General features: G+C 44.8%; 51 protein-coding genes and 1 pseudogene (1 of these 52 running past the window's edge). 22 read left to right on the forward strand and 30 right to left on the reverse strand.

Annotated features, from left to right (window positions below):
• Positions 1 to 135 precede the first annotated feature (135 nt).
• The 7 genes and pseudogenes from R7Z41_RS16430 to R7Z41_RS16460 all read right to left on the reverse strand — a co-directional run.
• Positions 136 to 858 (reverse strand): annotated as a pseudogene (locus R7Z41_RS16430) (diguanylate cyclase); the annotation flags it as partial.
• A 282-nt stretch (positions 859 to 1140) separates the two neighbouring features.
• Positions 1141 to 1992 carry a carbenicillin-hydrolyzing class A beta-lactamase CARB-42 gene (locus R7Z41_RS16435; protein WP_005375420.1) on the reverse strand — a complete coding sequence of 284 codons (852 nt, stop codon included), beginning with the start codon at positions 1990 to 1992 and terminating at the stop codon, positions 1141 to 1143.
• 325 nt (positions 1993 to 2317) lie between these two features.
• The gene (gene copI, locus R7Z41_RS16440) at positions 2318 to 2884 is read right to left on the reverse strand and encodes a copper-resistant cuproprotein CopI (protein ID WP_206970788.1); all 567 of its coding nucleotides are present in this window, start codon (positions 2882 to 2884) and stop codon (positions 2318 to 2320) included.
• 76 nt (positions 2885 to 2960) lie between these two features.
• On the reverse strand, positions 2961 to 6140 hold the full coding sequence (locus R7Z41_RS16445; protein WP_213896838.1) for an efflux RND transporter permease subunit: 3180 nt from the start codon (positions 6138 to 6140) through the stop codon (positions 2961 to 2963).
• Between the two features lie 2 nt (positions 6141 to 6142).
• The gene (locus R7Z41_RS16450; protein ID WP_206970790.1) at positions 6143 to 7861 is read right to left on the reverse strand and encodes an efflux RND transporter periplasmic adaptor subunit; all 1719 of its coding nucleotides are present in this window, start codon (positions 7859 to 7861) and stop codon (positions 6143 to 6145) included.
• Positions 7862 to 8025: 164 nt separating this feature from the next.
• Positions 8026 to 9417, reverse strand: a complete 1392-nt coding sequence (locus R7Z41_RS16455; protein WP_206970791.1) for a TolC family protein — start codon at positions 9415 to 9417, stop codon at positions 8026 to 8028.
• A gap of 135 nt (positions 9418 to 9552) precedes the next feature.
• Positions 9553 to 9975, reverse strand: coding sequence for a hypothetical protein (locus R7Z41_RS16460; protein WP_225477770.1), 423 nt, complete (start codon positions 9973 to 9975; stop codon positions 9553 to 9555).
• Positions 9976 to 10290: 315 nt separating this feature from the next.
• Here R7Z41_RS16460 and fdhF point away from each other — a divergent pair, with 315 nt between their 5' ends.
• Together fdhF and R7Z41_RS16470 are read left to right on the forward strand one after the other, a co-directional pair.
• Positions 10291 to 14529 carry a formate dehydrogenase subunit alpha gene (gene fdhF / locus R7Z41_RS16465; protein WP_017821515.1) on the forward strand — a complete coding sequence of 1413 codons (4239 nt, stop codon included), beginning with the start codon at positions 10291 to 10293 and terminating at the stop codon, positions 14527 to 14529.
• Between the two features lie 377 nt (positions 14530 to 14906).
• Positions 14907 to 15278 (forward strand): hypothetical protein, encoded by a 372-nt coding sequence (locus tag R7Z41_RS16470; RefSeq protein ID WP_318136383.1) that lies wholly within the window; start codon positions 14907 to 14909, stop codon positions 15276 to 15278.
• Between the two features lie 109 nt (positions 15279 to 15387).
• On the opposite strand, the gene R7Z41_RS16475 is transcribed toward R7Z41_RS16470, so the two are convergent.
• From R7Z41_RS16475 to R7Z41_RS16490, 4 genes are all read right to left on the reverse strand, one after another.
• Positions 15388 to 16485 (reverse strand): ABC transporter permease, encoded by a 1098-nt coding sequence (locus tag R7Z41_RS16475; protein WP_017635233.1) that lies wholly within the window; start codon positions 16483 to 16485, stop codon positions 15388 to 15390.
• Complete coding sequence (locus tag R7Z41_RS16480; RefSeq protein WP_017635232.1) at positions 16485 to 17411, reverse strand: ABC transporter ATP-binding protein; 927 nt, start codon at positions 17409 to 17411, stop codon at positions 16485 to 16487. Before R7Z41_RS16480 ends, R7Z41_RS16475 begins: the two co-directional genes overlap by 1 nt.
• Before the next feature lie 4 nt (positions 17412 to 17415).
• Positions 17416 to 18366 carry an HlyD family secretion protein gene (locus R7Z41_RS16485; protein WP_017821513.1) on the reverse strand — a complete coding sequence of 317 codons (951 nt, stop codon included), beginning with the start codon at positions 18364 to 18366 and terminating at the stop codon, positions 17416 to 17418.
• A gap of 207 nt (positions 18367 to 18573) precedes the next feature.
• Entirely contained in the window at positions 18574 to 19365 is a 792-nt protein-coding gene (locus R7Z41_RS16490; RefSeq protein ID WP_017821512.1) for a PhzF family phenazine biosynthesis protein, read from the reverse strand.
• A 187-nt stretch (positions 19366 to 19552) separates the two neighbouring features.
• On the opposite strand from R7Z41_RS16490, the gene R7Z41_RS16495 reads away from it, so the two are divergent.
• Together R7Z41_RS16495 and R7Z41_RS16500 are read left to right on the forward strand one after the other, a co-directional pair.
• A complete protein-coding gene (locus R7Z41_RS16495; protein WP_005375444.1) occupies positions 19553 to 20086 on the forward strand; it encodes a YbhB/YbcL family Raf kinase inhibitor-like protein in 534 nt (177 codons plus the stop codon).
• 19 nt (positions 20087 to 20105) lie between these two features.
• Positions 20106 to 20885, forward strand: coding sequence for an AraC family transcriptional regulator (locus R7Z41_RS16500; protein WP_005385142.1), 780 nt, complete (start codon positions 20106 to 20108; stop codon positions 20883 to 20885).
• 36 nt (positions 20886 to 20921) lie between these two features.
• On the opposite strand, the gene arsB is transcribed toward R7Z41_RS16500, so the two are convergent.
• Together arsB and R7Z41_RS16510 are read right to left on the reverse strand one after the other, a co-directional pair.
• Positions 20922 to 21977, reverse strand: a complete 1056-nt coding sequence (gene arsB / locus R7Z41_RS16505; protein WP_042521522.1) for an ACR3 family arsenite efflux transporter — start codon at positions 21975 to 21977, stop codon at positions 20922 to 20924.
• An 85-nt stretch (positions 21978 to 22062) separates the two neighbouring features.
• A complete protein-coding gene (locus R7Z41_RS16510) occupies positions 22063 to 22404 on the reverse strand; it encodes an ArsR/SmtB family transcription factor (RefSeq protein ID WP_005375451.1) in 342 nt (113 codons plus the stop codon).
• Between the two features lie 270 nt (positions 22405 to 22674).
• On the opposite strand from R7Z41_RS16510, the gene R7Z41_RS16515 reads away from it, so the two are divergent.
• Both R7Z41_RS16515 and R7Z41_RS16520 read left to right on the forward strand, forming a co-directional pair.
• On the forward strand, positions 22675 to 23259 hold the full coding sequence (locus R7Z41_RS16515; RefSeq protein WP_017635228.1) for an NAD(P)H-dependent oxidoreductase: 585 nt from the start codon (positions 22675 to 22677) through the stop codon (positions 23257 to 23259).
• A gap of 167 nt (positions 23260 to 23426) precedes the next feature.
• A complete protein-coding gene (locus R7Z41_RS16520; RefSeq protein ID WP_005375456.1) occupies positions 23427 to 23792 on the forward strand; it encodes a winged helix-turn-helix transcriptional regulator in 366 nt (121 codons plus the stop codon).
• Between the two features lie 195 nt (positions 23793 to 23987).
• On the opposite strand, the gene R7Z41_RS16525 is transcribed toward R7Z41_RS16520, so the two are convergent.
• Positions 23988 to 24671 (reverse strand): hypothetical protein, encoded by a 684-nt coding sequence (locus R7Z41_RS16525; protein ID WP_170897035.1) that lies wholly within the window; start codon positions 24669 to 24671, stop codon positions 23988 to 23990.
• Positions 24672 to 25182: 511 nt separating this feature from the next.
• Complete coding sequence (locus R7Z41_RS16530; protein ID WP_005385152.1) at positions 25183 to 25722, reverse strand: redoxin domain-containing protein; 540 nt, start codon at positions 25720 to 25722, stop codon at positions 25183 to 25185.
• Positions 25723 to 26287: 565 nt separating this feature from the next.
• Here R7Z41_RS16530 and R7Z41_RS16535 point away from each other — a divergent pair.
• The gene (locus R7Z41_RS16535) at positions 26288 to 28045 is read left to right on the forward strand and encodes an SgrR family transcriptional regulator (protein WP_213885175.1); all 1758 of its coding nucleotides are present in this window, start codon (positions 26288 to 26290) and stop codon (positions 28043 to 28045) included.
• Between the two features lie 9 nt (positions 28046 to 28054).
• On the opposite strand, the gene R7Z41_RS16540 is transcribed toward R7Z41_RS16535, so the two are convergent.
• A complete protein-coding gene (locus R7Z41_RS16540; protein ID WP_225477768.1) occupies positions 28055 to 28930 on the reverse strand; it encodes a LysR family transcriptional regulator in 876 nt (291 codons plus the stop codon).
• Between the two features lie 141 nt (positions 28931 to 29071).
• Here R7Z41_RS16540 and R7Z41_RS16545 point away from each other — a divergent pair, with 141 nt between their 5' ends.
• The 3 genes from R7Z41_RS16545 (at position 29072) to R7Z41_RS16555 (ending at position 30852) form a co-directional block, all read left to right on the forward strand.
• Complete coding sequence (locus R7Z41_RS16545) at positions 29072 to 30040, forward strand: aldo/keto reductase family oxidoreductase (protein ID WP_225477766.1); 969 nt, start codon at positions 29072 to 29074, stop codon at positions 30038 to 30040.
• Positions 30041 to 30049: 9 nt separating this feature from the next.
• Positions 30050 to 30436, forward strand: a complete 387-nt coding sequence (locus tag R7Z41_RS16550; protein WP_042521512.1) for a GlcG/HbpS family heme-binding protein — start codon at positions 30050 to 30052, stop codon at positions 30434 to 30436.
• A 167-nt stretch (positions 30437 to 30603) separates the two neighbouring features.
• Positions 30604 to 30852: a hypothetical protein gene (locus tag R7Z41_RS16555; protein ID WP_318136382.1), complete on the forward strand. Its 249-nt coding sequence runs from the start codon at positions 30604 to 30606 to the stop codon at positions 30850 to 30852.
• 260 nt (positions 30853 to 31112) lie between these two features.
• On the opposite strand, the gene R7Z41_RS16560 is transcribed toward R7Z41_RS16555, so the two are convergent.
• Positions 31113 to 31445, reverse strand: coding sequence for a helix-turn-helix transcriptional regulator (locus tag R7Z41_RS16560; protein WP_225477763.1), 333 nt, complete (start codon positions 31443 to 31445; stop codon positions 31113 to 31115).
• 141 nt (positions 31446 to 31586) lie between these two features.
• On the opposite strand from R7Z41_RS16560, the gene R7Z41_RS16565 reads away from it, so the two are divergent.
• The 3 genes from R7Z41_RS16565 (at position 31587) to R7Z41_RS16575 (ending at position 34341) form a co-directional block, all read left to right on the forward strand.
• On the forward strand, positions 31587 to 31898 hold the full coding sequence (locus R7Z41_RS16565; RefSeq protein ID WP_005375472.1) for a hypothetical protein: 312 nt from the start codon (positions 31587 to 31589) through the stop codon (positions 31896 to 31898).
• Between the two features lie 723 nt (positions 31899 to 32621).
• Entirely contained in the window at positions 32622 to 33779 is a 1158-nt protein-coding gene (locus R7Z41_RS16570) for an amino acid permease (RefSeq protein ID WP_005375474.1), read from the forward strand.
• A 232-nt stretch (positions 33780 to 34011) separates the two neighbouring features.
• Positions 34012 to 34341, forward strand: coding sequence for a hypothetical protein (locus R7Z41_RS16575; protein ID WP_206958952.1), 330 nt, complete (start codon positions 34012 to 34014; stop codon positions 34339 to 34341).
• A gap of 144 nt (positions 34342 to 34485) precedes the next feature.
• Here the strand turns inward: R7Z41_RS16575 and R7Z41_RS16580 are convergent, their stop codons facing one another.
• The 4 genes from R7Z41_RS16580 to R7Z41_RS16595 form a co-directional block, all read right to left on the reverse strand.
• Positions 34486 to 36357 (reverse strand): methyl-accepting chemotaxis protein, encoded by a 1872-nt coding sequence (locus R7Z41_RS16580; protein WP_225477762.1) that lies wholly within the window; start codon positions 36355 to 36357, stop codon positions 34486 to 34488.
• Between the two features lie 436 nt (positions 36358 to 36793).
• A complete protein-coding gene (locus tag R7Z41_RS16585) occupies positions 36794 to 38158 on the reverse strand; it encodes a YjiH family protein (RefSeq protein WP_017635848.1) in 1365 nt (454 codons plus the stop codon).
• A 455-nt stretch (positions 38159 to 38613) separates the two neighbouring features.
• Complete coding sequence (locus R7Z41_RS16590) at positions 38614 to 39285, reverse strand: YoaK family protein (RefSeq protein ID WP_005375484.1); 672 nt, start codon at positions 39283 to 39285, stop codon at positions 38614 to 38616.
• 153 nt (positions 39286 to 39438) lie between these two features.
• The gene (locus R7Z41_RS16595) at positions 39439 to 39840 is read right to left on the reverse strand and encodes a GFA family protein (RefSeq protein WP_225477760.1); all 402 of its coding nucleotides are present in this window, start codon (positions 39838 to 39840) and stop codon (positions 39439 to 39441) included.
• 200 nt (positions 39841 to 40040) lie between these two features.
• On the opposite strand from R7Z41_RS16595, the gene R7Z41_RS16600 reads away from it, so the two are divergent.
• Both R7Z41_RS16600 and R7Z41_RS16605 read left to right on the forward strand, forming a co-directional pair.
• Positions 40041 to 40670, forward strand: a complete 630-nt coding sequence (locus R7Z41_RS16600; protein WP_213885952.1) for a hypothetical protein — start codon at positions 40041 to 40043, stop codon at positions 40668 to 40670.
• A 123-nt stretch (positions 40671 to 40793) separates the two neighbouring features.
• A complete protein-coding gene (locus R7Z41_RS16605; protein ID WP_064369150.1) occupies positions 40794 to 42077 on the forward strand; it encodes a peptidoglycan DD-metalloendopeptidase family protein in 1284 nt (427 codons plus the stop codon).
• 106 nt (positions 42078 to 42183) lie between these two features.
• Here R7Z41_RS16605 and R7Z41_RS16610 read toward each other — a convergent pair whose 3' ends face one another.
• Both R7Z41_RS16610 and R7Z41_RS16615 read right to left on the reverse strand, forming a co-directional pair.
• The gene (locus tag R7Z41_RS16610) at positions 42184 to 43998 is read right to left on the reverse strand and encodes a putative bifunctional diguanylate cyclase/phosphodiesterase (protein WP_318136381.1); all 1815 of its coding nucleotides are present in this window, start codon (positions 43996 to 43998) and stop codon (positions 42184 to 42186) included.
• A gap of 183 nt (positions 43999 to 44181) precedes the next feature.
• On the reverse strand, positions 44182 to 45069 hold the full coding sequence (locus R7Z41_RS16615; protein ID WP_170890030.1) for a LysR family transcriptional regulator: 888 nt from the start codon (positions 45067 to 45069) through the stop codon (positions 44182 to 44184).
• A 105-nt stretch (positions 45070 to 45174) separates the two neighbouring features.
• On the opposite strand from R7Z41_RS16615, the gene R7Z41_RS16620 reads away from it, so the two are divergent.
• The 3 genes from R7Z41_RS16620 (at position 45175) to R7Z41_RS16630 (ending at position 47160) form a co-directional block, all read left to right on the forward strand.
• Positions 45175 to 46368 (forward strand): multidrug effflux MFS transporter, encoded by a 1194-nt coding sequence (locus R7Z41_RS16620; protein ID WP_206970803.1) that lies wholly within the window; start codon positions 45175 to 45177, stop codon positions 46366 to 46368.
• Between the two features lie 176 nt (positions 46369 to 46544).
• The gene (locus R7Z41_RS16625) at positions 46545 to 46892 is read left to right on the forward strand and encodes a hypothetical protein (RefSeq protein WP_005375501.1); all 348 of its coding nucleotides are present in this window, start codon (positions 46545 to 46547) and stop codon (positions 46890 to 46892) included.
• Between the two features lie 133 nt (positions 46893 to 47025).
• Entirely contained in the window at positions 47026 to 47160 is a 135-nt protein-coding gene (locus R7Z41_RS16630) for a hypothetical protein (RefSeq protein ID WP_017635854.1), read from the forward strand.
• 127 nt (positions 47161 to 47287) lie between these two features.
• On the opposite strand, the gene R7Z41_RS16635 is transcribed toward R7Z41_RS16630, so the two are convergent.
• The 3 genes from R7Z41_RS16635 to R7Z41_RS16645 all read right to left on the reverse strand — a co-directional run bounded on the left by R7Z41_RS16635 (position 47288) and on the right by R7Z41_RS16645 (position 50239).
• Entirely contained in the window at positions 47288 to 47902 is a 615-nt protein-coding gene (locus tag R7Z41_RS16635) for a glutaredoxin domain-containing protein (RefSeq protein ID WP_025768469.1), read from the reverse strand.
• Between the two features lie 43 nt (positions 47903 to 47945).
• Positions 47946 to 48803: a DMT family transporter gene (locus R7Z41_RS16640; RefSeq protein WP_213896794.1), complete on the reverse strand. Its 858-nt coding sequence runs from the start codon at positions 48801 to 48803 to the stop codon at positions 47946 to 47948.
• Between the two features lie 464 nt (positions 48804 to 49267).
• Positions 49268 to 50239, reverse strand: a complete 972-nt coding sequence (locus R7Z41_RS16645; RefSeq protein WP_206970804.1) for a porin — start codon at positions 50237 to 50239, stop codon at positions 49268 to 49270.
• Between the two features lie 609 nt (positions 50240 to 50848).
• On the opposite strand from R7Z41_RS16645, the gene R7Z41_RS16650 reads away from it, so the two are divergent.
• Complete coding sequence (locus R7Z41_RS16650) at positions 50849 to 51907, forward strand: porin (RefSeq protein WP_206970805.1); 1059 nt, start codon at positions 50849 to 50851, stop codon at positions 51905 to 51907.
• Between the two features lie 220 nt (positions 51908 to 52127).
• Positions 52128 to 52742, forward strand: coding sequence for a fumarylacetoacetate hydrolase family protein (locus R7Z41_RS16655; RefSeq protein WP_206970806.1), 615 nt, complete (start codon positions 52128 to 52130; stop codon positions 52740 to 52742).
• Here the strand turns inward: R7Z41_RS16655 and R7Z41_RS16660 are convergent.
• The 3 genes from R7Z41_RS16660 to R7Z41_RS16670 form a co-directional block, all read right to left on the reverse strand.
• On the reverse strand, positions 52739 to 53050 hold the full coding sequence (locus R7Z41_RS16660; RefSeq protein WP_005385193.1) for an AzlD domain-containing protein: 312 nt from the start codon (positions 53048 to 53050) through the stop codon (positions 52739 to 52741). The genes R7Z41_RS16655 and R7Z41_RS16660 overlap by 4 nt on opposite strands.
• A complete protein-coding gene (locus tag R7Z41_RS16665) occupies positions 53050 to 53760 on the reverse strand; it encodes an AzlC family ABC transporter permease (protein WP_054578691.1) in 711 nt (236 codons plus the stop codon). Before R7Z41_RS16665 ends, R7Z41_RS16660 begins: the two co-directional genes overlap by 1 nt.
• A 79-nt stretch (positions 53761 to 53839) precedes the next feature.
• Complete coding sequence (locus R7Z41_RS16670) at positions 53840 to 54667, reverse strand: AraC family transcriptional regulator (RefSeq protein ID WP_206970807.1); 828 nt, start codon at positions 54665 to 54667, stop codon at positions 53840 to 53842.
• A 229-nt stretch (positions 54668 to 54896) separates the two neighbouring features.
• Between R7Z41_RS16670 and R7Z41_RS16675 the strand changes: the two genes are divergently transcribed.
• A complete protein-coding gene (locus R7Z41_RS16675) occupies positions 54897 to 55529 on the forward strand; it encodes a LysE family translocator (RefSeq protein WP_017635859.1) in 633 nt (210 codons plus the stop codon).
• A 79-nt stretch (positions 55530 to 55608) separates the two neighbouring features.
• Positions 55609 to 56031 carry a GNAT family N-acetyltransferase gene (locus R7Z41_RS16680; protein ID WP_206970808.1) on the forward strand — a complete coding sequence of 141 codons (423 nt, stop codon included), beginning with the start codon at positions 55609 to 55611 and terminating at the stop codon, positions 56029 to 56031.
• A 98-nt stretch (positions 56032 to 56129) separates the two neighbouring features.
• Here the strand turns inward: R7Z41_RS16680 and R7Z41_RS16685 are convergent, their stop codons facing one another.
• Positions 56130 to 57671, reverse strand: the 3' portion of a protein-coding gene (locus R7Z41_RS16685; RefSeq protein ID WP_025768465.1) for a phospho-sugar mutase. The gene runs 153 nt beyond the window's last position; the window shows 1542 of its 1695 coding nt (coding positions 154-1695); the start codon falls outside the window, past its right edge — the gene reads right to left on this strand; the stop codon is at positions 56130 to 56132.

Genomic DNA, 57671 nt, shown 5'->3' on the forward strand with positions numbered 1-57671 from the left:
CTCAAGTTGGTGAGACTTACGCTATGATCAAAGCGCTGAACAAGCTTACAGGGCTAGGTATGCCTGAAACTCAGTATATTGTTTAAGAACTGAACAACATGGGGCTACCATGTCTTCTCATCGAATTAAGCAACAAAGCCATTTATCGCCTGCGTCATGACCAAATCGGTCATTGAGGCTTTTAAAATTGTCGAGATCTAAAATAGCAACATGGAAGTCAATGCCCTGGGTTCGGTATTCATTTAGGCGGCTTTCGATTTGTCGCATGAACTCTCTGCGGTTTGGAATACCTGTTAGATCATCCGTCGTGGCGAGGTGCTCCATTTTCATGATCTGTATATGAAGGGCAATGTTTAAAGCAATCCAATTAGCGATGCACTGAAGCTGTGCCGCTTGTTCGTTTGTGTAAATGTGCGTTTGATGATGCGCAACATTAAGCGTTCCTAGGCAGACTTTACCGTGCATTAAAGGCGCGTCCATACACGTACCCATACCATTGGATGCGAGCATCACACAATCGATCTCATCAGATTGAGTAACATCGTCGCAGATCATCAGTTGTTGCTTTTTGAACACTCGGCCAACAAACGCTTGATGAATGGGCACTAAAAATTCAGCGGGAATCGCTTTACTACCAGAGAAAGAGTAGACCTTTAAATGATCATTGTTTTCATAAAGTGTGATACTCGCACGGTCAGAATTAAATATGCGATTTATCCATTCTGCCACCGTATCAAGTACTTGCTGTAGTGTTTCCGATTGAGCTAAAAAGTGAACAAACCCTATCGGCATACATATCGGACTTTCCATGTTTTGCATCGATAAGTCATCAGGGTTAAAAGTTCTTTCAAGTCTCAATAGACATCTCCTTGGCAATGTTGCAAATACCAACAATAAATTACGTGAAGCTATTTTGTAGAAAATGTGCTTCTTGGTAAGAGTATGGTTTAATTATCGCCGTTTGTGTGCATTTGGTTGCTTAATGTGGGCGTTAACTCACCCTAAATAAGTAAATCTTATACCTATTTATAAGTAAGTCATTACTCAATAAGTGGTGTTTTTAAGATGGAAGTACAGAATGAGCCCTTCTGGAAGAGAAGGGCTAGAAAAGGATACAAATAGGGTCAGGTGAGTGGTGACTTAATTGTCTTTGTACTTTTGTAAAATCAACTGACTTATCTGCGCAACGAGTTGGTCCCTAGCTTGAAGTGAGAGCTCGGTTTCTGTGACATAAATACTAATGTAAACAGGTCGATGATTTTCCTTCCATATAATCGCGTTAATGCCACGCGAACCATGACCTCCCGCACCAGAACGGTCTGCAATAGACCAACCTGTTGGTAATACAGAACGCATTAACGAGTCTGAAACTTTGTTGTCCTGCATCCAGATTTTTAATTGTACACGAGACTCATAAGACAACGTTTCGCCTTCGACCAAAGTTCGAAGAGTGTTTAGTATGGCGTTAGGTGTGGTTGTGTCGCGGCTGTCGCCTGGTGTGGCTTCGTTCAAGCGAGGTTCTATTCTGTCTAGGCGCGTTGCTTTATCTCCAATTGTTCGCAGAAACATTGTTACGGCCTTAGGGCCGCCAATTTCATTTAATACTAAGTTGGCTGCGGTATTATCACTCATTAACATAGCGGCTTCACACGCGTGCTCTATGCGTGTGTTTTGGCCTGCGAGCTTATCCATCACTGGAGACCATACAACGATACTGCGCTCATCGACTTTTGCGGTCGCATTTTTACTTAGCTTACCGCTGTCCATATCACTTAGCATTTTGGCACAAGCTAGGGTTTTGAATGTGCTCATGAGTGGGAAGCGTTCATCGCCACGGTAATCCCAACGCTCGTCTGCTTGGGTATCCCAAACTGACACCCCAATTCTGCTTGAGGTTTGTTGCTCGAGGAGAGAAATGTCCTCATTCAGTTGGGACGCGTAACTTAGGGTTGAGCAAACCATTAGCCCAGCCAACAAAAATAACTTTTTCATGGATCGTGTTCTTCAATTTTAGTTTTAGTTCGCACGGTAGCGATGTCACGTAAACTATAACGAGCCAATACTCTAAACACTGTTAAATCTATGTCTATTTTATGTAGGATTCTTTGCAATACGCTTAAACGGTCTCAATATGGGGAGAAGAGTGTTGCTATCAAGGCCTGTAGTTTGGCTTATATATTACGTCGGTGATTCGGTCACAAAAATATCTTAGCGAGAGACACTGGCTCAGAATTTCTTATCATGAGCTAACGAATAGTTTGATCCAGAAATACAAGGAGCTGAATCATCAGCTCCTTTTGTCTCTTTGGGTAATTACTTACAGTTCAATCTTTTTAACCATGCCTGCTTCTGCATGGCCTGGAATGTTGCACGCGAACTCAACGTTGTTGTCACCGTGGAAATGCCACAACAACTGCTTCGCTTTACCTGGTTTTACCGTAACTGCGTTGCCTGAGTCATGCATGTGATCGCCGCTCATTGTCTTCATCATTTCGCGATGTTCTAGCTGCTCTTTAGCCGAACCAATCGTAAACTCGTGGTTGATCTTACCGGTGTTCATGACCACAAATTGCACCACATCGTTTGGCTCAATTTTAACGTCTTTTTTGAACTTGATGGTCATGTCATCACCCAAGATAACGTGTACCACCTTGTCTGGCTTTGCCCCTTTTGCTGGCATACCAACTGCCGACATGCCCGGCATATCCATCATGTTTGAATGGTCCATTTTACTGTGGTCCATCTTCATGCTGCCGTGGTCCATATTTTCATGCTTCATGTTGCTATGATCCATGTTCGCGTGGTCCATGTTTGAATGATCCACTTGGGCAAACGCAGTCGTTGTTGTTAGGGCTAGAGCAAGAGTGATTAGTGTCTTTTTCATTTTTATATCCTTGTTTTAATTCATTATTAACTTGGTTGCTTCCCCTCAAACGGCATGTTTGAGAGGAAGGTAGGGGTTAAGCCTTGTTGTTTACATCACTAGCTTGAGTGCTAGCTTGGTGATTAGTCGTATTGCTATGACGCAACTCACGTTGTTTCCACAGCTTGAAGATGGCAGGAAGCACCAACAGCGTCAGTAGCAGTGCTGATGCCATACCACCAATCATTGGCGCGGCGATACGTTGCATTACTTCTGATCCTGTACCTTCGCCGTACATGATCGGAATCAGACCAATAATTACTGTCAGTACCGTCATCATTACTGGGCGAACACGCAGGCCTGCGCCTTCACGAATGGCATCGGTTAGGTCTTTCGCCTCAAGCTTCTGTTGGTTCTCTTCCGCATCGAGTTTTTTGTAGTGCCACGCTTGGTTGAGGTAGACGAGCATGATGACCCCAATCTCAACTGCGACACCTGCTAGGGCAATAAAGCCGACCCCGACGGCAATCGAGAAGTTGTAGTTGAGGATATGCATGAGCCACAAACCACCGACCATAGCGAGCGGTAGGGTAAGCATGATGATCATCACTTCACCGACACGACGGAAACTGAAGTAAAGCAGCAGCATAATGATGGCGATGGTGATTGGTACCACGACACTCAAGCGATCTTTCGCACGTTCCATGTATTCGTATTGACCAGACCAAGCCAGCGAGTAACCCGCAGGAAGCTCCAATTGATCAGCCACGACTTGCTGTGCTTCCACGACGTAAGAGCCAAGGTCACGACCATCGATATCGACAAACACCCAGCCGTTTGGACGCGCGTTTTCCGTCTTGATCATCGGAGGGCCGTCTTCGTAACGAATGTCCGCTACATCAGCCAGCGCAATACGAGCGCCATTTGGTGTCACCAATGGTAGGTTTTGCAGTTTAACCACTGAGTCGCGGTAGTCTTGTGGGTAACGAACGTTGATTGGGTAACGCTCCAAGCCTTCAATGGTTTCACCCACATTCATGCCACCCACCGCAGTGGAGATCACTTGTTGAACGTCTTTGATGCTTAAGCCATAACGCGCTGCGGCACGACGTTTAATGTCGATCGTGACATAACGACCACCTGCGACACGTTCTGCGTAAACCGATGCTGTACCTTGTACGCCATTAAGAATTGGCTCCAGCTGGGAACCGATCTTCTCAATCACTTTCAGGTCGGGACCCGCGATTTTAATGCCGATAGGGGTTTTGATGCCCGTTGCCAGCATGTCGATACGCGTTTTGATCGGCATTACCCAAGCATTAGTAAGACCAGGGAACTGAACCAGTTTGTCGAACTCTTTGCGCAGTGACTCGGTTGTTACCCCTTCACGCCATTGGTCGCGTGGCTTCAACTGAATCACGGTTTCAATCATGGTGAGTGGCGCTGGATCGGTTGCGGTCTCAGCTCGGCCAATTTTGCCCCATACGGTTTTCACTTCTGGAACGGTTTTGATCAGCTTGTTGGTTTGTTGTAGAAGCTCGCGCGCTTTACCAATTGAGATACCCGGATAGGTCGTTGGCATGTACATTAAGTCGCCTTCATCCAGCGGCGGGATGAATTCGCTACCCAGTTTACTGGTTGGGTAGTAAGCCGATGCCGTCAGACCTAATGCGATAACAATCATGGTCTTAGGGTATTTTAAGCTGGTGTTCAACAACGGGCGGTACAACGCGACCAAGCCACGGTTAACTGGGTTTTTGTGTTCCGGTAATACCTTACCGCGAATGAAGTAGCCGATAAGAACAGGGACGAGTGTGATTGCCAAACCTGCTGCCGCTGCCATGGCGTAAGTCTTAGTGAACGCAAGCGGCGAGAACATCTTGCCTTCTTGGCCTTCTAAGGCGAACACCGGTACGAAGCTAAGAGTAATGATCAGCAACGAGAAGAACAGCGGTGCGCCAACTTCTTCTGCGGCTTTACCTATTACTTGCCAGCGGTTTTTGTCGGTCAGTGGCGTTCGTTCAATGTGCTTGTGAACGTTTTCAATCATCACGATTGCACCATCCACCATGGCACCGATGGCAATCGCGATACCACCAAGGGACATGATGTTGGCGTTGATGCCTTGCCAGTGCATTACGATAAACGCAGTGAGAATACCGACCGGTAGGCTCAGAGCGATAACCAATGAAGAACGAATGTGGAACAGGAACAACGCACACACAATCGCAACGACGATGAACTCCTCTGCAAGCTTTTTCCATAGGTTTTCTACCGCTGAATCGATAAGGGTAGAGCGGTCGTAGGTTGCAACAATTTCCACGCCTTCTGGCAGGCTGCGTTGTAGGTCTGCGAGTTTGTCTTTGACTTTCGCAATCACTTCACTGGCGTTTTCACCAAAGCGCATCACGATAACGCCACCGACCGCTTCACCTTCGCCATTCAGCTCTGAGATACCACGGCGCATTTGTGGACCAAGGTTAATGTCTGCGATGTCTCCTAATAGCAACGGCGTGCCTTTCTCAGTGACTTTGAGAGGCAGTGATTTGATGTCTTCAATGCTGGTTAGGTAACCCGTGGTACGAACCATGTGCTCGGCTTCGGCCACTTCGATAACGGACGCGCCGGTTTCTTGGTTACCGTTTTGGATTGCCATGTTCACTTGTTGCAAAGTGAGGTTGTAAGCACGCAGTTTGGCAGGATCAATCTGCACTTGATACTGCTTCACCATACCGCCCACGGTTGCGACTTCAGAAACGCCATCAACGGTTTGCAATTCGTACTTCAAGAACCAGTCTTGCAGGCTGCGAAGATCCGCTAAATCATGCTTGCCGGTTTTGTCTTGTAATACGTAGCTGTAAACCCAGCCCACGCCCGTTGCATCAGGACCTAGGGTTGGTTTTGCGTTCGGTGGCAGCTTAGGTGCCACTTGGCTTAAGTACTCCAACACGCGTGAACGTGCCCAGTACATGTCGGTATCATCGTTGAAAATGATATAAACGTAAGAGTCACCAAAGAATGAGTAGCCACGAACTGTCTCAGCACCCGGCACGGCAAGCATGGCGGTGGTGAGTGGGTAAGTGACTTGATCCTCGACGACTTGAGGAGCTTGCCCCGGATAGCTTGTCTTGATGATCACTTGCACATCAGAAAGATCCGGAATCGCATCAACAGGCGTATTCTTTACACTGTAAAGTCCGCCTAATATAAGGGCTAAGGTCGCGACCAACACTAGGAATCGGTTGCTCAGTGACCAACGAATAATAGCATTGATCATAATTAACCCTCGACGGCTGTTGTTGCAGGAACTAGCTGTCTAAGAACGTAGTCAGATCCTTGTTTTTCAACTAGAAACCGAACTTTCTGTCCTTCTTCAAAACCCGTTAGATCAACCTCTTCACCCACAGAGAAGTTCATCTCGCCTGCATCCCAGTTCCATTCTGCAACCGGTAGGTGGTTTAAGGTGATCATGCCAAAATCAGCCATCAGCATGGTGATGTCACCAGTTAGCCAAACTTCTGCGGCAATGACGCTGTTGTCTGCCTTATAGTCGATGATTTGGTACTGACCGGACTCCGTCTTTTGCATTTCAAATTCGATAGCCTGACCTTTTTTCAAGTCACCCATCTCAACGCCATCTGCGAAAGTGAAGTTCATTACCATGCCCGGCCAATCCCATTCTGGTACAGGCTGGTGGTTGATGGTCAGCATACGGTGATCTTTCATCACATCCGTGATCTCACCTTTAGCCCATGCCGTTTCTACTGCCGCTTCTACACCATTGATGCGAGACAGATCCGCCGACTGGCTTGATTCAGAATCGAGCATGAAGTGAGATGAAGTAACGATCTTGTCGCCTTGCTTAAGCCCTTGTAATACTTCGATTTGTTCTCCAGCTTCGCGGCCAACTTCAATTCGAGCAGAACGGTATTTGCCATCACCTTCCGCCAGAACAACGCGAGTCATACCGCCAGAGCGAATAACAGATGATTTAGGAATCGTTAATACTGCGTCGTCAGTAACAGGCTGCAAGGCAATATTGGCGAACATGTTTGGCTTCAATGCGCCATCTGGGTTAGGGAATTTAAGGCGCACACGCAACGTACGTGTTTTCGGATCAAGGATTGGGTACACGTAATCGACAACACCTTGCCATTCATTGCCCGGAATCGCGTCAAGGGTCATCGTGGCTTGAGAACCCGCTTTCATCCAGTGCGCTTGACGCTCAAAGACTTCTGCATCAACCCAAACATTGTCCAAAGGACCTGCACTGATCACCGCTTGAGCAGGGGATAAATAGCCACCTTCACGCACGTTTAAGCTCGCGATAACGCCATCAGCAGGCGCTTTGATTTCAATGGTTTGCGATGCTTTACCGCTACGAGTAATGGATTTGATTTGAGCGCGGTCAACCCCAAGCGTTACCAAGCGTTCGGTCGCGCCTTTTACAAGACCTTTGCGGCCAGTGCGGTACGCATTTAGCAATTCTTCTTGTGCTTTAACCAGTTCAGGAGAGTAGAGCGTGAAAAGCACATCGCCTTTCTTCACTTTCTCACCGACGGCATTGATGTAGAGTTTTTCTACCCAACCCGCCACACGAACGTTGGTTTGCCATAACAGACTTTCATCAAAGGCAATATAGCCAACCGTTTCGATGCGTGGTGATAGCTGTTGTAGTGTCGCGTTTGCGGTTTTAACCCCGAGGTTGTTCTCTACTGAAGGGTCAATAGTCACTGTACCCGGTGCGTCTTGTTCACCGGATAGGTCTTCTGCGTAAACAGGAATCAAATCCATGCCCATTGGGGACTTACCCGGCTTGTCGCGTTTGTAATTCGGATCCATTGGGGCAACCCAGTAAAGCGGATCATTAGAGCTTGCAGCAGATTCGCCACCCATCGCACTCATGTCGTGAGCCGAGCCCGTAAGAAAATGATTAGCACCAAACCCTAAAGCACCACCAACAATCAGCGCGATGGTTGCAATCTTAAATGTTTTCATTGTTTTACCTTATTTTCCCCTTCACATTTGACGCTACAGCATTGTTGCCTGCTCTCGTTCACCCAAATCACATAGCAGATCCCTTAGTTTGTTAGGGAAAGTGCTCATGGGATTCTCTCGTTTGCCGCCTAGCTGTAGCCCCAACTGTCTTGGGGAATCACAAATTAATATGTCGAAATAGAGCGAGCTTCCGGTGAAGCCACTTGGTAGTCGAAACCACCGAGTAGGGTGGCTAAATTGCTGTTTGCGATGTTGAGATCGGTCAGCAGACGTTGTTGCTCTAATTGCAGAGCCAACTCGTCAGTCGTGGCAGAAATCACATCGTTAAACTGCGCTGTGTTGTTTTGATAACCCCGCTCAACGGCTTGAATGCGCGCTTTCGCTTGAGGCAATAAGGTGGATTGATAACGTTCTAAACGCTGGGTTAAGTTGCCGCGATCAACCAGCAAAGTGTTCACCTTGGCATTCATCTGCGTTAGTAAGGTGTCTTTTTGTGATTGTGCCGCGCCAACTTGGTATTGAGCGGCAGCAAGATTGCGATCTTGGCGGTCACTCGTAAACAACGGAATGTCCATGGTTAGGTAAGCGCTGACCAAGTCTGATGCTGGCTCACCCATCATGTTGTCGGCTTGGCGGTAGGCGTACATTACTTCGACGCCAAATTGTGGGTTGTAGGCTTGCTCAGCAATTTCCACCTGAGTTTTATTGGCAGAGATGCTGACGTCGGCCATCTTAACCATCGGGTGTTGGCTGAGTTGTTGATAATGCTTGGTGGAACCCTGACTAGCAGCAAGTTTGCCGTTCAGTGTGTCCCAATTAAGTTGGTTGCTCGCGTGCAGAGCCTGTTCATTCGCCAACCAATCTGAACCCAACCATTCGGAGAGTTGAGAGATAAGACGACGTTGCATTTGTGCATTGGCTTGCAGTTTCTCATCCAACTTGCTGACTTGTAATTGAGCGTTGAGTAGGTCTTGCGCTTCACTCTTACCAATCGAATAGTTGGTTTGAATAAAGCTTTCCATCTCCTTCATCAACTTGCGGTTCTCAAGCATGATTTGCTCCGCGCGTTGCTGGTAACCAAGCTCTAACCAAAGTTGAGTCATGCTGTTGGCTACCTCAAGCTCACGAGCATGGACTTGAAGCCCAAGGCCGTCAGCTTGTTGATTGGCTTTCTTCTGCTGTAAATCAAGCGTCGACCCACGCTCAAATTGTTGCATTAAACCAACGGAGATATTGGTCATTGGGTCTTCATCGAATTTGAAGCTGTCGACAGGCAAGCCACCAAAACCCACTTTCAGTTTTGGGTCCATCAAGGTCGCGCTCGCGACGCCCGTTTCACGCATGGCAGCAGATTGCGCAGAGTATTGCTTACGATTGCCATCGTTACTCAAAGCGACGTTGATCAGTTGGGCAAGCTTGGTCGTTGAAGCTCGCTCACTTGATGCGGAATTTTGCGCTGCGTGCGTCTCTTTACCAGCGGCGTTAACCAAGGTTGGCGCAGCGACCAGAGCCACCATAAAAATAGGTGCAGCTAAGCGGTATGGTTTGATATCCATAATCTAAATCCAGTGTTCGCCGGATCGATGGAGGTGCGGATTTTATTGCGGGAACAGTAAAGCCTTGTTACCTCATCGCTCAGGCGCATTAAAACAACCTGCGATACACGCGCAGGGTCGAATGCTAGGACGGATTTAGGCTATAGGAGGTCGGTATAGGTCGCGGCTGACGTGTACGACTGGGGAAGCAACTTCAGGAGTAATAGTTGCGCGATAGACGACGGGCATTGGGCTATTGATAGGATTCGGTAGGGGGACGAAAACTATCGTACACGCGGCAGTACAGCAGGTATGAACCATGCCGGAGCCTCCACCACAGTTCATGCTGGTTTTTCTTGCATCGCCATCTTCGGACATAGAAGCGTCTGTCATGGAGACGTCCATCATGCCAGGCATACCGCAGTGTTCGCTGTCACTCATCATAGAAGGATGGTGAGCCATGCCAGTAGACATCATTTGAATATTCATCAACGGCTCACTGTTCGCCACACTAGATACCAATAGTACTAGCGTCGTGAAGAGAGTTAACCAGATTGTATGCAGCGATTTTAAGTGCATACCTTTTCCCATGTGTTTGATGAAAATGATGAAAACCCTTCGATTCTAAAGGTTAACCTAAGGGTAAGGTCAATCATTTATTACTCTTATTATCAAAATAGTCCACCCCTACAGTTTTCGCACTTTCGAGGGAGTAAAACGTTTGTTAAACACCGAGTGTTGAAAGTTAGCGAAAGAAGCCCTCGCTTTTTATGACACGTGAAAAATGTGGTTTATAAGTTTTACATCACACTAACTTGTCTTACAAATGATTATCCTTATAGAATGCATGGTTTTACTTGTGCAGATTTGGATTTGCTTTGCTGCGGGGGTTGCATGATAGAAATTGTCATCGATGGAAAATATAGAATTGTAGAAGAGGGTCTAACCCTTTTAGAAGCAGCAAAAGTGTGTGGGGTCGAGATCCCATCGCTGTGCGGAATGAACAAAAGTAATGAAAAAGTACCGTGTGACTTGTGTGTGGTTGAAGTCGAAAGCGGCGGTACTAAGCGTGCGTGTGAACTCGAAGTTTACCGCGGCCTTAATGTGGTCACGCAATCAGAACAACTAAGCGAGCACCGCAGAAAAGCACTTAACCGCATCATGACGGACCATTACGCCGATTGTGAAGCGCCATGTAAAACCGCGTGTCCTGCGGGCGTGGATATCCAGTCGTACCTTTATCACATTGCACAGAACGATCATCAAAAAGCGATTGAAGTGATTAAGCGTACGCTTCCTATGCCACTATCGATTGGCCGTGTATGCCCAGCATTTTGTGAGAGCGAATGTCGCCGCTCGTTAGTCGATGAACCAATCGCAATTCGTCAGCTAAAACGTCACGCCGCGGATGCGGATTTGTCTGCGCATGAAGCCTACGTACCGGAAAAGAAACCAAGTAAAGGTTTGAACATTGCCGTCGTGGGCAGTGGTCCTGGTGGTCTAACAGCTGGCTACTACTTATCGAATGAAGGCTACGACGTTACGGTCTTTGAATCCATGCCAAAAGCGGGCGGTTGGTTGCGTTACGGTATTCCTGAATACCGTTTACCAAAAGACATTCTCGATAAAGAAATCGAATTGATGTGCCGCAACGGTATGCAAGTTCACACCAATCAAAAGCTAGGTGTGGATTTCACGCTTTCTCAATTGAGCGAAGAATACGACGCGGTGTGTTTGGCGGTCGGCGCGTCTCAAGCGGTCGAAATGCATTACACAGGCAGTGACCTTGAAGGTTGCTACTTAGGTGTTGATTACCTCAAAGATTACGTGACTGAGCAAAACTATGTAACGGGTCAGAAAGTCGCGGTGATCGGCGGTGGTAACACGGCAATTGACTGTGCTCGTACTGCGCGTCGTGCTGGTGCAGACACCACGTTGATTTACCGTCGTACCCGTGACGAAATGCCGGCAGAAGACTACGAGATTGTTGAAGCGGAACACGAAGGGGTGAAATTCCACTTCTTGACCAATCCTGCAGAAAACCTTGCCGATGAAACCGGACGCGTGAATGCGATTCGTCTAGAGCGCATGGCGTTGGGTGAGCCGGATGCATCTGGTCGTCGCAGCCCTAAACCAACTGGCGAGTTCTTTACCGAAGAGTTCGACACCGTGATTGCAGCAGTATCGCAAAAGCCAGATCTGAGCTTCCTCGAAGGCGAAGATTTGTCGATTCCACTTACGCGCTGGAATACTTCTGATGCCGATGAAAAGACCATGCACACCGGCACGGGTAACATCTTCAGTATTGGTGATTTCCGCCGTGGTCCAGCAACGGCAGTTGAAGCGGTGGGTGATGGTCGTGTTGCGGCAAAAGCAATAGACCTATTTTTGAATGGTGATATGGCGGATATGCCAAAGGCGGCGTTCAACTCACGAAAAGAGAAGAAGCTCTCTCAAGTCGATCCGCTTCACTTCGAGAACATCCAGAAAGTTGCTCGATCTATCATGCCTGAGCTGACTCCAGTACAACGCGAGCAAAGCTTCGCTGAAGTGGAGTTGGGCTTTGATAACGAAGAAGCAATGAAGGAAGCGGCGCGCTGTCTAGAATGTGGCTGTCAGGCAAATACTGATTGTGCGCTGCGTGATTACTCCACCGAATATGAAGCTGAGCAAAGCTTTGACTTCTCCTTGCAGATTAAATCACACCAAGATTGGCTAGATCTTCGTGCGAAAGACTTGCGTCATAAGTACGAAGTTGACCGCAGTTCTGAGTTTATTGAGTTTGATGCTAACCGCTGTATTAGCTGTGGTCAGTGCATCCAAGCGTGCCGCGACAAAGCCGTACACGGTGTACTGAACTTCGTGTGCGATAAACAAGGTCGTCCTGCATTACGTCCTGACGATCGTCCACACTTTGGAAGTAACAAGAATGGCTTAACCCTAATGGGTGATTCGAACTGCGTGCAATGTGGCGCGTGCGTTCAAGTGTGTCCAACGGGCGCAATGGTCGATAGTCGTGACCGTTCACAAGGTCGTACCGAAGATCTGAAAGCGGTCGACACCATTTGTACATACTGTGGTGTGGGCTGTAAGTTGACTATGTTCGTGGATGAAGCAACCAATACGATTCGTTACGTGAAGGGCGGTGACTCGCCAGTGAACCAAGGCATGCTGTGTGTGAAAGGGCGCTTTGGTTTTGATTTCATTGGCAGTGAAGAGCGTCTTACCACGCCATTGATTCGTAAAGACGGTTGGTTGCAGCCTGCAAGTTGGGAAGAGGCGATTCAACTGATTGCGAGCAAGTTCTCTGGCATCAAGCAAGATTTTGGCAGCAACGCATTGGCGGGTTTCTCTTCAGCGAAAACCACCAACGAAGACAACTACGCGTTCCAAAAATTTGTCCGTCGTGAACTGGGCACCAATAACGTCGACCACTGTGCGCGTTTGTGCCACGCATCGAGTGTAACCGGTCTTGAAGCGTCACTGGGTAGTGGTGCAATGACCAACGACATTCCAAGCATTAAGCACTCGGATGTGATCTTTATTATTGGTTCGGATACCACATCGGCGCACCCGATTATTGCTTCACATATCAAACAAGCAATTCGTCACCACGGCGCTCGTTTGATTGTGGCTGACCCGAAACGTGTCGATATGGCAGAGCATGCTGAGCTGTATATGGCGCACCGTCCGGGTACGGATGTGATGCTCCTAAACGGTGTCATGCAGCAGATCATCAAGAACGGTTGGTACGATCAAGAGTACATCGAAGAACGTGTCGACGGCTTTGATACCTTACTGCAAGAAGTGATGTCGCCAGCCTATAACCTCGATAAAGTGGAGTTGGTTACGGGCGTAAAAGCCGAAGACATTCAAGCAATGGCGCGCATGATCGGTACAGCAGATCGTACGGCTGTTTACTACTCGATGGGTATTACTCAGCACACGACAGGTCATGACAACGTGCGTTCTATCGCTAACCTGCAATTGCTGTGTGGCAACATCGGTATTGAAGGTGGTGGTATTAACCCACTACGTGGTCAATCTAACGTGCAAGGCGCGTGTGATATGGGCGCTTTGCCAAACAGCTTCCCGGGCTATCAAAAGGTATACAACCCAATTGTGCGTCAGAAGTTTGCGATTGAATGGAACGCACCAAATCTGCCTTCTGAGCAAGGTCTAACCCTGACAGAAATCATTGATGCGGCTTGCCATCGTGACGTTCGTGGTATGTACATCATGGGTGAGAACCCAGTGTTGAGTGACCCGAACCAAGCGCATGTGATTGAAGGTTTAGAAGCGCTCGATTTCTTGGTAGTTCAAGACATCTTCCTAACGGAAACCGCGCAATACGCGGATGTGGTTCTGCCTTCTTGCTCGTTTGCAGAGAAAGCGGGTCACTTCACCAATACGGAGCGTCGTGTTCAGCGCGTGAATCCGGTTGTCACGGCGCCGGGTGAAGCGAAAGAAGATTGGTGGATTATCCAAGAGATCGCCAATGCCATGGGTAGTGATTGGGATTACCACTGCGTGTCTGATATCACTAATGAAATTGCACGAGTGACACCTCAATACGCGGGTCTTCGTTGGGATGCCATTACGCCAAACGGTGTGCAATGGCCTAGCAACAAGAACAACCCTGCGGGTACTCGCATCATGCACCAAACCCAGTTTACTCGTGGTAAAGGGCAAATGGTGGGCGTACCGTTCCGTTATGCGGCTGAGCTGCCAGATGAAGAGTACCCACTTGTGTTAACGACGGGTCGCGTACTTGAGCAGTTCCACACTGGCACCATGACGCGCAAAACCAAAGGGTTGGATAACCTTGCTGGCCCTCGCGCAATGGTTAGCGTGGAAGACGCAGAAGCACTTGGCATCAGTAATGGTCAGCGTCTGACAGTGTCTACACGTCGCGGCAGCATTGAGATTGATGCCTTTGTGACTAAGCGGATTCAAAAAGGTGTGGTGTTCATTCCTTTCCACTTTGTTGAATCGCCAGTCAACCGCCTAACGACAACGGCAACTGACCCGCATGCGAAGATCCCTGAGTTCAAGGTCGCTGCGGTTAAAGTGGAAGTGAGCGAAAAGACAACGCAGACAGAGTCTCTCGAAGATAGTTACCAACACGTTTAAATTCGGCGAGTCACGTTGTTGTGGGCACTGACAATTTGAGCCTAGTTGATGGGCGGATAATCTACTCTTGATTTCCGCTCTCACTACATTCACTCGGATTGTCTTTTTCTTCAAACTCCTTTTACTTTTCTGTTATCACCGCGCTCCGGTTAGTTTTCCTTTCTTACTTCTTACTTCTTACTTCTTGCTGTCTCTGTGGCGTATTTTTGTTCAAGCCCATGATGAGAGTGCAATAAAGTTTGTTGTTGAGCTTGTCATAGAATTGACTGTCTCTGACTGTCCCCTGTTATTTGGGCAAGTTCTATAACCTAAACTTTGCTCGCTTCCTATACTGAATTAACGAAGCAAGATTTTTATAACAACAAGAGGAAGCTTGTATGACAAGAACAACCTCATTTGCACTCGCTTTATTACTTATGTGCGCATACTTTGGTTACAACCGTTATTATGTATACCCCCAGCAGTTGGAAACACAGGCGAAATCGATGCTAATACAAATGGCAAATCGCGAAGAGTGGGTAGATGTGTTTGAGATGATGAATCGCGTAGACGCGCATAAGGGCCATTTGGAACTTGTTGCTGACGTGACATCCTCTGATGGTCAGCGAGCGTACAGTGAAGGTATTATCACGTACACGGATCGCGAAGGCGTTGTCTGTAAACAGGTAGTGTTCAACTTTAAAATAAACTCTTTGAAAAACTACAATATTTCCGATTTACGAGATTGTTCCTACGGTGAGTACTATTAATATTGTCTGAGAGTTGAGCTCGATAGCACAGTGTATGAATACACAAACAAAAAATAGCCCTTCGTTGGGGCTATTTTTGTTTTTAAGGAATGAACGCAATATCGTGGGATTAGTCGAGTGATTTTTTGAAGCGAAATGAAGCGACAATAAGGCCGATAACAGTGAATCCAAGTAACCAGACTGTATCTCGCCATAGCTCCATTAAATCTGCACCACGCAACACCACACCACGAATAATGCGCATAAAGTGAGTGGCAGGCAGGGCTTCTGAGATCCATTGTGCCGCGACGGGCATTCCTTCATAAGGGAACATAAATCCGGACAGAAGAATCGATGGCAAAAGAATAAACACCGTCATCTGCATGGCCTGAAGCTGTGTCGTCGCAATGGTGGATATCACCAAACCTAAGGTTAAACTCGCGGCGATAAACAGCAGCGTGCCAAACAGTATCTGACTAATGGCGCCGTTTATTGGCACGCCAAATATCCAGTGCCCCAAGCCTAAAATGATAAACACCTGTATCAGACCAACAAAGATGTAGGGAATGATCTTCGCCACCATGAGTTCGATGGAGTGGATTGGCGTAGTAATCAGTAACTCTAAATTGCCGCGTTCCCGCTCACGAACAATGGCTGCACTAGTGAACAAGATCATCGTCATAGTCAGAATCACGCCCAATAAACCGGGGACAATGTTCACCGCCGAGCGCCGACTCGGGTTGTAATACAGCGCAACTTCAAAGGTTTTGGTTGGGGCAGGGCGTATCTCAAAATCAAAATCCGTTAACGGCATGGTTTGTAGCGAGAGAATCGCAGAGCTGATCATGGTGTCTGAACCATCCACAATCCACTGTCCAAGTTCTCGACCTTGCACCATACGTTGGGTTAAGTCGCTAGGCAGAATCAAAGCCGCTCGTACCAAGCCGTCTTGAATGGCTTGCTCGGCTTCTGATGCGGTAGCGAAGGTTTCGACCACATCGACCACTTGTGTGACTTTGACGGACTCGGTAATCACGCGCCCGGCAGTACTGCCACTTTGATCGACGACGCCAACGGGAATGTTGCGAATATCGGTATTAATGGCAAAGCCGAACAGCAGGAGCTGAATCAACGGGATCATCACGACCATGCCAAAGGTAATGCGGTCACGTGAAAGCTGACGGATCTCTTTGATCATTACCGCTTTCATACGGGCAATAGATTTCATCATTGGCGACCTTCTCCCGTAACACTGACAAACACATCTTCCAAGCTCGGGCGAGCAATGTTCATCTCGCAGCCCTCAAGCTCTGGAAAGGTTTGGGTTAACCATTCGATCGGTTGTTCGATGTGCTGGTGGATCAAAATGCGTAAGCGAATGCCGAGCTGTGCGGCAGAACGGACTTCTTCGCGTCGAATGACTTTCTCTTTTAGCTCGCGTAAGTTATCCGCTTTGACTTCGACGATGTTAACGCCCATTTGCGTCATGAGTTCTTCTGGCTCACCATCGGCGCGGATTTCCCCAGCTTCCATGATAGCCAGACGATGGCAACGCTCCGCTTCATCCATGTAGTGCGTTGTGACCAAAATCGTCGTACCTTGGTCAGAGAGATCAAACAACTGCTCCCAGAAATCGCGTCGGTTCTCTGGGTCAACCGCAGACGTGGGTTCATCGAGAAACAACAGTTCTGGTTTATGCATGGTGGCTGCGGCGAGAGACAAGCGTTGTTTCTGGCCGCCGCTCATTCCTCCGACGCGCTGTTTACGCAGTTGGTCGAGACCGTAGGTGGCTAGTTGTTCTTCGATGCGAGCCTTTAGGGCCTTGGTTTCCATACCAAAGATTTGTCCAATAAACTCAAGATTCTCTTGAACCGTCAGGTCATCATAGAGGGAAAACTTTTGTGTCATGTAGCCAATCTTGAGGCGCAGCAATTCCGATTGTTTTGGGATCTCGAGTCCTAGTACATCAACATTGCCCTCACTTGGGCTGAGTAGGCCTGTTAACACACGAATGGTTGTCGATTTACCGCAGCCGTTGGGGCCAAGAAAACCATAAATACTGCCTTTGGGCACATTAAGCGTGATGTTGTTGATGGCGGTGAAGTCACCAAACTTCTTCACTACATTTTCAGCTTGAATCGCGTATTCGGTCATTGGCTTACTCCACCAAATCCACTTGCGCTGGGATACCTGAAGGCAAGGATTGTGCGGAGTCTTGTAGGTCGACTTCTGCTAGGTACATCAAACGCGAGCGTTCTTCCTCGGTAAGCGCGAAATAGGGCGTGAATGAAGGCTCAGTTGCTACCCAACGAACGGTGCCGCTATACGGTTGCTCAACGCCATCTACATGCACGTTAACCGTTTTACCCGGCACAAAGTCGACTCGATAGTTAGCAGGAACATAAACGCGAGCGTATGGGACGCGGCTGGCTTGAATTACGGCAACAATACCATTAACAGGAACGCGTTCACCAAGGTTAAACGGTAGGTTATCTAACAAGCCATCTCGCGTGGCCGTGATGGTGAGTTCTGCCAGCTTTTGTTCTTGCAGTGCTACATCGGCTTTTGCAGCCATGAGTGCGGCTTTCGCTTGTTCAATATCTTCAGGGCGAGAGCCAGCCGTCAGTTTACTGAACTCTTCTTGTGAGGAGTCCAATTCAGCGCGGGCAGAATCTCTGGCTGCTAAAGCGGTGTCTTTTTCTGATTGGCTGATGAGTTTCTTGCGGACTAACTCCGCTTTACGTTGGTAGTTCTTTTGCGCTTCAACCAATTGAGCTTCCGCTCTGGCAACGCGTGCTTGCGCTGCGGCAATGTCTTCTGGTCGCTCACCATTGGTCAATTTCAAAAGATAGGCGTCAGCCTTGGCTTGTTCGGCAACTGCGTGAGCTAAAACGGCTTCTTGGTTCTTTGTATCGAGCTGAACCAGCACTTCTCCTTCGGTGACTTGGCTGCCTTCCTTAATGGGTAGGGCACGAATTATCTCGCTAGAGGTGGCAGTGAAGGTTACGCGGTCACGTTCTAATGTGCCAAGGGCTTGCTGTCCGTCATCTTTGGAACAGGCAGTTAAAAGAGTCAGGGCTAGGGTGCCAAGAATGATTCGCTTCATCATGCGACGCTTCCTCTAAGAAGGTGAGCTCGAACTCGTATCAAGCTATAGAAGAGTATGGGACTGCATTCAGTGTAACGTGAGTCAGTTTTGTCCGGCTAGGAAGTTAATTCCTTCAATATTCATCAATTGATTAATTATTGAAGCTGGCTTGATCCTGCGGAAGCCGTGCTTTACTTGGCTCTTTTAAGTTGATTACATGAAAATCATTTAAACAAAAATCTTGCCTTTCATGTAGAGCACGCCGTCGCCAGATACTCTTACTTGTTCGCCAGTAACTTCACAGTGCAAAATGCCTCCGCGCTGAGAAGCTTGGTAAGCGACCAGTGATGTTTTGCCTAACGCTTCTGCCCAGAACGGTGCTAACCCAGCGTGAATCGAGCCAGTTACGGGGTCTTCGTCACCACCATTTGCAGGCCAAAAGTAACGAGATACAAAGTCTTGTTGATCGCCTTTTGCGGTAACGACCACATCGTAAGGAGCGAGTGTCTTGAGGTGCTCTGAACGGTATTGAACCTCAAGTACCTCCTGCTGGTTGCCGACCACCACGAAATACGCTTGAGGGCTAAGCAGTACGCGTTCCACATCGCAACTTAGGCCTTCAATCAATGCCGAGGGAATATCAGAAACGGCTTTTGGAGGACGAGCAGGGAACGTCATCTCGATCTTACCTTGCGCATTCTTCTCTACGGTGAGGGTCCCTACTTCCAGAGTATGAAATTCAATCGTGCCATTAATGCCAAACTCATCAAACAGAACTAACGAAGAGGCCAGTGTTGCGTGTCCACAGAAATCGATTTCAGTAATCGGAGAGAACCAACGAATCTCATATTGGTTTGCGCCAATGGACTTTAGGAAAGCCGTCTCTGATAAGTTGTTTTCTGTCGCGATATTTTGCATCAATTCTGGGGCTAGCCATTCCTCTAATGGTATCACCGCTGCTGAGTTGCCTTTGAATTGCGTATCGGTGAAGGCGTCCACCACGTAGATATCCAATTCCATTTTCCTTCCTTGTTCCGTGAGCGATTAATTAGCATAAACCAAGTGCAATTAAGAGAGTAAGAAATTTGTGTTAGAATCTTAAAGTGTCAAAATTATAGATTATTTTGTGTTTTTTGATACTTACTGACAAGGGTTCGGACTGCTGGGTACTTACACTAGTGTTGAATTCATTGAAAGGAAGAAAAACATGAAAGCGATCTACAAATCAGTTTTGGCATTGAGTGTTTTTGCGGTCGGTTCTGCCCATGCATTTGAACTCGTGAGTAGAGATATTCAAGAAGGCCACCCGATGGCGAAGACATTTGAATACTCTGGTTGGGGATGTGATGGCGGGAATCAATCACCACAATTGATGTGGAAAGAAGCTCCAAAGGGCACAAAAAGTTTTGCGATCACCGTGTATGACCCCGATGCGCCAACAGGCAGTGGTTTTTGGCATTGGATAGCGTTTAATATTCCATCCACCGTTAGCGAGCTGCCTCGAGGCATTGATATGAACAAGTTAGGCGGCAAAGAATCTCGTATTGACTACGGCACAACGGGGTTCGGCGGCGCGTGTCCTCCAAAGAATGATGGGATGCATCGTTACCAGTTTACGGTGTGGGCATTGCCAACTGAAGAACTGAATTTGGATGAAAACACGCCACCAGCCATTGTAGGGTTTACTTTGAATAGTGTTGCTTTGGGTAAAGCGACATTAACCACGACTTACACGCGATAATTGAATATAAGGGGAGAGAATGGGTCACCAATATCAGGTTACGCTGTTTCGTGCGGAGCAGCAGCAGAAGCTTCGTAATGTCAGGATTCACTCCCCAAGCCTTATTCAGATTGTTAAGGGGAGTAAACATCTTTTCTGGAAAGACGAAGTACTCGACATCCATCATCCAAATATCATGCTTTGTGAAGCAAATGCATCCCTAAATTTTGAAAATCTTCCTCTACAAGGGCGATTTCTTTCTCGAATGTTCAGTTTTCACTGTGTGCCTAGCGATGAAATGTTGGAGCTAAGCATGAGCAACGCATTAGGAAACTATGTACCCGTTGTTGAGACAGATAAAGCATTGCAAGCGACGTTAAATGCTTTGTTTTCGTTTGAGCGGGAAAGCTTAAGTGAAGCGACACAACGCTATTGGATTATGGGCCTATATCAGCAGCTAGCTGAGAGAGGGTTATTGCATCGGTTGTTCTCGAGTTCACATATCTCTTTTAGTCAGAAACTTAGTCGTTACTTATCGCGCTCTCCAGGGGAGGAGCATCCATTAGACATGGTCGCGGGGCATTTTGCTATGAGCCGAGCAACATTGATACGCAAATTGAAACAAGAAGGTACCCAGTATCGTGAAGTATTGGCAGAAGTGCGCTTAAATCACGCACTTTACTTGATGCAAAATGGCTCGTATAACGTTGCTATGCTCGCACAGTTGTGTGGTTATCAGTCAGAGGGGCGTTTTAGCCAACGCTTTAAAAGTAAGTTCGGCCTAACGCCCAGCGAGTATATTAAAACGGTAGTGAGTTAATGTTTTACCGCTTTCGTATTTTTTGTGCTTTTTAGGTTAGTCATAATATTTGGCTTTCATTCGCAATGCTACATTCACCAAAGCAATCAACACAGGCACTTCGATCAGCGGGCCAATGACACCAGCAAAAGCTTGGTCTGAGTTTAGGCCAAACACCGCGATAGAAACCGCAATAGCCAATTCAAAGTTGTTGCCTGTTGCTGTGAAGGCAATCGACGCATTTTTGTCGTAGTCGATGCCCATTTTCTTACCAACGAAGAAGCTGACAAAGAACATCAACACAAAGTAGATAGCCAGTGGAATTGCTACACGGAATACATCCATTGGCAGTTCAAGAATCATTTCACCTTTCAAGCTGAACATCAGCACGATGGTCGCAAGCAGGGCGATAAGCGTAATTGGTGAAATGCGTGGGATGAACACGTCGTTGTACCATTGTTCACCTTTCGCAGCGACAAGCCATTTACGGCTTAGGAAGCCCGCTAGGAATGGGATACCAAGGTAAATCAGAACGCTTTCCGCGATGTCCATCATCGAGATATCAACCACGAAACCTTCGTAACCAAAGACTGGTGGCAACACAGTGATGAATAACCATGCCATCACACTGTAAGTCACGATTTGGAAAGCGCTGTTTAGTGCAACTAGGGCTGCGCCGTATTCTTTGTTACCGCCACCGATATCGTTCCATACCAATACCATCGCAATACAACGAGCAAGACCGATCAGAATGATACCAACCATATAACCCGGATGATCACCTAGGAAAGTCAATGCAAGGATGAACATCAAAATAGGGCCGACAATCCAGTTCATGACCAAAGACAGCGTGATCGCTTTTTTATCTTTCGTCACTGTGCCTAGCAAGTTGTAGTTCACCTTTGCGAGTGGCGGGTACATCATCAAAATCAAACCAATCGCTAGCGGTACGTTTGTGCTACCAACTGACATTGACTCGTTCCACTCAGCAACTTGAGGGAATGCTGCGCCAATACCTACACCGATTGCCATTGCCACAAAAATCCACACCGTTAGGTAACGGTCCAAGAAGCTCATTTTGTCGCTGGCACTATTTAAAACTTGAGTAGTCATAGTGTTCTCTTATTCGTTTATCGTCGAAAGGCGATAGTTAAAGGTATAGTTTATCTCTGCACGCCTGAACAGCGTGCAAAGGGCATTAATCAAATAACTTGGAAAATCCTAGATTGAACTGATCAAACGCGTCGCGTTGAATGCGGTAACACACCTTAGGTGGATTTGGCTCGGCGCTGATAAAGCCTGCTTGCTTTAGAATACGCAAGTGCTCGGAAACAGTAGATTGCGCAAGACCCAGTTCAGAAACCAAATCACTGTTCAAACAACCGCCCATGGTATCGAGCGTGTGCAGGATATGCAGAATGCGCAAACGTGCTGGATGCGACAAAGCTTTTGCTTGCGCTGCTAGAGTTTGTTCTTTCTCGAGCTGTTGTTGCGTTGTCTGAAAAACGACTTCGCACGTGTCCTTGCACTTATCACTCATTCGCTGGCCTTAATAGTTAATCGTCGAATTGCGATAAAGTGTACGCCTGCTCTGTGGAAGATGCAACAAATCGATGAAAAAATTAATCGTGAAATAACGATGGATAAAAAGTTGAAAAAATATATCTTTTAAAAACAGTGATATAATTAAAAATTAAGTAGGTTACTAAAAGTTAACTAATTGCACTATACTTCTAGGTTACCATAATAAACCACATCCGACGCACAATGGTTACTGCGTCATCTTGTGAACTTATTTAAAGGTAATCCCATGAGCAACGTACTGATCATCAATGCACACGAACCATCACCATATTCAGAAGGTCGTCTAAATGCTTCTCTTGTCGACAAAGCACAGACGCTTCTGCAAGCAAAAGGCCATGAAGTTCGCGTTGTGACAATGCAAGATGAGATCAACGTAGATGAGCAACTCGCACACTTTGAATGGGCTGATCGCGTGATCATCCAAAGCCCAATCAACTGGATGTCTGTGCCTTGGTCATTCAAAAAATACATGGACGACGTGTTTACTGCGGGTATGGGCGGCGCACTGTGTGCATTTGATGGCCGTAGCGCAGAAGAACCAAAGAAAAACTATGGTACAGGCGGTACTCAAACCAACAGCAAATACATGCTTTCACTGACATTCAACGCGCCAGAAGAATCGTTTGATGATGAGAGCGAATACCTATTCCAAGGTAAAGGCGTGGATGATTTGATGTTCCACATGCACGCTAACTTCCGCTTCTTTGGTATGTCAGCATTACCTACATTCGCTTGCTACGACGTGATGAAGAACGCAGATATCGAAAACGATTTTGTTCGTTTCGAAGCTCACATTAACGAAAACTTCTAATCCTTTTAGAAAGATAGTGCGAACTGAATGATGAATTGAGATGGACTGCTGTACGCGGTCCATTTTTATTTGTTTGCGGCGAGGTGACGTTTTTATTACTCTAAAGCACTAAATGTATCTAGCTTACTTTTCGTTACCTAGATTAGGTGCGTATCTTGAGGTGTATTGTGGAAAGCAGAATCAGTGTAGATAGCAAAGGTCGTAAGTCAGTGGCGAACGTATGTGCGGAGCCATGTGCTATCGAGAAAGGGATGCGTCTAATTGGTGGTAAATGGAAAGGTTCTCTGATTTATCATTTGAAAGACGGCCCAGTTCGTTTCAATGACTTAGCACGCATGCTAGGCGGTGCAAGTAAAAAGATGATCGACCAACGTCTTAAAGAGCTAGAAGCGGAAGGTATGGTGGTGCGTAAAGTGATCAGCGACCGCCCAATTGCCGTAAGCTATGAACTAACAGAGTTCGGCCGTACCGCACTTAAGATTCTTGATGATTTGCGAATTTGGTCTGAAAAGCATCAAATTGAGCTTCGTTAAGACCAAAGTAGTTAATCGCAAACGTTACTCTCTTTTGAAAGCTGATTAACAATACATCGCCGTTTATACCCAAGTAACTTAGATGTGCTTCATTTAAATCGTAATTTGTTTCGTAAAACAACGTACTCTTTCGAGTCAGGCATATCGAAGCTACTTGAGCATAATCGTACTTTTTAAGTTTTTGATTTTTAGTTATTATTTTATCATACTTAATAAGTTGTAGAATAAATCACTCACTTCAGTTGAATTTAAAAAAGCACTATTTAATTCCAGTTTCTTTTCAAAATCGGAATATTTATCGAATTCCTCTTTCTCAACTAAACCTATTGGTGAGTTGTCGTTAACGTGGCTTTCATATTTTTTGATGGTATATAATTTAGACTTTTCGTCAAAATATTGAATTATCTTAATGTTAACGTCAGGTCTCTCCGTATTATACGTGATCGTAATTTTTTCATAATCTTTATTAATCGGAGTCGTAAGCCCTGTAGGGTAGATGATTTTAAACCTATTAATGTCATTCTTCTTCGTGCTTTTATAATGTTTTGAGTATGAAAAGTTTTCAATTGCACTTTTAGTGACGATAATTGACTCACCTTTCTTTAAACCGTATTCGGTACATTCATAATCGTCGACAACCGTAGAATTTCTTTTCTTTTCAATGAGGTAGGACATAGTTGCAGATGTCCCTCCGTGTTCCAGTTTTTGTTGGTTTACAGAACAATAGAAATGACCTTTGTCCACCGTCATTGCGTTGACTTGTTCCGGATTTGAAATGGTGGGATGTATATCTTTTGCTGGATCGTTGTCGCTTCCTCCTGAACCGCATCCAACTAATCCGATACAAACGGACATATAAAGCAAAGAGATTTTATTCATACTGTATTTCTCAATTAAGATGTGTGATTGCAAATAACGATTAATTACATTTTTATAAAGTGAAATGTTTTTATTTTAATTGAACGGTGTTTTATTGGTAATTTAATCGTTTGCTTTTATTTTGTCTCTTACGGTATCTATGTTTTCATTTATGGTATGAATTATTAGAATTGCACAATTTTGAGTTGCAATAGGATAATAATCGCTAGCCAACTACTTGTGTAGGTACCGTTATGATTTATATATCCGTTAAGTCTAAGTTTTTAGTCTTAATTTCATGTATTTATCGTGAAAGTGACTTAGAAGTAAATAACTAACGTTGTTTGAGGGGAGCCTGGGCTTCACTGATCTTGTTTTTCATCAAGGCGTTGTATAATGAACAAGGACTCTATTTCCAACTTGTTGATACATATCAGATCTCACGGACCTGATATGCATTCTAAGTTATTCTCACCAAGGCAAGAATCCTAGCTTATTTAAGGATAGAAAGTTTACTTGGGTGTAGAAGATATTAGTAATCCAATGTGCCACGGATAGGGTAGTTATTGTTTGGATCGCGAATCCATGCCAATCCGCGTGATAGTGCGCCAAGCTCAGGGCGAACAAACGGGTTGTTTGAAATATCCACCACGTGTAAGTCGCCGTGTTCATTCACCACAAACAGACCTGGTTCTGCGAAATTATGATCGGTTTCCTGTTCAGATCGAGGAATAGATACATACAAGCCTAGCGTTTTCATTTGTTCTTCGGTCAGGCCGTAAGCGATAGGGAAGCTGATTTCGAGTTTCTCTAGATGCCCCTCTAGCTGTGCTTTTGAATCGCCAGAAACGGCAAGAATATCGACGCCAGCATCAGCGAAAGCCTGTTTGTAACTCTCAAGCTCGTTGAGGTACTTAGTACAAAGAGGGCAGTGTTTACCCCGATAAACGAATACTGCTTGCCAAGTCGCATCACCTTGCGGCTGACCCAACGTTACGCTTGAACCATCTAGCAAAGTGGCTTGAAGATGAGGGAAGCTGTCGCCCGCTTTAAGTTTCACTGAAGTTGCCATATTGACTCCCGAATTGGTGGTGTATATCCATGAATGCCCCTTTCTCAACAAAGCGATTGGGGGATGAGACTTCAATGTAGACTCTGTTTTGCGGTGTTTCAACTAGTTAACTTTTAGTAACCTGCAATAAGGTATTAGAGTGCAAAAGATGAAAAAGCAGAACTTAAGATACAACGAAGTGGGGGTGTAGTATCAGGAGCTAAGTTCTGCTTGAGGTTAGGCTATGACCACTGGAACATATCGTTAAGATAGACCAGAGTCATCACTTCTATTTTATTACTCGATTGAGCTAGGCGTTGCTGAAAAAAGTACGCCATCATTGGCTTCTTCATTTCTTCCTCCTTTACGCTGACGAGTAAATTATGTGTATAAAAGGGGATATAAAAAAGAGAGTGCTTTTGTTGGCTTTTTTCCTAATAACGTAAATATATGGGGCTTTAAAGCCGAATTTGGAGGTTAATTGTGGAAAAGGGGAACAGATAATTAGGAAGTTTTCTTATTTTATTCCCGCCAACTTAAGTAAACTATTCCTATCCACAAACTTCACAGATCTAAGGTTGATTCAGTGTCTGATCTCAATTTGTTTCGCTATTACCAACGATTACTCTCGTTTAGCGTTGGTGATGAAACAAAAACCACGTTACAGGACATTGCCGACATCATGTTCACTTCTTCTCGGCATGCTCGTAGCCTGCTAACGCAGATGCAGCAGAAGGCGTGGTTGAGCTGGCACCCGAAAGCTGGGCGGAACCAACGATCGACTCTTATTCTGAATATGGAGTTAGATGTTTTAAAAGAGAGCTTGGCTCTTGAACGTATCAAGTTAGGCAAGTATGAAAAAGCACTGGCGATATTAGATGAAGACGAAATGGCATTTGGCCGTTTGTTAAAAACAACGTCTGGTGCTTCTGTTCAAGAAGGACAGCTCAATATTCAATTAACCTATAAGCGAATGTTTGAGCGCGTCGTTCCACATCAACTTCAGCGTAGCAGCGAACGTTTCTTATTAAGGCAAATCTATTGTTGCTTAGTTTCGAGTGATCACAATGGGAAAGTGCAACCAGAACTCGCACATCACTGGCGTTATGACGAAGACACCTACGAATGGACTTTCTACCTTCGTCCAGGTCTGACTTTTCATAATGGTAATTCCATTGATGCAGAAACAGTGGTTAGCTTGTTTGCAAAGTTGAGTTCACTACAGTACTACGAAAAAGAGTTGGCACATGTTGCTAACATTACTGCGCCAACGCCATTGAAAGTTGTTTTTAAGCTTAATCGAGCTGACTTGGGCTTTGCTGGACTTATTTCTGGAGTGAAATACGGCATTCAACCAGTAAGCCAAGTTAACGTAGCGAATAACAAGCTGGTGGTCGGAAGTGGCCCATTCTCTGTTGTCGAGCACAATGAAAGTCGTTTAAAACTGCAAGCATTTAATGGTTACTATGCATGTAGAGTTCTAACGGATTTGGTGACTATCTGGATTGTTAATGACGAGCAAATGGAGAACCCGTCATTGGCAGCAAATACGTTGCAAAGGGATGCTTCGCCCGAGGAGGATTTATGTGGACACTATATGTCGACGCAAAACCGAGAAAACTCATCGGCGAGCAAGCGTAGTCGAATAGAAGATGGTTGCTTATTCGCCTTATTTAATCAGCACGCTAAGCACAAACTCTCTTTAGCGCAGCGCCGTTATATTAGTGAGCTAATTCAACCTGAGCGCTTGGCCGAAGTGATGCGCCGCGAGAATATTGTATTTGGGAGTATACCCGCTTATAACCTGCTACCAGGTTGGAAGCCAGTTCTCCGTCCGTTCAGTGAGCCGCTTAAGTTACCTAAACACATTACGATAGCAGGATATAACTATACCGCGTTGCGTCGCTGTGCGCGGGCTATTTCTAATCGTTTGGCGAGTGTTGGCAGTAAAGTAGAAATTGTTATGTATTCCTACCGTGAGCTGAACGAGAAGGCTAAGAACGGTGAGCTAAATGAGACAATGGTCGTAACGAACATAAACCTAGATGATAATCGTCATGCCTCTGCGTTCACGAACTTCTTCAGCAACGCTGTGCTATTCCACACTTTGGGAGAAAAGAACGCAAAATGGTTAGATGAACAACTACAGAGAGTCAGATCTTTCGTTCCACTTGAGGACTACCTTAATACATTGGAGCCAATTGCATCGACGTTGATCAGCGAGTATTGGATTGCACCCATGTTCCACCATACACAAACTTTGCGTTTCCAAGGTGTTTTAGAAGACGTCGCTCTTACTAACTGGGGTTGGCCAGATATCCGCTCGGTGTGGTCTGCGGATTAACTGCCTTAGTTATATAGCAAAGTGCTGCTTCACGAATTCAATGAAGGCTCTGGTTTTCGCCGATTGATAAATGAGCTGCGGATACACCAAGTACACCGCGTTGTGCTGGTGGTCGGTTTCTTCCGATAAAACCTGCACTAGACGGCCGTGCTCAACGTCTTGTTCGACAAAGTAACTTGCTAACCGAGCAATGCCATTGCCAGACAAGGCTGATTCTTTGAGTAAGCGGTTTTCATTGCTTGAAAGCCAACCTTGGGTTTGAACTGTTCCCGTTTTTAACGGCCACTCTTTTTGATGCAATGTGGTTAAGCATTGATGCTGTTTTAAATCCGCTAACGTCTCTGGCGTACCTTCTTCTTGCAGATACAGAGGTGAGGCAACCAGCCAGTGGTGGTAGTCCAAAAGGTGATGCGCAATCATATTCTCGGGCGGCGTTCTTGTTGCTCGAAACGCAAAGTCGACGCTGGTTTCCGTCAGATTAAACGCTTGATAGCTAGAAAGAATCTCGAACTCTACGTTTGGATGTAAAGCGCGAAACGCCACACACAAATCATGCAGCACCGCTTCGGCAAACATCTTGGGAGCAGTAAGACGAATCAGACCGTCTACTTGCTCAGATTGCTGACTTAAACTCTTTTCCATTTCCATTACGCGGCGTTTGAGATCTTCCGCTTGTGCAAAGATCGATTCACCTTCTGCCGTCAATCTCACGCTGCGTGTGGTTCGAACAATCAAAGGCGTGGCGAGTTCCGATTCCAGTCGCTTGATTTGTTCCGACAGGTAACTTTTAGAGATACCAAGTTGCTCTGCTGCTCTAGAAAAGTTGAGTGTTTGAGCCACTTCAGCAAACAGCATCAGTTTTTCGATTCTCTTATAATCTGCCATCTTTATTGCTCGCTTTAATTGTTCGGTAACGAGGATAATGAATTCGATTTTACGGTATTAAACTAATTTTTACGAACGGTAAGATGGTTCGAGTTAATTTAAGAAATTGAAGATGCAGAAATCGGAAAAGTGAGAATAACGATGAACAATCCAACACTACCGCTCGCCAAAACCTTACCTAACGTTAGCCGCTTGGTCTTCGGCTGTATGGGACTTGGAGGGGAGTGGAATCGCAACCCATTAACCGCCCAAGATGAAAACCAAGCTTATGCCGCTGTAGAGGCAGCATTAGAGGTTGGCATCAATCTCTTTGATCATGCGGATATCTACAAATTCGGTAAGGCTGAAGAAGTGTTTGGGCGCATCTTAGCCAATGACTCAACCTTACGAGAACGAATTTATCTGCAATCCAAGTGCGGCATCCGTCTAGGAGATGAGCAAGGTGTTAAGCAGTATGACTTCTCTGCCAAATGGGTGACGGCTTCTGTTGAGGGCATTCTTGAGCGCCTTGGCGTGGAAAACCTTGATGTTTTGATGCTGCATCGTCCTGATCCTCTGGTTGAATTTGAAGAACTGGGCACAGCGCTCCAAGCACTGAAACAAGCTGGCAAAGTTAACCACTTCGGTGTTTCTAACATGAACAGTGCTCAAATTGATCTTCTTCAACAAGCAACGGGCGAAGTTATTGTGGCGAACCAGTTGGAAATGAGTCTGGCTAAGTCTGACTTCATCAAGCAAGATATGGGGCTTCCTTCGTCCGCATCTGACTACGTTGCGGGAACACTGGAACATGCCCGTAGGCACAATATCCAACTGCAAGCGTGGGGCAGTATGGCGCAAGGAAGATTCTCAGAGCGTGGCTTACATTCTGATGATCACAACACCAGACAGACGGCGGAGATGGTAATGGCGCTAGCAGCTGAATATGGCATGTCGTCTGAGGCGATTGTTTTAGCCTTCCTGACGCGTCACCCAAGCCAAATTCAACCTGTTATTGGTACTGCAAACCCACAACGTATTCGCGCTTGTGCTCAAGTAGAGAGCGTCACGCTATCACGTAGCCATTGGTATGGCTTGTTCGAGAAAACCCTTGGTCATGAGATCCCGTAGGAGAGAAAAATGAAATACGTACAAGTTCAAACTCTAATTCAAACGGCATTGGAAATTGCGACTGCTCGCAAGCAAAACATTGCGGTTGCCGTGGTTGATACGCATGGTGAATTGCTCGGTTTTGCCCGAATGGATGATGTGAGCGTACAAGCAGGTTTGTTGGCACAGAACAAAGCTTACACCTCGGCTAGAGACCGCCAACCTAGCGGCAATCTGGGCGCTTGGGCTCGTGAGACGGGTAAGCAGTTGAGTTATTGGACTGACCCGAAGATCACAGGCTTTATGGGTGGTGTGCCTATAGAACAAGAGGGGAAAATCGTCGGTGCAATTGGTATCAGTGGTTTGGCTGAGCAAGATGATGAAGCACTTGCGATGGAAGTATTAAACGCGCGTTGAGTATAATGTTTATCAGTAGGTGTGATGCTTTGTCCAGCTTTGTACTCACTGTAGGGACTCAAGTTCACAGGCTTCGTCGAGTCACAATGCTATCTAATAGCCTGAAGTAAGCAGAAGTTGAAATCGCGAACTATGATTAATTTATTTGAAAGCTTTGAGGCCTAAATATGTTTCATAAGGTATTCGTTTCGCTATTTTTTGTTCTCCTCTCAGGCTGTGGTACGAGTGACAGCGCGTTAAAAGAGAGCGGTTATGATGAAGCTTATATCCAAGGCTTTCATGACGGTCGGCATAGTGGTATGCAAGAGGCAGGGAATGATTTTGAACACTATATTAAGGACGAAACAAGGTATCAAACCGACTCAGATTATCGGCAAGGCTGGGATGCTGGTGAGGCTGGGATGCTGGTGAGGTAGAGGGTAACAAGTTACAAAAGCAGGCGACCGCGATAGGACAAGGCATGATTGATAATTCATATGAAGAACGTGATGTCTTTGATCCTGATAAGGTGGCGAAAGATGCAATAAAAGGCGTTGATACATCGGAATTGAAAAGCCTAGAGTAACGGACTGATATAAAGAATAAAACTCGTCATTTGACGAGTTTTATTTTTGTCTAAACGATTCATGTTTCAACGCTCAACAGGGCATTCATCGTTTGGGTATGAGCAATGTCGTTAATCATCTTTCTTGTTCTTTTGTTCAAGGACTAACGATAATAGGCGAACGAGCAGGGACTGAGCTTCCGGTGAGAGCAATCTCGCCACGGCCGTTAGGTCATTTGCTGTGACATGCTGAACATCACGTACATCTAAAGCAATATCTAGGTCAGTCAAATGAAGCGAACGTAATATGGCACGATATTGTGAGAGTTTAAGATCGGACTCTCCGCGCTCGATCCTTTGATATGTTTTTACGCTCATTCCAGCGATGTTTGCCATTTGCTCACGGGAGAGGCCATTCGATTTTCGTCTTGCGATCAGTGCTTGAATTATAGGGTCTACCTGCATGTGCTCTCCTGAAAGGACAGTTTTGACCTAAACGGAGCAAGAAGTGGACCAGTTTAACCACCACATATTTACCTGCTTTGCAATCAGTATAAAAATAACTGTCTTATAAAAACGTAAATATTTTAGTCAGTTATTAACTCAATGGAAAAGTATCAATCATACAAATCAATAGAAACGAAAGCTTCTATTCGCAAAATGCAACGCATTTTAGATCATTTATTTAGTGAAATTGATCAGCAACATCGTGAGACTAAAGAGAATGTTGTGACACTGATTCAACAGTCACAACAGCGATTGATGAACTACAAAGAGCTTTACCTTCACAAAGAATCGATAAGTGAAGTAGAGCTGCGGATGGCGCATGAAAACATGAGTGAGACTGAGAAGCAGGTCGCCGATATGGGTATTCCAGTGTTAACTTATATCATTGGCGCGCTAGATAAAGCGTATTAACACAGTCGTAAAGTCGGGCGATACAAGATTTACGCAATTTCGATCAATTGATGACATCTAAAAGAAAGGATGCAAATGCTGGGGAACCACACCCAGCATTCGGACACTCATTTACCTATATTTTCGAACCGTAAATCAGTGTTTAGAGGTATGTGAACCGAACAGTGTCGGTACGCAGCGAATAATAGCGATATTGTCCGATCTAGGCTACGTCCTTGGAATCTAACACCTTCACTTAAACTGTAAATTAATCTGTACACCCAGCCAAATTGAGCCATTGAGCACGTTCTTCCTTCTCTTTAAGCGATAAAAGACTAATTAGTGACGAAAAAAACAACACATCTTAGGTAAAAGATAAGAGTTGTTAAAATATATCGCTATAAGATTGACCTTTTGCTTTTCAATCGTCCTGCTTATGCCTTACAATCTTTTCGAACCAAATCCATTCATAACGAATGGGGTTGATGAATTAAGATGAACAATTTTGCTTCGAACCCAAAGTTGCGCACATTTCATCAACGATGACATCGCCAAAAATGACTCTCAAGTGTTCATGTGCAAATGATTAACCACCTTTTGTTGCATGTTTTCTTAGCCATACAGGGCTCTTGTAACATAGTGCTCTTGTAACCAAATTTTGACTAAGTCGGAGCGTTTTGCTGTGTGCTTTAGATAAAGCACAACTGGCGAGAAATTAACGGATTGAATTTAGAGGTATTAACCGTGAACCTAAAACTTGTCGGCAGCTCCCTGATCGTTGCAGGTACTGCTCTTGGCGCTGGTATGCTTGCTATACCAATGGTGCTTGCTCAATTTGGCCTCCTTTGGGGCACTCTTCTTATGTTGTTCATCTGGGCTGGAACGACTTATGCTGCGCTGCTCCTTCTTGAAGCCAGTTGCAAAGTAGGTGGTGGTGTGAGCATGAATGCAATTGCTCGCGAAACGCTTGGTAAAGGAGGCCAGTTGGTAACCAACAGCTTGCTTTACGCCCTGTTAGTTTGTCTATTAATGGCTTACATCATTGGTGCGGGTGATCTCGTACAAAAAGTAACAGCCTCAATTGGGCTTCCAACATCTACGATCTCAAGCCAAGTCGGTTTTACTCTTTTAGTTGGTATCATTGTTTCGGCAGGTACAGGGGTAGTAGATAAGCTGAATCGCGGTTTGTTCCTAGGCATGATCGTAGCGCTGATCCTGACACTTTTTGCGCTTGCACCAAGCGTCTCGTTTGAAGGACTTGATGAGGTTGTGAGCGACGATAAAATGGCACTTATCAAAACCAGTTCGGTGCTTTTCACCAGTTTCGGTTTTATGGTCGTGATCCCATCGCTTGTAACTTACAACAAAGAAGCGAGTAAAACACAACTGCGTAATATGATTATCGTGGGTTCAACTATTCCGCTTGTTTGTTACCTGTTATGGTTGTTAGCGGTTGTCGGCAACCTACCACCTCATGAGCTTGTTCAATACTCCAACGTAACAGAGTTGATCTCGGTACTAGGTCAGCAATACGAGGGCTTAGAGTTCATCCTATCCATGTTTACTGGTTTGGCACTGCTAACGTCGTTCTTAGGTGTTGCAATGGCGCTATACGATCAAAATGCAGACCTACTGAAAGCAAGTAAGCCAGTGATTTTTGTTACTACTTTTGTGCTACCACTATTAGGTGCTGTATTTGCGCCAGAACACTTCCTAGCTATTCTCAGCTACGCGGGGATTATTCTTGTGTTTCTCGCGGTCTTTGTCCCATTATCAATGACCATGAAAGTGCGCCGAGTGCCGGTAGAAGATGACAATATTTATGAAGCTGGTGGCGGCGCAATGGGAATGAGCATGATCTTCCTATTCGGCTGTTTCTTGCTGTTTGCCCAAGCAGTATAAAATCACGCTAGCTTATTTAAAAACTGAGCCGCTCGTAGTCAAACGGGCGGCTTTTTTGTATTCATAGCCGAATCTAGGCCACTCAAAGTCATCAGCATTTGTGATGTTTGACGTTTCTCTGATAATCACGGTTAGTGCTGACTTTTTAGTAAAACTCCTTAGCGAAAGGCTGACATGTACAGTGATTCACCCTTCTATTATATCGATGTTGATATGAATAAGAGGCTCTGTTGTGTCAAAGCAATTATCTTTTGCCATGGTTGGCGTTATGTTGTCTTTAGGTGTGTTGAGTACAGAAGCGGTGGCTGACCCGAAGCATAAGCATCGACATCGGTACGATCACCATCATGCGCATCACCACCATCATAAACACAAGCATAAACACAAACATCGTGATGTTATTTATGTTGAGAACCGACGACCAAGGCGCAGTTACTATTACCATGACCGAATTCCTCGGAATAGTACCTACATAAAGATTGGAGATTTCACTTATCTAAAAGTGGACGACCGTTATTATCGCCGTTTTAAGGATCGCTATATCCATGTCGAGTTCAATTAAACTTGAAAGGACACATAGTCGGCGTTCTTGTAATGTTGAGCTTAAAAGCACCAACATGGCACACGTAACATCGACCAATACTAGGGTAGAGGGTTAAAAACAAAAACAGCGAGCCGATGCTCGCTGTTTTTGCTTAGATGAGTGTTAGACAGTAAATCTATTTAAGATTTGATCTTGTTTATGTACATCTTCTTGTTGCGCCTGCATCGCGTCGTTGGTTCGATTTGCCGATTCGGCGACTTGAGTCGATAGGTCTTTAATATTCACCGTATTGTTGTTGATCTCTTCAGCGACAAGGCTTTGCTCTTCAGCTGCTGAGGCAATTTGCAAGTTCATATCGGAAATACGCTGAATCGCGTCACGAATGCGTTGTAACGCACTATTTGCTAAACCCGCTTTTTCAACGGCCTCTATAGCACTACCTTTGCTTTGATGCATGGCATTTGCCACAGATGAAGCGCCAGATTGTAGTTGCTCAATCATAGTACGAATCTCTGTTGTCGACTCTTGAGTACGTTGTGCCAGTGTACGTACTTCATCTGCAACAACGGCGAAGCCTCGGCCAGATTCTCCCGCACGTGCAGCCTCGATTGCGGCATTCAACGCGAGTAAGTTTGTTTGGTCCGCAATATCGTTGATGACTTTTAGAATCGTTTCGATATTGGCGGTAGCAGATTCCAACACTTGTACTTCTTCGACTGCAAGGTCAATGCTATCGGAAAGCATGTTTATCGTTTGTGTCGATTCACCAACGATAGAAGACCCCTCAACCGTTGCTTGGTCGGCTTCTTTGGCTGCACTTGCCGCACCTTGCGCATTATTAGCAACCTCTGTCGCGGTGACAGACATCTCATGCATCGCGGTAGCAAGTTGTTCTAGCTCTTGCAGCTGCGTGTGAATTGCGCCTGCCGAGTCTTTTGCGCCCTCAGCGGTGATTTGAGTTCCGTTTAAAATTTGATCAGAAATACGTTTCGACTCAATGATTTGCTGTTGTAAGTTCTCCATGAACGTATTGAAGTTTGTGGCAAGCTCAGAAAACTCTTGGTCAGTATCTGTTTCGAGGCGTTGTGTAAGGTCGCCTTTCCCTGATGCTACATCTTTAATCGCATTATTTAGCGTGTCCAAAGGACGCATGAGAGTGCGAATCAACAGAGTTAGGGCGATAATAGATGCAATCACGGCAATGATTGAATAAATAATAGCGTTGTTACGAAGCTCTCCTACGGCAGAATAGGCAACAGCTTCATCGATCACCGAACCTACATACCAGTTCTCGCCAGGAATGTGAGTCAGGTTAACCATGTAGCGGTTGCCATCAATCTCAACATGTTGTGCTGATTGCGTAAGTTCGATTTGCGGGAGGTAGCTACCGACCTTCTCGCCGTTATACTTACTTTGAGGGTGAGCAATGGTTGTGCCATCAGCGGTGATCAGAAATAAGTAACCAGCATCAAACAGATCCACTTGGTTGACCAGATCAGAAAGGGTAGTTAATTCGAGGTCATAAAACATACCGGCTAAAAACTGGCCATTTTCTTTTACTGGCGTACCAACAGAGATGATAACGTTTTTCGAAGACGCATCGACGTACGGATCGGTTACGACCAAATCGCCTTTGCTCTTAGCTGCAATAAACCAAGGACGCTGACGTGGGTCGTAGTCTGGACCCGCATCCCAGCCGTCGTCATTTTCAATCACAAAGCCATTACTTTCATAACCAAAACCGATGGCAAGGAAGCTGCTTTTTGGCGTCGGTCTTTCAAGTATGTTTTGAACATAGCCATGTGAACTGGGGTCAAGCTCAATCACTTCAGTAATGGAGCGAGCGAGATCCTTCTTTGCATTCATTTCTGATTGCACAGTGTTACCAACACTGGTCAATATCTCGTTTACACTTGAGTCGATTTGCTCCTGAGTTTGGGAGCGGATGGTCATAACTTGTTGTGTCGACAATAACGACACGGTAATTAGCAGCAAAAATGAAGAGGCTGTGACAACCTTATGTCTGAATTTCATGAGCTTTCCTCTGATTCTCCCGGTTGGTTCCACTTTGCTTTCGCCTCTTTTAAACCGAGCGAATTGGGCATAAAGAGAAACCTATTGTGTTTGGTTATATTTTTATCGACATCTTTGTCAAAAACATGAACTCATTTGTCGTCTTTTTTAACCAAATTTAAACAAACCGACAATTTACGTTAAAACTTGTGAGTGTGATCATGTTTGCGAGCTCAATTAATGAAATCGTCATAATGAAAAGAATTGCTTAACAAACAGTGGCATCAACTGGCTTTACAGGTGAGGTGATGAAAATTTTGTTGGTGCTGACAGGTGTTTTGTTGAAGTTTTGTCTTTGTAAATTATGAGCTTTTTACTAAAAGTCTAATGTGGACGGAGTTTTAGGTATAAAAAAGGCCCCGACGATGCGGAGCCTTTGTTTATTGACGTCTCGATTTTAGAAAATAAGATGAGCAACGCCAGCAATCACAGGTAATGTGATTAACGTACGTAAAATGAAGATTACGAAGAGCTCTACAATGTTTACTGGAATTTTGCTGCCTAACAGTAGGGCACCTACTTCCGACATGTAGATAAGCTGAGTTACTGACATTGCCGCAATAACAAAACGTGTCATTTCGTTATCGATTGAGGCCGCTAAAATTGCTGGAATAAACATATCCGCAAAGCCAACAACGATTGTCTGTGATGCTGCAACAGCTTCAGGGACTTGCAGTAGCTCTAGGTATGGGATAAACGGTTGACCCAGAATTGCAAATACAGGCGTGTATTCTGCAATCACCAATGCAACGGTACCAAGACCCATAACTACAGGTAGTACGCCAAATACCATGTCGACTGCGTTGTGTACGCCTTCTTTAAATACAGACTGAACCGATGTGACTTGACCAGCACGCTTAAGAGCTAGATCCATACCCCAAGAGAATGTGGTGTGGCCTTCTGGCACTGCATCTGCGTCTTTATCTGGGTTGCTGCCGTCAATGTAGCGATCTTTCTTCAGACTAAGCGGAGGCAGGCGAGGAATGATAATCGCAGCTACGATACCAGCTAGACAGATAGCGCCGTAGAAAGGCAAAAATAAGTGCTCTAGTTTTACCTGAGCGATAACAACTAAGCTAAACGTGATCGATACTGCTGAGAAAGTGGTCCCGACAACAGCCGCTTCACGCTGAGTGTAGAACTTATTTTCGTATTGCTTGCTGGTTAGCAAGATACCAACACTTCCGTCGCCTAACCAAGATGCCATACAGTCAATTGCACTGCGGCCAGGTAGGTTGAATACCGGACGCATTATTTTACTGAGTAACGCACCAAATAGCTCCAGAAGACCGAAGTTCAAAAGAAGCGGAAGCAGTAAACCCGCGAAAATGAAAACGGCAAACAGAGTAGGTAGGAGACCAGTAAGAACAAGCCCGCCAGTGTTCTCTTCCCAAATTGCTTTTGGACCCACTTGGAAAAACGTCATTAACACGGCAGCGCCGCCGATTAAACGAACAACGAGCCAAAGTGGAGATGGGTTGAAGAGACCGTTTAAAAAACCATTACGTAAAATTGCAGCTGGCTTAAAAATTTTGCAAAGAACAGAAGCAACGGCCATGAAAGCGATGATACTGGTGACGATAGCAATCAAGGTATCGCCTAACACCGCTGGGATGACTTTTGCCATCACGGCAACGGGAATGGTTAGGCCGCCATCGTAAGAGATCGGAGCCATAAAGAGTAGAAGACCAATTAGGGAAGGGATGAAAAACATCCAAAAGTTGCCCTTAGGAGCTTCAGTAGCATTAGTGGTGTTATGCATAGTTGTCTCGTGTTACTACTAGTCAATACTTGCCATTTCCATGACATAAATATTCACTAAACATCCGTATTTAATCACAGTTTTGCGGAGGGTACCCGCAAACTGCATCCATTGCAATACTATTCATTAAATACATCTAGTTATTCAGCCGATTTGTCGGGTAATTGGTCAAATAACGTCTAAGTGTATGCGAATATGTTGCTTGTGTTAGAAAATTGTAGCACGAGAGGCGAATTGCGCAGTGAATTATGGGGCGCATTGTGACTGGAATAATAAAATGGTAAACAAATGTGATTTTGATCTAACTAACTTCTTTGCCAGAAATTCAGTTAGCCTTATCTATTTTAAGGTTTTTAGTGGTGTCAAAATACCGTTCAGCGTTTCTTGTACCGTTGCAGTGTGAACCTATTGAGCCAAATCCGATTGAAGCATGTCGCTTCAATCGGATCGAAATTTTATGCTTTTTGTTGACGGCTAAGTATGTATAGGTAACTCCAGTAAATCAGAGCTGTAGAAAAAGCCAATATTGCTGGGAAAACCAGCGTATATAAACCATATACCGTAAATAGAGCCGCTCCCGCGACGCCGCCAAACAAAAAGCCAAAGAAAATGAATAGGAATAATTTTGCTTTACGTCGGTCAAATTGACGACCTCTCAAGCTCTCTCCAATCATAATCCCTAGATCGGTGATGATTCCGGTCATATGTGTGGTTCTGACTACTGCGCCGCTAAACGTGGTGATCATTGCGTTTTGTAATCCACATGCTGCTGATGCTAGATATTGGCCGTACAAATCCCCTTGCACCAAAAAGCCCAAGCTGAGTAAGAGCAAGCTTCCTTCTATGCACAGTGCAACACCATATCTTCGTCCTAGCTTTAACGCACTGCTTTCAATAAAAAAGCCGCTAAAGGCAGCGCCAATCAAAAAGCTAAATACGATGAAGAGCAGGTGAATGGAGCTATCCACACCTGTTAGCAAGCTGTTCCCTAGCTGAGTTACGGTTCCCGAAAGATGAGTTATCGCTTGGTGTTGAAAGCCGAGAAGACCAACGGCGTTGACGCAGCCCGCGAGAAGAGCTAGTAGAAACGCGCCATATTCCACCCAACGAGGAAGTCTGGAAATCACAATAAACCCCAACCAAATATTAGGAGCCGATTATAACGCTCACACCGAGTTACGAAACCCTTTACAGTAAAACTCGATTGATCATTCTCAAAAAAATCTCACTTATAGGTCGTTTGTCCGAGCCAAAGTAAATACGTGAACGCGGATTGCTCGCTAGCAGATGTGTTCCGTTGTGCATTCGAAACTCACCCACCCGTGTTTCATTTGTTCATAGACTGAAACGGTAGGTTGGTGGAACTCTTTATCGGTAAATAGACCGACGGGAATGATCATGATTTCCGGGTATGCAGAAACGAACAACCTCATTGTCGTGCTGCAGGATGGACAAAAGTCATACTGAACCTCACTGCCATCATCGCCAATTCGGGTATAGCTAGTGACTTCACCGTTTAAAGTGACGTGCTCTTTTTCAAAGCGAGCTTGTACCCCAAAAACACTGCCAGTTCGTTTTTGGCATTCGAAGCAATGGCAGACAGACGTGTGGGTGGGCTCTCCCTTACAACGGATCTCAACTAAACCGCAGGCGCACTCGCATGTATGAATGGTTTTTGTCATCGTGATTACCTATTTGTCCCAATACACCAATAGACCTAGAGCACAGAGCTTGTGTCACTAGCTCGTTATGAGCTCTGGACTTGAAACTATTTGGATACAATCAGTTTAGTTTAATTTTGAAACACTTGAAGAGGTGAAATCATTTGGGTATACAATGGTATACTCGCTTTTCGTTTATACCTTGAAACAAGGAACTCTTCATGACTCACAAAAAAATCCTGCCGATACCACTTATTCTACTTATTCCAATCGTTTTATTGGTTGTGGTTGTGATCGCAGGTGTTTATCGTTTTAGTTTGTCTGATGACGAGATCATGGCTAAGTTTCCTCAAACAGAAGTAGAAACAAACGTTATTGTGCAAGAGACGCTTGGCATCACTGCACGTAACCCTTGGACGATCCAAGTACCCGAGCAGGGTGCGGTCACTTTTCTTGATGAGTGGGATAAAGAAAACGGCTATTTGATCGGTGACTATGATGCAGGTGCGACAAAAGGTCAGGTACTTGTTCCAACTGCGTCGATTAGTCAGCGTGAGATTGAAGGTGTTTCATGGGTTGTTGCACCGATGATTGTAACGACACAAGGTAGCGGTTCGTTTAACTATGTTGGCTTGTTCAAGTTTGACCCCTTGCCGAGCCGAGTTGTCCTTTTAGACAGTATTTTTGTTGGTGACCGCGTGAAATTTACTCAGCTCGAATGGAAAAGTGATACAACTATCACGCTTTCATATTTAGCGCACGGTGACGATCAAGCAATGGCAGACACGCCAAATCAATTCAATTCATCCACATTACAGCGTGTAGGGAATAACTTACATATGCAACAGTGATGAATTTTTTTGAGTTCTGTAAAAATTCAGTATTTTCTGCGCTAGATCTCGAAATTTCCTAGTGATTTCTTATTCGGGAATGCATAAGCTATGAGCCTTGTTTGAAAGGAGATAGTAATTCCCGTGTCTACAAATGAAATTACAAGACGGTTGCCGAATCTGACAAGTCGTAGAGCGCTGCTGTTATACTCCTTGCCAGTTTTAGTTGCGATTGGTGTTTCTCACTCTCTCAAAGAGTCATCTTTAACCAAAACCATCGCATTGAACCTACCTGAATCTCAGGTCGTTGAAAAAATTCTTGATGCGACAACTGCCGAAGTTGTCACTCCCCCGAACTTCGAATATCAAATCCAAACAGGTGACAACCTAAGCACTATTTTTAGTCAGCTCGGTTTCGGTTACAGCTCGTTAATGAAAGTAATGGAAACGGATTTGAACTACTTGGCACTTGATACACTTAAGCCGGGCAATACGCTCCGTTTCTGGCGTGATGATGCAACAGGCGAGTTAGCGAAAATGGAACTGCAATTTTCTATTGCAGATAAAGTGGTCTACAAGCTGAATAGTGATGGTAGCTATGACTTTACTGATATTTCCATTCCTGGCGTGTGGAGCCAAGAACCTTTAGTTGGCGTTATTCAAGGCAGTTTTTCTTCTTCTGCCAGTCGTTTAGGTTTAACGTCGGCGGAAGTGAGTCAAGTCGTAAGCTTACTCAAAGAACAACTTAACTTTGGACGTGATCTTCGTGCAGGTGATCGATTTGAAGTTGTTCGTCGCTCACAAAGCATCAATGGTGTACCAACAGGTAAGAACGAAATTGAGGCGATTAAGATTTATAATCGCGGCCGCGAGATCACCGCTTACCTTCATACTGATGGTCAATTCTACAATGCCAAAGGTGAAAGCTTACAGCGCGCATTCCAGCGTTACCCTGTAAGTAGCCGTTGGCGTATCAGTTCTGGCTTTAATCCTAATCGTTTACATCCAGTAACGGGGCGTGTTGCGCCGCACAACGGCACTGACTTTGCTGTACCAACCGGTACACCAGTCGTTTCTACTGGTGATGGTACAGTGATCATGACTCGTAAACACCCTTATGCGGGTAACTACGTGGTTGTTGAGCACGGCAGCAAATACAAAACCCGTTACTTACACCTAAGTAAGATTTTGGTGAAGAAAGGGCAAAAGGTTTCTCGAGGCCAGCGTATCGGTCTTTCTGGTAAAACAGGTCGAGTGACTGGGCCACACCTTCACTATGAGTTGATTGAATACGGCCGTCCAGTTAACGCTATGCGAGCAAATATCCCAATGGCGAGTTCTGTTCCTAAGAAAGAGATGGCTACTTTTGTCGCGAACAGAGATGAAATGGATAGACTATTACGCGATAAAGAGAAAGCAGTGCTGTAATAAAGTACTTCGCTCAAAAAACAAAAAGAGACTAAGCATAGCTTGGTCTCTTTTACTTTGTGCATTAACTAGATTTGAATTCTATGACAGCAGTCTGTTCAGTACGTTAGGCACTCCGCACTTCACGTTCATTTATCAGGTGTACGATTTCTTCAACACTGTGTGGACGAGAGTAAAAATAACCTTGGATGTAGTGGCAGCCCATTTCAATTAACTTTTGTAGTGCTCTATCGTCTTCTACGCCTTCGGCAATCAAATCCACATCAAGCAGCTCTGCCAATTGCGCTATCAAAAACACTACTTGTTCAGAGGTTGTATTTGAGAGCATGTTCTGCACAAAGGTAGCATCGATTTTGATGCTATCAATCGGATAATTGTGTATATAGTTCAAGCTTGAGTATCCCGTACCAAAATCATCCAGTGCGACTTTAAAACCCAAGTATCGCAACGAGTTAAGTACCATCTGTTCACGGCCACTTTGTGAGAGTAAGACGGTCTCGGTGAGCTCTATAACAAAGTCTTTTGCTTCGTGCTGATACTTTTCAACCATGTTGGTTAAGTGATTAATATAACGGTTGGAATCAACCAGCTCATACGCTGAGCAATTGATGGAGAGTTTGACTTTATAGCCTAGGTTCGCTTCGAGTTCTTGCTTTGCGATACACGCGAGTTCAATAATCCGTTCACCTAACTCGATAATCAGGCCTGATTGTTCGGCAGCTTCAATGAACTCCGCTGGAGAGATATTTCCATAGATATTACTATTCCAACGAGTCAAAATTTCAAAGTAATTCCAGCGGTCGCTCGTGATATCAACGATCGGTTGAACCACTACATACAACTCATCGCTGTCTTGTATATCAGTACTTAGCTGGATTCGCATTGCCTCAATAAGCTGCGTCCTACGGTGGTATAACGCACTAAGGTGTGTGTCGTAATGCTGAATCCGTGTATCGCGGTGTTTTTTACAATCTTTGAGAGCGAGACTGGCATTCAAAATCAGCTCATCGCTGTTCAACATATGTACTGGGGCACGTGCAATACCAACGGTGAAAGAAATCCGGTTAGATTTGTCGCTGTAGCCGCTTTCAATTTTGTCGAGTACTTCCTGACACACGGCGACAGGATCTTCGTCGTACGTGATGAAGGCGAATTCATCTCCTGCAACACGGAACGCATTGTTTGGCGACGACAAGCTCTGTTGAATGGCGTTAGCTGTGAACTTAATGATTTGGTCGCCGATATAGTTTCCGTTGATATCATTGATCGATTTGAAATTATCGATATCAAGATACGCCAAACTGAATGGGCGAGTCGCCTGCTGCGTTAATGTCTCCAAGGTATCAGCTAAACAGCTACGGTTGAGCAGTCCAGTTAGGTTATCATGCGATACCTCATAGCTAAGCTGATTAAGAAGCTTATCTGAACGTTCACTGACCCACTTTTCACGTAAGCTATGAATAATGACATTGGCATAAAATCGGTGGAAGTCGAGGATATCTTGCGCTTCTTTCGCGTGGATGCTTCGGGTAAAGGTAGACAGTAAAATTCCCAGAACTTCGCCATTTTGTGTCTTCAATGGCAGGCCAATGTAAGCTTGAATGCCATCTTCTTGAAACATCTGATCTTCAGGAAAACGCTTGTATACCTGGTCTTGATAGAAAATATGTTCGCCAATGTCTTTCGCCACTTTTTCACAGGGGGTGCCTGAAAGGTGGTAGCTTAGGTTGTCTGTAATTTTTCCATTGCTGGCGAAGGAAATGGTATGAGCCGAATGCTGAAGATGCGCAACTTCTACAACGCAAGTGCAATGGCTCTGCAAGTGTTGATGAATATCTAGCGTGACTCGGTTTAGCTGAGCCGTGCCGTTTAGCTTCAATATCTCATCAATTTTGTGGAAACTGATTTGTACCTGACCCATTGAGCATTTCACCTAGCGTTGTTATTAACATATCGTGTAAGACACGACGAATTATTATTTGATATGCATCAAATAAACTATCGGTTACTAAGGCAGATTTTTCAAATTTTGTGAACGAACAAATCATTATTTTCATGTTTTTATGCTTGAACCTTTTAAAGCTATAGCGATAAAAACGCTAAGCTAGGCGCGCTTCTCCTCTTCTAATCGTGATTTGAGATAATCGAGGAATAGTTTAGTTCGGGTATGCTGATAATCCAGCTTTGGATAGTAGGCATATACAATGGCTTTATCCGCTGTGATATCGGGCAGGATAGGGACTAACGCGCCGGATTTGAGATCATCTTTGATCATGACGTTGTTCGTCATCAAAATACCCATGCCTCTTTTGGCACCATGAAACAGCGCTTCTGGGTTGGTCGTGGCAAAGTTACCGGACAAGCTGATACGCTTACCTCGATTTGTTTTGATTTCTCGTGAGGGCTTTTCACCCCAAATCAGGACATTATGCTCTGTCAGATCCTCAACGCATTGTGGTGTGCCATATTTCTTTAGGTAACTAGGTGCGGCGTAAAACTGGGCTTTATGTTCGAAAAGCGCAGTGGCTTTGAAACTTAGAGAGTTCAGTTGCTCTAATTCCCGGCTAATAAACAGGTCTAAGCTTAGCTCTGGCAATTGGCCTGGTAGCGTTGTTGTTAATTGAAGTGTGATGTCTGGATATTTCTCAAGAAAATCATCAAGATAATGAACTAGAAACTTGGAACCAACGGCCAGCGTTGCCCCAATTTTTAATAGCCCTGCTGGTGATTGGTTGACTGAGCGAGTCTCATCTAATACCGATTGCCATGAATCAAGCTGACTTTTTGCTCGTTGATAAAACAGAGCACCAGCTTCAGTTTGGCTAATTGAGCGGGTTGTACGTTTGAGTAGTTGAACGCCAATTTTATCTTCTAGCCATTGAACTCGCTTACTGATAGCTGAGCTGGTGGTATTGAGTTTCCGCGCTGCTGCATTAAAGCTACCTTCTTCGACCACACGAATATAACTCTTCACGCTTTGAATCCAGTCCATTGTATCTCCTTGGGAATTAATTCCTTTCCAACTTAGCTGATTATCATCTTTGAGTATCAAATATACACTGTTTGCCATCAATCTGTCACAAAGTAGGAGGAACGTTTGCGTAAAACACCATTGTTATTAGCGATGATGATCATTGCCACAGGCCAAGTTGGCGTTAGTATTTATCTTCCTTCTTTGCCATTGATTGGTCATGACTTGAATTTGCCGCAACATTCGATTCAGAATCTCGTCACGCTATTTCTCGTTGGCTTCGGTATCTCTCAGCTTTTTTACGGCCCATTGTCTGATGCGATTGGTCGTCGGCCGGTGTTTATTCTGGGGCAAAGTGTATATCTAGTTGGTACGGTTATTTGCATCGCGTTTTCGGACAACATTGTTGCCCTTGAAGCGGGACGGTTACTGCAAGGCCTAGGAGCGGGCAGCGCTTCGGTACTTGGTCGGTCAGTACTGCGTGATAGTTATGACGGTATGCAATTAACCAAAGCGCTATCTTATATTTCAGTCACTGCTTCAGTGATGCCAATTATTGCTCCGCTGTTTGGTGGCTGGATTGCTTTTCACCTGAGTTGGCATGCTGTCTTCGTGTTTGTGCTGATTTACTTAATGGCAATTTTTACACTTGGTTTATTGGTGCTGCCAGAAACGCTGCCTTATCCGAAGAGAAAATTTAAAGTAGGCGAAGTAAGCGCGAACTATTTGCGTCTGTTAACGAATACACAAGTGATTGGTAGTGCGAGCTACAACTGGCTTAGTTATTTATCGGCTCTGGTTACGCTCTCCTTGTATCCATTTTTAATGCAACAAGAGTTAGGATTAACGGCGGCAGATTACGGCTCTTTAATGATCATACCATCAGTTGGTTTGCTGACGGGTAGCTTAGTGCTGAATTTGATCAACGCTCGTTACAAAGCTCAGCAAATCTTGCTGATGAGTTTCGCGATTGTTGCTATTGCTGGCTTCATGTTGTTGGTTACACCCTTCAGTGTATTTTCATTACTAGTGGCATTCACGTGTTTAAGTTTTGCTCAAGGAATGTCATTCCCGGTATCGATCAGTTTGCTACTTTCACCACATAAGCAACAGGCAGGCGCGGTTTCTGCGCTATCTGGTTCTATTCAAATGTGTTTAGCAGGTTTGTTTGGTGGGTACTTAGTAGACTCATGGGTTACGAATCAGCGGCAGCTTGGGGTGTTTTATTTGTTTATTGCGTTACTTTCTTGCTTTGTTCTTGTACTAAGCCAATTTCGTAAAGTGCCAGAAGGGACGGTTCAAGCAGAAACTTCCATCTGAATATACTTGCAACCAGAAGGTCGGCTTTCTAAAATGCGCAGCTAAATTAAGTCTGGCTTGTTGTGTATACTGAATGACTTGGTTTGAAAGGAAGAGGGCGAACCTTGATACTTCTCTCAAGCTTGGAATACATTTCTGCCCAATGGCTATCCGATCTCTAATCGTTAGGTGAAAGAATGCAACAAAACGAATTTGAAACACTGGTAAAAGAAATTACTCAGCAAGAAAGCATGCCAAAGGCACTTGAAATCTTGAAGGCGTGTGAGGAAGAAGAAGTTGCACAAGCGGCGCAATCCCTAACGGGTCAGTTTGGCCTTGCAGAAGTTGATGGTGAGAAACGTATTTACCATATTACCACTCAAGAAGATGAGTCCGGAGAAGAGCAAGAATACGTAGAGCACGTCATGAATGAAGGCGACCACTTGATCAAGTTTGCTGCGTGGTTCTTTGAAACATTCTTTGAAATCAAACAGAAAGATACGTACGTCGCAGCGGGTAAAACATACCAACAACCTAAGCGATAGACGCTCATTTCAAGAAATCCACGAAAATCAAACTGAAAGTTAATTACAAAATAAATGTGACTGGAGTCTTGTTTTTATCTAATTGTGGTGTAAAATTACAACATAGTTAAGTCAATACATTCAGGAGAAGGTCATGGGTAACGAACTTGGTGGTGCTTATATTGGCCAGATGATTGCAAAAGACGCGATGCACAAAGCGCTTTACGGTAAAGCGAAGAAGAAAAAAGCTTCTGTTTTTGCACGTGTTATTAAAAAACTGGCGAAATAATTTAAAAAGCCCTGATTGAAAAATCAGGGCTTTTTGCTTTTCTCTGTTTTGTTGTTAGTAAGTAGCCAACATATTGCACAACATTGGCAAAACGCTACTCAAAGATTGATGACATTTAAATCTAGAATTACGCGGATTGGCTTGGTATCTCCACAACATTGTTAGGCACTTTATCTAGCCCCTTTGCTGATAACCACTTTTCTAAATCGTCAGCGCCTCCAATATATTTTCCATCTAACCAAATTTGCGGCACTGTTACCGGTGTTTTTTCGCCAATGATGGCTTTTACTTCAGGAATCATGCGGTATAAGGCGGCGCTGTCTTTAACTACATCATGGTACTCATACTGAACGCCAGCCTCGTCAAGTAATTGTTTGGCTTTGACACAGTAAGGGCAAGTTGCTTTACCATAAACAATGTTGCCTTTTAGCTCATCGCGTTTTACCCACTCAGCAATAACAGACTGTACAAGCACACCCCGATTCAATGCTTCTCCTTGGCTGATAACTTTCCCTTCGACAAGAAGAATGGGTGCATGCCAAGCACCAGTTTTTAATGGTTCCCACCAGTGCGATAACCAATCTTTTACTTCAAGTTCAACGGGCACATCGGCTAGTTCGTTTTCAAAAGTATCCTTTAAAATATCTTTGGTTAATGTACATTCACCACAAGGAATATTGACTTTGAATGGGCCCCAACTACCAGCCCAGCGATACAGTGTAATTTTGATTGGTTGACTCATATGGGTTCCTCATTTCCTTTCCTGAAAATATAGAACTTTTAAATTAGATTTTTCTTTCAACTAACTTTGTCTTTTTCGCTTCCCAATGCGTAATAAACGCAATAGATGCAATAATAATCGCAGCACCTAACCATAAACGACCAGGTGGCACCCAACCAAACACCAACCAACCAGCAACAACATTCAAAGGCAGTTTGGCGTGATCAAATGGTTGCACAAATGAGGCGTCTGCTACTGCATATGCTTTAACGATAGCCCATTGAGCGAGTGCTGTAAGTGCACCTGCGGCTAAAAGCACACCCCATATCGTCCACGTATCTGGCATAGTAAACGTCGGTATCGCTAACAAGATATTAAATGGTGTTATCAGCAGCAATAAATAGACAACCATGGTTGAAGGCGGATCGTTTACCGACATTTTTTTTACCATTAATGAATACGCTGCCCAGAAAAATGCGGCGCCAACAGGGAGTAGGGTCGCCCATGTAAATGAGTCTGCCCAAGGCTCAAGAATGATCATGGCACCAACAAACCCCGTCAGTGTCGCTAACCAGCGTGCAGTACCTACTTTCTCTTTGAGTAACAAGCCAGAACCAACTGTGGCAAATAACGGGGAGGTCATGAGAAGTGCAATACCTTGCCAAATTGGAACTGGGTAAGCGAGAGCCCATAACCAAAGTTGAATCCCGATAACAGAGAGAAAAATGCGGAATGCATGCCAGCCAAAGTGTTGGGTTCTTAAAGAACGTCTAATCCCAAGTGTACGTAGGTAGGGCAGAATAACAAATAAGGCGATTGCATATTGGAATAACGCAAATGTGGTGGAGGAGACACCATAGTTGATGCTAGCAATTTGGGCGAAGCTGTTCACTATGGCGAATGCCAAGCCAGCTGTTAGCATCCAGGACGCACCTTGAACAGGATGATGATTCAATTGAAAAATTCCAGTTTGATAGAGGTGGCGGGATCATACGTCCTATTGTTTTTCGCGCCAATAAAAAAATGCCTCCCAGAGGGAGGCGACATTACCAATTCAAAGGACGTGCCTGTTATAACAGGTACAAAGAACGAGAAGCACAAACGCTGCCATGCATTTGCATAAATAATATTGCAGAACACGTGCCAACTTTTATGTGTTTGATTTTAAATGGTTTTTTGGTTTTTCTATGTTGTCGATTAGGTGAAATGCACTAACTTAGTGATCAATCGCATTAAAAGAGGGCAGAAGTAGGCGTCGTTACGCTCGTTTTTCATTGCTGAGCGATGCTTGGATAGTGTGAAAACTTATCGAGTTGTGTTGGGTTAAATAAAAAATGGCCAGCAAAGGTGCTGGCCAAGTGGACTCGCTCTTAGGACAAGAGTGAATTAGAAATCGTAACGTACGCCTAGGCGCAGTGTATCTTCGCCTTCTGTTACTAGACCTGTTGTTGCATCTTTTGCTTCATCAAGTTGGTTGATGTAGTAAGACAGGTAAGTACGGAAGTTGCTGTTTAGTTTGTAGTAACCAACAAGCTCGATACCTTCAACGGTGTCGTACTTTGAACCGTTGTCTGGATCATTCTCTTGAGCTGTGTATAGAGCTGCAAGTGTCACTTTGCTTGCTACTTTGTAGCTTGCGACTAGCTCGTAAGCCGTAAAGTCTTCAGAGTCAGTCAGGGAACCTTGAGAATAAGTACCTGCTAGGTAAAGGTTGTCCATCGAGTAAGCGATACCACCTAGAATTTGATCTTCAGAGTTATCTTTATCTACATCGCCACCAGAGTATGCAAGACCAAAGTCGAGGCCCATTGGTAGTGAGTACATTCCAGAGATGCCGTATTTATCTTCGTTATCGCTAGAGTTTGCTTGGTAGGTTGCTTGAAGTTGTAGTGCATCAAACGCACCACGGTATGCGAAAACGCTGTCTTGCTTATCAGCAGACGAATCAATAACTTGCTGAACACCAGAGAATTCTGTGATATCCGTCATGTCAGAGATGATGACTGCAGCCATGTCTTGACGACCTACAGAGAAAGCACCGATATCAGAGTCGACGCCTGCATACATGTAGCGGTTTTTGAATTCACTCTTGCCCGTTTTTTGTTCGGCTTCGTAAACACCGAAAGCAGAAAGGCCGTTGCCGATGTCTGTTTTACCTTTTAGGTTAAGACGAGCACGGCTTTTATCTTCCATGGAACCTTCAACTTCAGCACCGTCTGAACCGATGAAGTCACCACGAAACTCAACGCGGCCGCCAACTTTTAATTCAGTACCGTCGTTTTTGTATACAGTTGCTGCGAATGATGGTGCTGATACCAATGCTGTAAGAATTGCAGTAGTTAGTGCTGCCTTTTTCATTTTCTTATTACCCTAGTTGTAATCGATGGGCTTTCTTGCCCGATGTGTTGATGACGCTAAGGTAAAGGCTGAAAATGAAAGATAGATTTCTGTTAAGTTATGATTTGATTGCACTTTTATTGCTGGAAAGAATAAGTTCCCCTTCTCATACCACTTATAAAAAGAAAGGTTTATCTTTTTTGAGGTTTTTTCCTCTCCGTTAAAGACTGTGTTTTTTTCAAAAAGTTCCTGAATTGCTTCTTGACCCTAAATGTAAGTAAACATTTCAATTTGGCAGGGAAGTTTGGCCTAAAAATAGCGAATCATCAGCTATTTGTGAGCTAACTCTCTCTAAAGCATTTCTTATTGTAAGGTTTTTATTTCTCGATTTCTTGAAGACTAAGTAAACGATTGCTTTTTAGGTTTTGTCTGAGATCTTTTCACTCGGTTGTCAGGAACTAATCAAATAAAGTGTCGGCAGTTGTTACACAAAGGTAAAACTAATCTGGTGGAAACGATGCCTCGGATAGCCTTTGTATTCCTCTCTTTGTTCATCATTTCGTTTTTACGAAAGTGAACCAAAGCCGGGTCTAAAACTGACTAACCAACTAATAAGTAATGGATTTAGAAATGAATAAAAAATTATTAGCAGCGGCAATCGCGGCAGCAACCTTCGGTACTCAAGCAGTTGCAGTGGAACTATATAATAACGATGGCACAACATTTTCGATGGGCGGCCACGTTTCTGTTAATTTAAATGGATCAGAGCAAGGTGACACGGATGTGGGTACTAACTCTCCTCGTATCAATATCTCTGCGACACAGGATTTGGGTAATGGCTTCACCGCAGACGCACGTGGTGAATGGGCGCTAAACTACTTAGACGGTGGTGAAGAGTCGTTTAAAACTCGTCTAGGTTACTTAGGTATAACGCATGAGGTTTATGGTCGTGCAGTAGGTGGTACGCAATGGTCACCTTACTACGATGTCGCAGGTATTGCAGATATGCCAATCGCGTTTGCCAACGACTTCATCTATGACGATCATGGAAACCTTGGCACTGGCCGTGCGGATAAAATGCTTTCTTACCGTAATGCCATCGAGCTGGGTGAAGCGGGTGTGATCAACTTTGGTCTTGGTTGGCAGGGTGCAAACGATGATTACACGCGCAACGATGCTGGAGTTATAACTGGCGGTGCTAAATACGATGACCGTGTGCAAGCTGCGCTTTCCTACTCAATCATGGGCGCTAAAATCGGTTACTCTTACAATGGCGGCGATTTCCAGCACCCTGCATATGCAGGTAAGCACACGGCGGAATCACACGTTGTATCAGCATCTTACGGTGCGTACGGCCAAGGCCTATTCCTTGCTGCGGTTTATGGTTCAAACGAAAACATGAACTTCAGTGCAAAAGGCGACCGTTTAGAAGAAAGTGATGCGTACGAGACGATCATCGCATACGCTCTAGCAAACAGCCTAAACTTGAGTGTTAACTATGAGATGGTGGAAGGTAAAGAGTTTAAGAGCTCTAAAACAGAAACTGCTCGTGAAGAAATGGCACTACAAGCAGAATACAACTTCACGCCTAAATTTGTTGGTTACGCGGGTTACCAGTTTGACCTAAATGACGACAATGGTCGTGAAACTGATGACAAATGGGCGTTAGGTGCTCGTTACTACCTATAATAGGATTTAGCGAGAACTATTATTCAGCTCATTGATCTAAAGCCAGCCTCGTGCTGGCTTTTTTGTCTATTTGTTTTACAAATACTTTGCTGTTTCAATTAGATGATACAAAACTCAAAACGGGGTGAATGTCTTATTTTTTACACTAGAGGTTGCTATTTAGTGTCGTTAAGTCAATAGGTTAGATTATGATGGGATTTTTGTTTTGCAGGGAAGAATGATGAGTGTTATTCAAGTTGAAGAAAAGAAAGTAGAAGTGGGTAAAGTGCTTTGTGTTGGACGAAATTACGTTGAACATATTCATGAGCTTAATAATGCAATGCCTGAGCAAATGGTGGTATTTAATAAACCCGCAACTTCCGTATCAACAACTCTGCGTTCATTCCATCAAGAGCCCCTTCATTATGAGGCTGAAATCTGCTTTTTGATCAAGGATGGACGTTATTCAGCGGTTGGTTTGGGATTGGATCTGACCAAGCGTGGTTTGCAATCCTCGCTTAAAAATCAGGGGTTGCCGTGGGAGCGTGCTAAGGCATTTGATGGCTCTGCTGTGTTTAGTCGGTTTGTCTCTTTGGATAACATTGATATCAACGATCTTAACCTTGAGCTCTTAATTAACTGTATTCGTGTACAAAAAGGTCACGTTAACCAAATGCTCTACCCGCCGCTAACTATCCTGGATGAATTAACCAGTTACACAACACTTCAAGATGGCGATGTAGTGATGACTGGTACACCAAAGGGCGTTGGTGAGGTACATGAAGGTGACATCTTCCTTGGTCGATTAAAGTGTGGCGATGTCACCTTGTTGGAGATTGAGTGGTTGGCGGATTAAAGCCAAATTCGTAGAACGAGAAATACCACCATACTGATAACCGTCGTTAAAAGAACATTTTTAGTAAAATACGCGATTAGAGCAGCCAGTACGGCAGCCAGTAAAAATGGGTTTTGCACATTGACGCTGAGCTCCCCATCGGGAATGAAAACGATAGGTGCCCAGATCGCAGTCAGTACTGCTGGGCTAGCGTAATTGAGTACTTTTTGAGTGCGCGTCCCTAATCGCAATGGTAGCTTGGGTTCTAAAAACAAGTAGCGGCTGGTGAAAACAAGTACCGTCATCAGTAAAATAGCCAACATGATCATTAGCGTTTCTCCTTTACTTGTTCCACAAAGTAACCAGTAAGCATGGCTAAAATGCTCGAAATCATCAAACTTCCCTCAATTTGATAATAGGTTAGGGCAACCGAGCTCACCAAAGCCACAAGAACACTCGCGAGCACCGCTGCATTTTTAATAGTCGGAACTACAATTGCGATAAAAGTTGCGGCCACAGCAAATTCCAAACCCATTTCGTTCAGTTCAGGGATTAGACTTCCCGCAATAATGCCCGTCAATGTCGCGACATTCCAAAACAGGTAAAAACTCAGACCAGCCCCAAGTGCATACCAGCGATTAAATTGTTTATCGGAATGGTGGCCTACAATCGCAAACAGCTCGTCAGTAAGTAAGAAGCCGAGTGATAATCGCCATTTTAGAGGGAGCGGTGCAATTTTACTGCGCATCGATACACTGTAGAGGAAGTGTCGAGAGGTGATAAAAAACGTTGTCAGTAACATGGTCACTAGACCTGCTCCCGTTTTAATCATTCCCATCGCGACGAGCTGTGCAGAACCTGCGAACAAAATGGCGGATAGTGCTTGTCCTTCCAAAGGGTGAAGCCCAGTATCAATTGCGAATGAGCCTGCGAGTAAGCCCCAAGGGAGCACTGCGATACTCAGAGGCATCATCGCAAGTGTACCTTGCCAAAATAGCGTGGCTTTTGATTCTTTTTGTAACGGCAAAGTGTGGTCCATAGTTTCTTCTTATTTATTCCTAAATCAGATTACCAAGATAGCTCGGTAGTCGCATAACGCCTTGTACAATATTGCTGCTTTAGCTGTGACGGACGTATTGGCCGGGAGTGACGCCCATGGCTTTTTTAAAGTGTCGATGCAGATGGCTCTGATCATGGAAGCCACATTCTTGTGCCACGTCTGAAATTTTTTGTCCCATTTTTAATAGCTTCTTCGCCATACGTAAACGTTGCTGAATTTGATAGGCATGAGGCGGAAAGCCAAATTGCTTTTGAAACTCTCTCAGCAGATGAAAAGGGCTTAATCCAGACAGTTTCGCGAGTTCTTCTAGTGAGACGTCCGTTTGTGGAAAGTCTTCCAAAAATTCTCTGACTAGCTGCACTTGTCGTTGAGCTCTGGTTGATTCTTTCAGTGGTGCCCGATGAGTGCTGTGTTTACTGGCTAGCTTGATCAACGTGCCGTAAACCAAAGTTTCTCTCAATAAACGGTTGTCTGATTCTTCTAGTGTTTCAAATACCAATCGTAACTGACTAGCCAGCTCAGGATCGTAAACCACAGGTTGAGGGAAATAGGGCAGAGCTACATTTGGTGAACCAAGCTCTTGTCCTAAAGTTTGAAACTGCTGAGGTACGGGGTACATTGCTTTGTATTCCCAGCCGCCTTCCGAGGCTGAATGCCCGTTGTGTACTTCATCTGCATTAACAAGGATGATGCTGTCCTGTGGCGCGATATGATTCCCGCCCGTCCTAAAAAATTGTTGTGCCCCTTTTTCGATGACACCAATAGTGTAACCTTCGTGGCTATGGCGTGAAAAATTCTGCTTCTCATACTTTGCATCGAGAAGTTCTAAACCGCCGAGCTCTTGAGCTATCTTGAAGGTAGCGATTTCCTTATTCTTTTCTTTCATCTTTATCCGGTCTGCTCAAGAAAATCATTTTAGAAGTGTAACGGATCCATCGTGCTTATTTTTGTACAAAATTGCTATTCGATTTTGATAAACAGGCGAATTGATTGCTATTTTTCAGCTGGGCAAACTATGATTTTTATTTTTTGATTTATCTTGGCTATTTTGGGCTGGATGATGTTATTTTGTTGGTATAACATTCGCCGCCTTGTTGTAGAAAAGCGGTTCCATCATGATTGATTTATCTGTACTTCCTGTTTATCTCACCGCAGTAGTGGCTTTGTTGCTGTTACCAGGGCCCGATATGTTGCTGATAGCGAGTTCTAGTATGAGTTACGGTAAGAAGGTCGGTCTTTTTGCTAGCTTAGGCAATGCGACGTCTGGTGTTATTCTTACTTTGCTTGCTGCGATGGGCGTATCTACCCTGATTGCCATGAGCCCAATAGCCCTTAAAGTCCTTCATCTACTAGGTGGCGCTTACTTGTTAAAAATGGGTTGGGACTGCTTACGAGCTGAGGCATCTTCGGCTCCAGAGCTTGATGGTCAAAACAAAATAGCATCAACTTATTATCAACGTGCTTTGATGAGTAATTTGCTTAACCCTAAAGCCTTGGTCTTTTTTGTGATGTTTTTGCCGCAGTTTGTCTCAAGCAATATCACGGCATCTTCCGGTGAGCAGATGCTAGCGCTAGGGTTATTGTTGAACGTTCTTGGCTTGTCATTCAATTTATTACTTGTTGGGTTAGCAGGCACATTGGGCAAAGGGCTGCTCGAGAACGAAAAATTCCGCACGTATCAGCATAAACTAATGGGGTTAGTGTTTGTTATTCTGGCGTTGTGGATGCTGAGTAGTTTCGCCTTGTAAAGTTATCATATTCCATCAGAAAGCCAGCAATTGCTGGCTTTTTGTTTTAGGATATTGGTGTTTCCTAAGGAGAGGATATATGAAGCTTGAATTTTGTTTAAATCCAGATCAAACAGACCTTGATTTTGTTCGTGAAGGTATTCGATCTTATAACCGACTGCATTTACCTGAAGGGGAAGTGCATGCTGTAGGCTGTTTCGCAAAAGATGAGAATGGCAAGATCATGAGTGGCTTGACTGGCGAAATGTTTAAAAATACGGTGTTTGTTGAGTTTTTGTGGGTAGACGCTGAAAGTCGAACCTCTGGTCTCGGTAGCCAATTAATGTCGATGCTAGAACAAAAAGTAAAGCCTCATGGGGTTACCCATGTTTATTTGGATACCTACAGCTTTCAAGCTCTTGAGTTCTATCTAAAATTGGGTTTTGAGAAAGTGGGGCAGTACTCAGGCTATCCTGCAGAGGGCATCCACAAGTACTTTCTACAAAAGGAAATTGTAGGCTAGGGAAAGCACGGGTTAGCTTGACTTGTTCTAGTGAAAATCAAAAAAGAGGCGCGAATTTGCGCCTCTTGTTGTATCAAATATCTATGTTTCTCTTTGACTTACAAACTTTGCTGGTGCGCGTCGATAAGTTCGTTCATCTTCGCTTCTGCTGCTTGCTGTGCTTGTTCATAGCTCATATCCGCAGGGAAGAGGTTGATGACTTCGTAGTAACATTTTAGTTTTGGCTCAGTACCAGAAGGACGAACAATCACGCGTGATTGATCTTCTAGGTGATAAATCAATACGTCACTTGCTGGTAAGTCAATGGATTCTTCAGAGCCGTCGTCAAACATGCGAACCGATGTTTTAAGATCTTCGGTTACTGCAACTTTTTTACCAGCAATCTCTGTTGGTGGATTGGCTCGGAGTTTGTCGCCGATTGGTGGAGAGTTCGGGTCGAGAGCGATGCTGCGTTGTGCGTTGAAGTAGAAGCCGTGCTCGCGGTACAGCTCTTCCAGTTTATCCCACAGTGTTTTGCCTTGCGCTTTAAGCTTGCCTGTTAGCTGTGAAAACGCGACGATTGCAGATAAACCATCTTTATCCCACACCTTGTTACCCACGGTATAACCGAGCGCTTCCTCATAAGCAAACAAGAATGGGTTGGTTTCTGTCTCTTGTTCCATGGCAACGTTAGTAAGCCATTTAAAGCCAGTTAATGTTTGATAGTATTGTGCGCCATGTGCCTTAGCGATGCTGCTCAGCATTCTTGAGGATACGATGGTGTTGCCAACCAAAGCGTTAGGTTGCTGTTCCAGCAAGTAATCGCCAAACAGTGAACCCACTTGGTCGCCGGTTAACATCTGATACTCGCCATCTGGGCGTTTAACTGCCACGGCAAAACGGTCTGCATCTGGATCGTTCGCGCAAGCGATATCGGCATCTACGGACTTACCTAATGCCATCACCATGTCCATTGCACCGGCTTCTTCAGGGTTTGGGAAGTTGACGGTTGGGAAGCTTCCATCAGGTTCGCGCTGTTCCTTAACACTTGCCACTTTTTGGAAGCCTGCGTCGGCAAGTAGCGTTTCCGCCATATTCGCGCCAACGCCATGCATCGCAGTGTAAGCGATAGAAATATCGGTGTTGTTGTCAGGAGTAAGCAGCGCGTTTTCATTCATTGTCTTACGGTAAGTTTGGTAGTAGTCGTCTTCCAACCAAACTAACAAACCGTGCTGTTTTGCATCATCGAGAGACATTAAAGGTAATGGCTTCGTTGTTGCGTCATCAATTTTCGCTGCGATTCCAGAGTCGTGTGGAGGAATAATCTGTGCGCCATTTTCCCAATATACTTTGAAGCCATTGTATTCTGGTGGATTGTGGCTGGCAGTAACAACAACAGCGGCCGCAGCATTCAATGTACGGACACCAAACGCAACAATTGGGGTTGCTGCAACGTCATACGTTAGGTAAACCTTGATACCAAGGGCCGTCAGTACGGATGCGGTATCATGCGCGAATTGTTTTGAATCGGGACGACCGTCGTAGCCAATAACGACACCACGACTCGCGGCATCTTTGACTTGCTCAAGCAAATAGTTCCCTAAACCAGTGGCGGTCTCTTGAATCACCAAGCGGTTCATTCGGTTTGGACCTGCGCCCAC

The sequence above is a fragment of the Vibrio sp. 1457 genome (assembly GCF_033340195.1).
Lineage (GTDB): Bacteria > Pseudomonadota > Gammaproteobacteria > Enterobacterales > Vibrionaceae > Vibrio > Vibrio alginolyticus.

Excerpts from the sequence above, each read along its gene's own strand:
- R7Z41_RS16555 (WP_318136382.1), top strand. The coding sequence starts at position 30,604 with ATGTTTCATAAGGTATTCGTTTCGCTATTTTTTGTTCTCCTCTCAGGC.
- arsB (WP_042521522.1), bottom strand. The coding sequence starts at position 21,977 with ATGACTACTCAAGTTTTAAATAGTGCCAGCGACAAAATGAGCTTCTTG.
- R7Z41_RS16680 (WP_206970808.1), top strand. The coding sequence starts at position 55,609 with ATGAAGCTTGAATTTTGTTTAAATCCAGATCAAACAGACCTTGATTTT.
- R7Z41_RS16670 (WP_206970807.1), bottom strand. The coding sequence starts at position 54,667 with ATGAAAGAAAAGAATAAGGAAATCGCTACCTTCAAGATAGCTCAAGAG.
- R7Z41_RS16630 (WP_017635854.1), top strand. The coding sequence starts at position 47,026 with ATGGGTAACGAACTTGGTGGTGCTTATATTGGCCAGATGATTGCAAAA.
- R7Z41_RS16450 (WP_206970790.1), bottom strand. The coding sequence starts at position 7,861 with ATGAAAACATTTAAGATTGCAACCATCGCGCTGATTGTTGGTGGTGCT.
- R7Z41_RS16455 (WP_206970791.1), bottom strand. The coding sequence starts at position 9,417 with ATGGATATCAAACCATACCGCTTAGCTGCACCTATTTTTATGGTGGCT.
- R7Z41_RS16490 (WP_017821512.1), bottom strand. The coding sequence starts at position 19,365 with ATGGAATTGGATATCTACGTGGTGGACGCCTTCACCGATACGCAATTC.
- R7Z41_RS16650 (WP_206970805.1), top strand. The coding sequence starts at position 50,849 with ATGAATAAAAAATTATTAGCAGCGGCAATCGCGGCAGCAACCTTCGGT.
- R7Z41_RS16525 (WP_170897035.1), bottom strand. The coding sequence starts at position 24,671 with ATGAATAAAATCTCTTTGCTTTATATGTCCGTTTGTATCGGATTAGTT.
- R7Z41_RS16435 (WP_005375420.1), bottom strand. The coding sequence starts at position 1,992 with ATGAAAAAGTTATTTTTGTTGGCTGGGCTAATGGTTTGCTCAACCCTA.
- R7Z41_RS16470 (WP_318136383.1), top strand. The coding sequence starts at position 14,907 with ATGACAAGAACAACCTCATTTGCACTCGCTTTATTACTTATGTGCGCA.
- R7Z41_RS16545 (WP_225477766.1), top strand. The coding sequence starts at position 29,072 with ATGAACAATCCAACACTACCGCTCGCCAAAACCTTACCTAACGTTAGC.
- R7Z41_RS16610 (WP_318136381.1), bottom strand. The coding sequence starts at position 43,998 with ATGGGTCAGGTACAAATCAGTTTCCACAAAATTGATGAGATATTGAAG.
- R7Z41_RS16615 (WP_170890030.1), bottom strand. The coding sequence starts at position 45,069 with ATGGACTGGATTCAAAGCGTGAAGAGTTATATTCGTGTGGTCGAAGAA.
- R7Z41_RS16655 (WP_206970806.1), top strand. The coding sequence starts at position 52,128 with ATGAGTGTTATTCAAGTTGAAGAAAAGAAAGTAGAAGTGGGTAAAGTG.
- R7Z41_RS16600 (WP_213885952.1), top strand. The coding sequence starts at position 40,041 with ATGACTCACAAAAAAATCCTGCCGATACCACTTATTCTACTTATTCCA.
- R7Z41_RS16445 (WP_213896838.1), bottom strand. The coding sequence starts at position 6,140 with ATGATCAATGCTATTATTCGTTGGTCACTGAGCAACCGATTCCTAGTG.
- R7Z41_RS16660 (WP_005385193.1), bottom strand. The coding sequence starts at position 53,050 with ATGATCATGTTGGCTATTTTACTGATGACGGTACTTGTTTTCACCAGC.
- R7Z41_RS16485 (WP_017821513.1), bottom strand. The coding sequence starts at position 18,366 with ATGATGAAGCGAATCATTCTTGGCACCCTAGCCCTGACTCTTTTAACT.
- R7Z41_RS16480 (WP_017635232.1), bottom strand. The coding sequence starts at position 17,411 with ATGACCGAATACGCGATTCAAGCTGAAAATGTAGTGAAGAAGTTTGGT.
- R7Z41_RS16560 (WP_225477763.1), bottom strand. The coding sequence starts at position 31,445 with ATGCAGGTAGACCCTATAATTCAAGCACTGATCGCAAGACGAAAATCG.
- R7Z41_RS16495 (WP_005375444.1), top strand. The coding sequence starts at position 19,553 with ATGAAAGCGATCTACAAATCAGTTTTGGCATTGAGTGTTTTTGCGGTC.
- R7Z41_RS16675 (WP_017635859.1), top strand. The coding sequence starts at position 54,897 with ATGATTGATTTATCTGTACTTCCTGTTTATCTCACCGCAGTAGTGGCT.
- R7Z41_RS16645 (WP_206970804.1), bottom strand. The coding sequence starts at position 50,239 with ATGAAAAAGGCAGCACTAACTACTGCAATTCTTACAGCATTGGTATCA.
- R7Z41_RS16515 (WP_017635228.1), top strand. The coding sequence starts at position 22,675 with ATGAGCAACGTACTGATCATCAATGCACACGAACCATCACCATATTCA.
- fdhF (WP_017821515.1), top strand. The coding sequence starts at position 10,291 with ATGATAGAAATTGTCATCGATGGAAAATATAGAATTGTAGAAGAGGGT.
- R7Z41_RS16580 (WP_225477762.1), bottom strand. The coding sequence starts at position 36,357 with ATGAAATTCAGACATAAGGTTGTCACAGCCTCTTCATTTTTGCTGCTA.
- R7Z41_RS16460 (WP_225477770.1), bottom strand. The coding sequence starts at position 9,975 with ATGCACTTAAAATCGCTGCATACAATCTGGTTAACTCTCTTCACGACG.
- R7Z41_RS16595 (WP_225477760.1), bottom strand. The coding sequence starts at position 39,840 with ATGACAAAAACCATTCATACATGCGAGTGCGCCTGCGGTTTAGTTGAG.
- R7Z41_RS16625 (WP_005375501.1), top strand. The coding sequence starts at position 46,545 with ATGCAACAAAACGAATTTGAAACACTGGTAAAAGAAATTACTCAGCAA.
- R7Z41_RS16510 (WP_005375451.1), bottom strand. The coding sequence starts at position 22,404 with ATGAGTGATAAGTGCAAGGACACGTGCGAAGTCGTTTTTCAGACAACG.
- copI (WP_206970788.1), bottom strand. The coding sequence starts at position 2,884 with ATGAAAAAGACACTAATCACTCTTGCTCTAGCCCTAACAACAACGACT.
- R7Z41_RS16550 (WP_042521512.1), top strand. The coding sequence starts at position 30,050 with ATGAAATACGTACAAGTTCAAACTCTAATTCAAACGGCATTGGAAATT.
- R7Z41_RS16565 (WP_005375472.1), top strand. The coding sequence starts at position 31,587 with ATGGAAAAGTATCAATCATACAAATCAATAGAAACGAAAGCTTCTATT.
- R7Z41_RS16475 (WP_017635233.1), bottom strand. The coding sequence starts at position 16,485 with ATGAAATCTATTGCCCGTATGAAAGCGGTAATGATCAAAGAGATCCGT.
- R7Z41_RS16665 (WP_054578691.1), bottom strand. The coding sequence starts at position 53,760 with ATGGACCACACTTTGCCGTTACAAAAAGAATCAAAAGCCACGCTATTT.
- R7Z41_RS16585 (WP_017635848.1), bottom strand. The coding sequence starts at position 38,158 with ATGCATAACACCACTAATGCTACTGAAGCTCCTAAGGGCAACTTTTGG.
- R7Z41_RS16540 (WP_225477768.1), bottom strand. The coding sequence starts at position 28,930 with ATGGCAGATTATAAGAGAATCGAAAAACTGATGCTGTTTGCTGAAGTG.
- R7Z41_RS16635 (WP_025768469.1), bottom strand. The coding sequence starts at position 47,902 with ATGAGTCAACCAATCAAAATTACACTGTATCGCTGGGCTGGTAGTTGG.
- R7Z41_RS16500 (WP_005385142.1), top strand. The coding sequence starts at position 20,106 with ATGGGTCACCAATATCAGGTTACGCTGTTTCGTGCGGAGCAGCAGCAG.
- R7Z41_RS16640 (WP_213896794.1), bottom strand. The coding sequence starts at position 48,803 with ATGCTAACAGCTGGCTTGGCATTCGCCATAGTGAACAGCTTCGCCCAA.
- R7Z41_RS16530 (WP_005385152.1), bottom strand. The coding sequence starts at position 25,722 with ATGGCAACTTCAGTGAAACTTAAAGCGGGCGACAGCTTCCCTCATCTT.